This is a genomic window from Mesorhizobium sp. M0522, assembly GCF_040321085.1.
Classification (GTDB): domain Bacteria; phylum Pseudomonadota; class Alphaproteobacteria; order Rhizobiales; family Rhizobiaceae; genus Mesorhizobium.
In genome coordinates this window covers 1-55,569 of the sequence record NZ_JAMYQW010000038.1, presented here as the reverse complement: position 1 = coordinate 55,569, position 55,569 = coordinate 1, and the positions used below count along the sequence as shown (strand labels likewise).

At 62.4% G+C, this 55,569-nt stretch carries 55 protein-coding genes and 1 pseudogene; 26 read left to right on the top strand and 30 right to left on the bottom strand.

Annotated features, from left to right (window positions below):
* Positions 1-249 precede the first annotated feature (249 nt).
* Entirely contained in the window at positions 250-1,146 is an 897-nt protein-coding gene (locus NKI58_RS29280; protein WP_352596311.1) for a LysR family transcriptional regulator, read from the top strand.
* A 44-nt stretch (positions 1,147-1,190) separates the two neighbouring features.
* On the opposite strand, the gene NKI58_RS29275 is transcribed toward NKI58_RS29280, so the two are convergent.
* From NKI58_RS29275 to NKI58_RS29265, 3 genes are all read right to left on the bottom strand, one after another.
* Complete coding sequence (locus NKI58_RS29275; RefSeq protein ID WP_352454322.1) at positions 1,191-1,352, bottom strand: hypothetical protein; 162 nt, start codon at positions 1,350-1,352, stop codon at positions 1,191-1,193.
* Between the two features lie 81 nt (positions 1,353-1,433).
* Positions 1,434-3,053: a chaperonin GroEL gene (groL, locus tag NKI58_RS29270; RefSeq protein ID WP_352454323.1), complete on the bottom strand. Its 1,620-nt coding sequence runs from the start codon at positions 3,051-3,053 to the stop codon at positions 1,434-1,436.
* Positions 3,054-3,152: 99 nt separating this feature from the next.
* Positions 3,153-3,491, bottom strand: a complete 339-nt coding sequence (locus NKI58_RS29265; RefSeq protein WP_352591912.1) for a co-chaperone GroES — start codon at positions 3,489-3,491, stop codon at positions 3,153-3,155.
* Between the two features lie 244 nt (positions 3,492-3,735).
* Here NKI58_RS29265 and NKI58_RS29260 point away from each other — a divergent pair, with 244 nt between their 5' ends.
* Complete coding sequence (locus tag NKI58_RS29260) at positions 3,736-4,008, top strand: hypothetical protein (protein WP_352454325.1); 273 nt, start codon at positions 3,736-3,738, stop codon at positions 4,006-4,008.
* The gene (locus NKI58_RS29255; RefSeq protein ID WP_352591915.1) at positions 4,005-4,271 is read left to right on the top strand and encodes a DUF1488 family protein; all 267 of its coding nucleotides are present in this window, start codon (positions 4,005-4,007) and stop codon (positions 4,269-4,271) included. Before NKI58_RS29260 ends, NKI58_RS29255 begins: the two co-directional genes overlap by 4 nt.
* 30 nt (positions 4,272-4,301) lie before the next feature.
* On the opposite strand, the gene NKI58_RS29250 is transcribed toward NKI58_RS29255, so the two are convergent.
* On the bottom strand, positions 4,302-4,493 hold the full coding sequence (locus tag NKI58_RS29250) for a hypothetical protein (protein WP_352530525.1): 192 nt from the start codon (positions 4,491-4,493) through the stop codon (positions 4,302-4,304).
* Between the two features lie 539 nt (positions 4,494-5,032).
* On the opposite strand from NKI58_RS29250, the gene NKI58_RS29245 reads away from it, so the two are divergent.
* The 14 genes from NKI58_RS29245 (at position 5,033) to NKI58_RS29180 (ending at position 20,844) form a co-directional block, all read left to right on the top strand.
* Complete coding sequence (locus NKI58_RS29245) at positions 5,033-5,443, top strand: DUF3168 domain-containing protein (RefSeq protein WP_352785743.1); 411 nt, start codon at positions 5,033-5,035, stop codon at positions 5,441-5,443.
* A 373-nt stretch (positions 5,444-5,816) separates the two neighbouring features.
* Positions 5,817-6,116 carry a hypothetical protein gene (locus NKI58_RS29240; RefSeq protein WP_352785749.1) on the top strand — a complete coding sequence of 100 codons (300 nt, stop codon included), beginning with the start codon at positions 5,817-5,819 and terminating at the stop codon, positions 6,114-6,116.
* 64 nt (positions 6,117-6,180) lie between these two features.
* Positions 6,181-6,846, top strand: a complete 666-nt coding sequence (locus tag NKI58_RS29235; RefSeq protein ID WP_023718390.1) for a response regulator transcription factor — start codon at positions 6,181-6,183, stop codon at positions 6,844-6,846.
* Between the two features lie 10 nt (positions 6,847-6,856).
* Positions 6,857-8,284 carry an ATP-binding protein gene (locus NKI58_RS29230; protein ID WP_352454424.1) on the top strand — a complete coding sequence of 476 codons (1,428 nt, stop codon included), beginning with the start codon at positions 6,857-6,859 and terminating at the stop codon, positions 8,282-8,284.
* Positions 8,285-8,405: 121 nt separating this feature from the next.
* Positions 8,406-8,840 carry an RT0821/Lpp0805 family surface protein gene (locus NKI58_RS29225; protein ID WP_352591921.1) on the top strand — a complete coding sequence of 145 codons (435 nt, stop codon included), beginning with the start codon at positions 8,406-8,408 and terminating at the stop codon, positions 8,838-8,840.
* Between the two features lie 222 nt (positions 8,841-9,062).
* A complete protein-coding gene (gene ccmI / locus NKI58_RS29220) occupies positions 9,063-10,199 on the top strand; it encodes a c-type cytochrome biogenesis protein CcmI (protein WP_352854108.1) in 1,137 nt (378 codons plus the stop codon).
* A 3-nt stretch (positions 10,200-10,202) separates the two neighbouring features.
* Entirely contained in the window at positions 10,203-10,646 is a 444-nt protein-coding gene (gene ccmE, locus NKI58_RS29215; RefSeq protein WP_023677821.1) for a cytochrome c maturation protein CcmE, read from the top strand.
* A 14-nt stretch (positions 10,647-10,660) separates the two neighbouring features.
* A complete protein-coding gene (locus NKI58_RS29210; RefSeq protein ID WP_352591927.1) occupies positions 10,661-12,649 on the top strand; it encodes a heme lyase CcmF/NrfE family subunit in 1,989 nt (662 codons plus the stop codon).
* The gene (locus NKI58_RS29205) at positions 12,646-13,113 is read left to right on the top strand and encodes a cytochrome c-type biogenesis protein (RefSeq protein WP_352591930.1); all 468 of its coding nucleotides are present in this window, start codon (positions 12,646-12,648) and stop codon (positions 13,111-13,113) included. The genes NKI58_RS29210 and NKI58_RS29205 overlap by 4 nt, the downstream gene beginning before the upstream one ends.
* Before the next feature lie 116 nt (positions 13,114-13,229).
* Positions 13,230-14,786, top strand: a complete 1,557-nt coding sequence (locus NKI58_RS29200; protein WP_352591933.1) for a Do family serine endopeptidase — start codon at positions 13,230-13,232, stop codon at positions 14,784-14,786.
* Positions 14,787-15,185: 399 nt separating this feature from the next.
* A complete protein-coding gene (locus NKI58_RS29195; RefSeq protein ID WP_254819962.1) occupies positions 15,186-15,860 on the top strand; it encodes a response regulator transcription factor in 675 nt (224 codons plus the stop codon).
* Between the two features lie 6 nt (positions 15,861-15,866).
* Positions 15,867-17,336 (top strand): sensor histidine kinase, encoded by a 1,470-nt coding sequence (locus NKI58_RS29190; RefSeq protein ID WP_352620732.1) that lies wholly within the window; start codon positions 15,867-15,869, stop codon positions 17,334-17,336.
* Positions 17,336-20,317: a bifunctional [glutamine synthetase] adenylyltransferase/[glutamine synthetase]-adenylyl-L-tyrosine phosphorylase gene (locus NKI58_RS29185; protein ID WP_352785759.1), complete on the top strand. Its 2,982-nt coding sequence runs from the start codon at positions 17,336-17,338 to the stop codon at positions 20,315-20,317. The genes NKI58_RS29190 and NKI58_RS29185 overlap by 1 nt, the downstream gene beginning before the upstream one ends.
* A gap of 47 nt (positions 20,318-20,364) precedes the next feature.
* Positions 20,365-20,844 carry an EF-hand domain-containing protein gene (locus NKI58_RS29180; protein ID WP_352785762.1) on the top strand — a complete coding sequence of 160 codons (480 nt, stop codon included), beginning with the start codon at positions 20,365-20,367 and terminating at the stop codon, positions 20,842-20,844.
* A gap of 110 nt (positions 20,845-20,954) precedes the next feature.
* Here the strand turns inward: NKI58_RS29180 and NKI58_RS29175 are convergent, their stop codons facing one another.
* The 4 genes from NKI58_RS29175 to pepN all read right to left on the bottom strand — a co-directional run bounded on the left by NKI58_RS29175 (position 20,955) and on the right by pepN (position 26,936).
* Complete coding sequence (locus tag NKI58_RS29175; RefSeq protein WP_352785765.1) at positions 20,955-21,392, bottom strand: type II toxin-antitoxin system PemK/MazF family toxin; 438 nt, start codon at positions 21,390-21,392, stop codon at positions 20,955-20,957.
* Entirely contained in the window at positions 21,389-21,739 is a 351-nt protein-coding gene (locus tag NKI58_RS29170; protein ID WP_352854106.1) for a type II toxin-antitoxin system prevent-host-death family antitoxin, read from the bottom strand. Before NKI58_RS29170 ends, NKI58_RS29175 begins: the two co-directional genes overlap by 4 nt.
* Positions 21,740-21,776: 37 nt before the next feature.
* Entirely contained in the window at positions 21,777-24,101 is a 2,325-nt protein-coding gene (locus NKI58_RS29165; RefSeq protein WP_352785768.1) for a PAS domain-containing sensor histidine kinase, read from the bottom strand.
* A gap of 189 nt (positions 24,102-24,290) precedes the next feature.
* A complete protein-coding gene (gene pepN, locus NKI58_RS29160) occupies positions 24,291-26,936 on the bottom strand; it encodes an aminopeptidase N (RefSeq protein WP_352785770.1) in 2,646 nt (881 codons plus the stop codon).
* Between the two features lie 154 nt (positions 26,937-27,090).
* Here pepN and NKI58_RS29155 point away from each other — a divergent pair, with 154 nt between their 5' ends.
* Positions 27,091-27,315 (top strand): hypothetical protein, encoded by a 225-nt coding sequence (locus NKI58_RS29155; protein WP_352570006.1) that lies wholly within the window; start codon positions 27,091-27,093, stop codon positions 27,313-27,315.
* Positions 27,312-28,289 carry a DMT family transporter gene (locus NKI58_RS29150; RefSeq protein WP_502894781.1) on the top strand — a complete coding sequence of 326 codons (978 nt, stop codon included), beginning with the start codon at positions 27,312-27,314 and terminating at the stop codon, positions 28,287-28,289. Before NKI58_RS29155 ends, NKI58_RS29150 begins: the two co-directional genes overlap by 4 nt.
* Here the strand turns inward: NKI58_RS29150 and NKI58_RS29145 are convergent, their stop codons facing one another.
* The 3 genes from NKI58_RS29145 to NKI58_RS29135 form a co-directional block, all read right to left on the bottom strand.
* Positions 28,290-29,105, bottom strand: a complete 816-nt coding sequence (locus tag NKI58_RS29145; RefSeq protein WP_352785772.1) for a helix-turn-helix domain-containing protein — start codon at positions 29,103-29,105, stop codon at positions 28,290-28,292. It lies immediately after the preceding gene.
* Between the two features lie 105 nt (positions 29,106-29,210).
* Positions 29,211-30,092 carry a uracil-DNA glycosylase gene (locus tag NKI58_RS29140; RefSeq protein WP_352785774.1) on the bottom strand — a complete coding sequence of 294 codons (882 nt, stop codon included), beginning with the start codon at positions 30,090-30,092 and terminating at the stop codon, positions 29,211-29,213.
* A 37-nt stretch (positions 30,093-30,129) separates the two neighbouring features.
* On the bottom strand, positions 30,130-30,774 hold the full coding sequence (locus NKI58_RS29135) for a hypothetical protein (RefSeq protein WP_023677808.1): 645 nt from the start codon (positions 30,772-30,774) through the stop codon (positions 30,130-30,132).
* Between the two features lie 239 nt (positions 30,775-31,013).
* Between NKI58_RS29135 and NKI58_RS29130 the strand changes: the two genes are divergently transcribed.
* Both NKI58_RS29130 and NKI58_RS29125 read left to right on the top strand, forming a co-directional pair.
* Positions 31,014-32,693 carry an electron transfer flavoprotein-ubiquinone oxidoreductase gene (locus tag NKI58_RS29130; RefSeq protein WP_352706597.1) on the top strand — a complete coding sequence of 560 codons (1,680 nt, stop codon included), beginning with the start codon at positions 31,014-31,016 and terminating at the stop codon, positions 32,691-32,693.
* Positions 32,694-32,804: 111 nt separating this feature from the next.
* Positions 32,805-33,401 (top strand): DUF922 domain-containing protein, encoded by a 597-nt coding sequence (locus NKI58_RS29125; RefSeq protein ID WP_352706599.1) that lies wholly within the window; start codon positions 32,805-32,807, stop codon positions 33,399-33,401.
* A 30-nt stretch (positions 33,402-33,431) separates the two neighbouring features.
* On the opposite strand, the gene NKI58_RS29120 is transcribed toward NKI58_RS29125, so the two are convergent.
* The 5 genes from NKI58_RS29120 to NKI58_RS29100 form a co-directional block, all read right to left on the bottom strand.
* A complete protein-coding gene (locus tag NKI58_RS29120; RefSeq protein WP_352785780.1) occupies positions 33,432-34,469 on the bottom strand; it encodes an endonuclease/exonuclease/phosphatase family protein in 1,038 nt (345 codons plus the stop codon).
* Positions 34,470-34,549: 80 nt separating this feature from the next.
* Positions 34,550-36,052 (bottom strand): AMP nucleosidase, encoded by a 1,503-nt coding sequence (locus NKI58_RS29115; RefSeq protein ID WP_352706606.1) that lies wholly within the window; start codon positions 36,050-36,052, stop codon positions 34,550-34,552.
* 80 nt (positions 36,053-36,132) lie between these two features.
* Positions 36,133-36,327, bottom strand: a complete 195-nt coding sequence (locus tag NKI58_RS29110) for a hypothetical protein (protein WP_352454349.1) — start codon at positions 36,325-36,327, stop codon at positions 36,133-36,135.
* Positions 36,328-36,368: 41 nt separating this feature from the next.
* Positions 36,369-36,521, bottom strand: coding sequence for a hypothetical protein (locus NKI58_RS29105; protein WP_023677802.1), 153 nt, complete (start codon positions 36,519-36,521; stop codon positions 36,369-36,371).
* A gap of 210 nt (positions 36,522-36,731) precedes the next feature.
* The gene (locus NKI58_RS29100; RefSeq protein ID WP_023677801.1) at positions 36,732-37,076 is read right to left on the bottom strand and encodes a DUF2147 domain-containing protein; all 345 of its coding nucleotides are present in this window, start codon (positions 37,074-37,076) and stop codon (positions 36,732-36,734) included.
* 458 nt (positions 37,077-37,534) lie between these two features.
* On the opposite strand from NKI58_RS29100, the gene NKI58_RS29095 reads away from it, so the two are divergent.
* Together NKI58_RS29095 and NKI58_RS29090 are read left to right on the top strand one after the other, a co-directional pair.
* Entirely contained in the window at positions 37,535-37,801 is a 267-nt protein-coding gene (locus NKI58_RS29095) for an SEL1-like repeat protein (protein WP_010915070.1), read from the top strand.
* A gap of 378 nt (positions 37,802-38,179) precedes the next feature.
* Positions 38,180-39,301, top strand: coding sequence for a branched-chain amino acid ABC transporter substrate-binding protein (locus NKI58_RS29090; RefSeq protein ID WP_023677800.1), 1,122 nt, complete (start codon positions 38,180-38,182; stop codon positions 39,299-39,301).
* Between the two features lie 98 nt (positions 39,302-39,399).
* Here NKI58_RS29090 and NKI58_RS29085 read toward each other — a convergent pair whose 3' ends face one another.
* From NKI58_RS29085 to NKI58_RS29040, 10 genes are all read right to left on the bottom strand, one after another.
* Positions 39,400-41,388: an acetyl/propionyl/methylcrotonyl-CoA carboxylase subunit alpha gene (locus tag NKI58_RS29085; RefSeq protein WP_352785783.1), complete on the bottom strand. Its 1,989-nt coding sequence runs from the start codon at positions 41,386-41,388 to the stop codon at positions 39,400-39,402.
* A gap of 529 nt (positions 41,389-41,917) precedes the next feature.
* On the bottom strand, positions 41,918-42,298 hold the full coding sequence (locus NKI58_RS29080; protein ID WP_245274740.1) for a hypothetical protein: 381 nt from the start codon (positions 42,296-42,298) through the stop codon (positions 41,918-41,920).
* Between the two features lie 29 nt (positions 42,299-42,327).
* Positions 42,328-42,702 (bottom strand): hypothetical protein, encoded by a 375-nt coding sequence (locus NKI58_RS29075; RefSeq protein WP_352786087.1) that lies wholly within the window; start codon positions 42,700-42,702, stop codon positions 42,328-42,330.
* A 115-nt stretch (positions 42,703-42,817) separates the two neighbouring features.
* On the bottom strand, positions 42,818-43,348 hold the full coding sequence (locus tag NKI58_RS29070; RefSeq protein WP_352785786.1) for an O-acetyl-ADP-ribose deacetylase: 531 nt from the start codon (positions 43,346-43,348) through the stop codon (positions 42,818-42,820).
* A gap of 1 nt (position 43,349) precedes the next feature.
* Positions 43,350-44,957, bottom strand: a complete 1,608-nt coding sequence (locus NKI58_RS29065; RefSeq protein ID WP_352785788.1) for a carboxyl transferase domain-containing protein — start codon at positions 44,955-44,957, stop codon at positions 43,350-43,352.
* A gap of 4 nt (positions 44,958-44,961) precedes the next feature.
* The gene (locus NKI58_RS29060; protein WP_023677795.1) at positions 44,962-45,345 is read right to left on the bottom strand and encodes a type II toxin-antitoxin system VapC family toxin; all 384 of its coding nucleotides are present in this window, start codon (positions 45,343-45,345) and stop codon (positions 44,962-44,964) included.
* Positions 45,342-45,734, bottom strand: coding sequence for an AbrB/MazE/SpoVT family DNA-binding domain-containing protein (locus tag NKI58_RS29055; protein ID WP_352591975.1), 393 nt, complete (start codon positions 45,732-45,734; stop codon positions 45,342-45,344). Before NKI58_RS29055 ends, NKI58_RS29060 begins: the two co-directional genes overlap by 4 nt.
* Before the next feature lie 82 nt (positions 45,735-45,816).
* A complete protein-coding gene (locus NKI58_RS29050) occupies positions 45,817-46,980 on the bottom strand; it encodes an isovaleryl-CoA dehydrogenase (protein ID WP_352454356.1) in 1,164 nt (387 codons plus the stop codon).
* 48 nt (positions 46,981-47,028) lie between these two features.
* Complete coding sequence (locus NKI58_RS29045) at positions 47,029-47,691, bottom strand: TetR/AcrR family transcriptional regulator (RefSeq protein ID WP_352591978.1); 663 nt, start codon at positions 47,689-47,691, stop codon at positions 47,029-47,031.
* A gap of 151 nt (positions 47,692-47,842) precedes the next feature.
* On the bottom strand, positions 47,843-48,121 hold the full coding sequence (locus NKI58_RS29040) for an acylphosphatase (protein WP_352785793.1): 279 nt from the start codon (positions 48,119-48,121) through the stop codon (positions 47,843-47,845).
* 197 nt (positions 48,122-48,318) lie between these two features.
* On the opposite strand from NKI58_RS29040, the gene NKI58_RS29035 reads away from it, so the two are divergent.
* Positions 48,319-48,819: a MarR family winged helix-turn-helix transcriptional regulator gene (locus NKI58_RS29035; protein ID WP_352785796.1), complete on the top strand. Its 501-nt coding sequence runs from the start codon at positions 48,319-48,321 to the stop codon at positions 48,817-48,819.
* 32 nt (positions 48,820-48,851) lie between these two features.
* On the opposite strand, the gene NKI58_RS29030 is transcribed toward NKI58_RS29035, so the two are convergent.
* The gene (locus NKI58_RS29030; RefSeq protein ID WP_352785799.1) at positions 48,852-49,958 is read right to left on the bottom strand and encodes a pyridoxal phosphate-dependent aminotransferase; all 1,107 of its coding nucleotides are present in this window, start codon (positions 49,956-49,958) and stop codon (positions 48,852-48,854) included.
* A 121-nt stretch (positions 49,959-50,079) separates the two neighbouring features.
* On the opposite strand from NKI58_RS29030, the gene NKI58_RS29025 reads away from it, so the two are divergent.
* Positions 50,080-51,732, top strand: coding sequence for a tetratricopeptide repeat-containing sulfotransferase family protein (locus tag NKI58_RS29025; RefSeq protein ID WP_352785802.1), 1,653 nt, complete (start codon positions 50,080-50,082; stop codon positions 51,730-51,732).
* A gap of 44 nt (positions 51,733-51,776) precedes the next feature.
* On the opposite strand, the pseudogene NKI58_RS29020 reads toward NKI58_RS29025, so the two are convergent.
* Positions 51,777-51,927 (bottom strand): annotated as a pseudogene (locus NKI58_RS29020) (pyridoxal phosphate-dependent aminotransferase); the annotation flags it as partial.
* Positions 51,928-52,034: 107 nt separating this feature from the next.
* Here NKI58_RS29020 and NKI58_RS29015 point away from each other — a divergent pair.
* Positions 52,035-53,687, top strand: coding sequence for a tetratricopeptide repeat-containing sulfotransferase family protein (locus NKI58_RS29015; RefSeq protein WP_352785805.1), 1,653 nt, complete (start codon positions 52,035-52,037; stop codon positions 53,685-53,687).
* Between the two features lie 230 nt (positions 53,688-53,917).
* Here NKI58_RS29015 and NKI58_RS29010 read toward each other — a convergent pair whose 3' ends face one another.
* On the bottom strand, positions 53,918-55,069 hold the full coding sequence (locus tag NKI58_RS29010; RefSeq protein ID WP_352449013.1) for a porin: 1,152 nt from the start codon (positions 55,067-55,069) through the stop codon (positions 53,918-53,920).
* Positions 55,070-55,166: 97 nt separating this feature from the next.
* Positions 55,167-55,418 carry a GIY-YIG nuclease family protein gene (locus NKI58_RS29005; RefSeq protein ID WP_352785809.1) on the bottom strand — a complete coding sequence of 84 codons (252 nt, stop codon included), beginning with the start codon at positions 55,416-55,418 and terminating at the stop codon, positions 55,167-55,169.
* Positions 55,419-55,569: the final 151 nt, after the last annotated feature.

Genomic DNA, 55,569 nt, shown 5'->3' with positions numbered 1-55,569 from the left:
GAACTCCCGTCGCTAGTTATGTGGCCAAGCCGATGCGCCCGACGCCCGCCCTCTAGACCGAGGACAGCCCCGAGACGAAGATACGCAAGGCCGGTACCCAACCCGCGGATGAGAGTCTGATCAACCGTCGTCTCTGAGCTCCACCCCCAGCCCTGTGCAGCTTCAGCCGGTCCGACTGCTTCGCAAACCTGCCAAGCAGGCGAGCCTTCTTGCCTTCAACCTTGACAGGGAACATGAGAGACTAGGTTCGTGATCAAGACCGGCGAACCGGACTGGAACGATCTGCGCTACTTTCTCGCTGCCGCCCGCGCGGGAACGTTGTCGGGAGCAGCGCGCGTGCTCGGCGTGCGTCACACGACGATCAGCCGGCGCCTGGCTGCTCTTGAGGCGGCACTCGGGGTTTCGCTTGTCGTGCGAACGCGGCAAGGCATTGAGATCACGCCGCTTGGCCAGACATTGCTGCCGCTCGGCGATGACCTTGAACGTACCATGCAAGCACTGACGGCGCTTGTGCGTTCGGGCAAGAATAGCGTTCGGCTGGCACTGCCGTCGGGCTTCAGCCCCCTTTTTGCCGAGCGTATGGCCGGGTTCCATAAGGCCCACCCGGATATCAACCTGGAACTGACGAGCGGCAGCAGGCCAGTGGACCTGCAGCACGGCGAGGCCGACCTTGCGGTCAGGATCGGCACCGTCGCCGCAGACGATTTGATCGCGCAGAAGCTTTGTGTTGCGGGCTGGTCGATCTATGCGTCCCAGCGCTATCTCGACCGTCACCCAATGCCCATCGACCCTCGCCAGTTGGCCGGACACGAGATCATTGGATTTCACGCAAGCCTTGCCGGCGTCCCCGGCGCCAAATGGGTTGAGGCGCACGGCGCCGGCGCGACAATTGTCCTTCGCGTTGCCGAAATGACGGAAATGCTGGCGGCGGCTCTGAGTGGCGCCGGTCTGGCGGTAATGCCCTGCATGTTGGCCGAAGCTGAACCGCGGATGGTGCGCCTTGCCCCCGACATTCTCGGCAGTCATCCGGTGTCGCTCGTCTATCGCCGTGAAATCGGGGCGGAGGCGCCGGTGCGCGCCGTCATCCGCTTCGTTTCTACCATCATCAAGGACCGTGCCGCGCTGATCAGCGGCGAAACGCGATAAGCGTCTGGTGCCGCGCTTGCGTGGGTGCCGAAGATTGGCAGTCGTCACATGGGACGCTTGTCCGCGATCTTTTTCGGGTCGCGGCCTACCATGCCGGCGTCGGCTTTCCTGTGCTTGTCGGCAAGCCTGCGAATGCGATCGAAGCGGCTTTCCTCGGCCACTTTGGTCTTCGCCGCTGCCTTTGGCTTCGGGACGAATGCGATCATGGATCGATCTCCTTGCCGATGGCGCGGCCGGGGAAGAACCCCGGCGGCTGTCTTTTCAGGCTTGTTTCGGGCAGCGGCTGGTCAATAGCCCATGCCGCCGGTCGAAGCAGCGGCGTCCTTGGCCGAAACGTCGGTGATCATGGCTTCCGCAGTGATCAGGAGCGCCGCAATGGAGCCCGCGTCCTGCAGTGCCGTCCGCACCACCTTCGCGGGGTCGACGATGCCGGCCTTGATCATGTCGACATAGACCTCGTTCTGGGCATCGAAGCCCTGATTGTGGTCCTTGCCGTCGGCGAGCTTGCCGATGACGATCGAACCTTCGACGCCGGAATTCTCGGCGATCTGCCGGATTGGCGCTTCGAGCGCTCTCGACACGATCGAAATGCCCGCCGTCACATCGGCATTGGCTCCGGTCAGCCCGTTCAGCACAGCCTTGGCGCGCAGCAACGCAACGCCGCCGCCGGGAACGATGCCTTCTTCGACGGCCGCGCGCGTGGCGTTCAGCGCATCGTCGATGCGGTCCTTCTTTTCCTTGACCTCGGATTCGGTCGCGCCGCCGACGCGGATGACGGCAACGCCGCCCGCCAGCTTGGCGAGACGTTCCTGCAGCTTCTCCTTGTCATAGTCGGAAGTGGTTTCCTCGATCTGCGCCTTGATCTGCTGGACGCGCGCCTGGATGGTGGTCTTCTCGCCGGCGCCGTCGATGATCGTGGTGGTGTCCTTCTCGATCAGCACGCGCTTGGCGCGGCCGAGCATGTCTATGGTGATGTTCTCCAGCTTGATGCCGAGATCCTCGGAAATCATCTGTCCGGCGGTGAGCACGGCAATGTCTTCCAGCATCGCCTTGCGCCGGTCACCGAAGCCAGGCGCCTTGACGGCCGCTACCTTGAGGCCGCCGCGCAGCTTGTTGACGACCAGCGTTGCCAACGCTTCGCCCTCGACGTCCTCGGAGATGATCAACAGCGGCCTGCCGCTTTGCACCACGGCTTCGAGGATGGGCAGCAGCGCCTGCAGATTTCCGAGCTTCTTTTCGTGGATGAGGACGTAAGGGTCTTCCAGCTCGGCGCGCATCTTCTCGGCATTGGTGACGAAATAGGGCGAGAGATAGCCGCGGTCGAACTGCATGCCTTCGACGACGTCTAGTTCGGTTTCGGCGGTCTTGGCCTCCTCGACGGTGATGACGCCGTCATTGCCGACCTTGTCCATCGCCTTGGCGATCATGGCGCCGACGCTGGTGTCGCCATTGGCGGCAATGGTGCCGACCTGCGCGATCTCGCCTGAGGACTTGACCTTCTTGGCGCGCGCCTGGATTTCCTGGACGACGGCGCTGACGGCAAGGTCGATGCCGCGCTTGAGGTCCATCGGGTTCATGCCGGCGGCAACGAATTTGGCGCCCTCGCGCAGGATGGAAGCGGCAAGCACCGTGGCGGTGGTGGTGCCGTCGCCGGCGAGGTCGTTGGTTTTCGAGGCCACTTCGCGCACCATCTGTGCGCCCATGTTTTCGAACTTGTCGGAAAGCTCGATTTCCTTTGCCACCGCCACCCCGTCCTTGGTGATGCGCGGCGCGCCGTAGGCCTTGTCGATGATGACGTTGCGGCCCTTGGGGCCGAGCGTCACCTTGACGGCGTTGTTGAGGATTTCGACGCCGCGCAGCATGCGGTCACGCGCGTCGGTGGAGAATTTGATTTCCTTGGCAGACATGATCTTTTCCAGTTCGGTTGTCGTGGCAAGACGCTTGCAGCGCCTGAATCAAAGCTCGGAGCGTCCTTTGCGCGCGCGGGAGGGCGCGCGGCCTTCCAATCAGGCGGCCTTCTTGGCAGCCACGGTCTTGTCGATGATGCCCATCTCGCTTTTTTCGATGATGCCCATGATGTCGGCCTCCTTCATGATCAGAAGGTCCTCGCCGTCTATCTTGACCTCGGTGCCGGACCATTTGCCGAACAGAATGAGGTCGCCGGCCTTGACGTCGAGCGGGATCAGCGCGCCGCTTTCGTCCCGCGCGCCCGGCCCGACAGCGATCACTTCGCCTTCCTGCGGTTTTTCCTTGGCATTGTCGGGGATGATGATGCCGCCCTTGGATTTGGTGTCGCTTTCGGCGCGCCGAATGACGACGCGATCGTGGAGTGGCCGGAATTTCATGGGGACTCTTTCTGGGGCCGGCTTAGGCGGCCGCCCCCTCTCTATAGGCGCCTTGGCACTCGATTGATAGGAGTGCCAAAAAATATTCATAGGGCATATAAAATATTGAACGTATTATCTTGCCTAGTCATGCCCTGGTGTTCGGGTCTTGCGGAATATTAATGAAATTGAATTTCTGTCTTTGAACACCTATTTTACGATGAAGTTCACATTCATGACTTTCGCTTCAAGGGAGATTTTACCGATGGCCGAAGGCAATCAGAACATCATGGAAAAAGCTCAGGCTCGCTTCATGGAAAATCAGAAGAAGACGGCGGAGCGGAACAAAGCAACTGCCGAATATCTCTCGGAGGCCAAGGCGAGGAGCATCAAAACGGCAAGGCTGAGGGAATTGCGACTGGCCAAGGAAGAGGCGGACCGCGCGGCGGAAGCTCTGAATCCGGTCGCACCAAAGAAGAAGCGGGCGTCGCGGACAGTTAAGAAGGCCGTATCTGCATCGACGGAGGCCAAATCATGAGCCTGACATTTCCCAACCCCAGCCGCAGCTACGACGAGGCAAGCAAACGCATTCGCTTCGTTGGCCATGACGGCATGTTCCAGATTTCCTTCTCTGTCGCAACCGATGCCATTTCCAAGATGCAGCCGGGAACGGCGGCTTCAGAAGCTACCTATCTGGCGGCCTTCGACACGGCTTCCAGCTCAATTCATGACGTCGCCAGGAATGCCTATGCCCGTACCCGCAGGAGCATGTACGTGCTGACTGCAGCCGATTTTCGCTAGATCCTTCGAGATCGCTCACAGGACGGTTGCTCAGGACTTGCGATCCGCCTTGGCTCGCCGCTTGACGTCGCGACTGTTCAGCCGGTCGACCATCGCGTCTGCATCGCGCGTATTCATGCCGACCATGAGCTGATGCTTGAGCTCGACCGGCTGGCCGGTGAAGACGTCGAAGACGGTCCAGCTGTGGGGATGCTCCATGCGCAGTGCGTAGCGGTTTGCCATCCTGGCGTCCTTTGGTTTCCGCCCGATCGATGAATGTCGCTCGATGAGGCCTGGGCGATCTCGGTCAGGCCTGGGCGATTAAGAATACTGCCGCTAGGACAAGCTCCGTCCACAAAACGACGGACAGTTTCAAGGCCAGGCTACCGTGCGCCGAGAGCATCTCCCGAGTGCGGCTCACCAAGCTCTTGATGGTCATCGACATAGTCGGCGCCGCAATCGCGACCGGCGGCGCCTTGACCCCAAGCTTTCCGCAGCAGCGATGGCTCGCGCAGAAACCGACCTCGAATGTTTGGAAACCAGACATCTTCATAGCACCGTTCTTTCAAACTCCATGCATGCCAAATGAATTCGCGGGTTGGCATCACCCTAAAGGGCGTCCGTGATGCGAAACGTCGCGGGTTGCAGGAGCAGGGCTTATTGCCGAGATCATGAAGGTTCATAATCCGCATGAGACGCGCTGATTCGCGCTTTGCCGGGATGCCTTCATGCAACGCAGCTACGCAGCCGGGAGGTCGAGGCGACGGGCGAAGGGAAAGACGATGACCGCGCCGGCCGTCGAATTGCAGAGGGCCATATTCGAGGCAGTGAACGGCGATCCCCACCTGTCGGCGGCACTGGGCGATGCAAGATTGTTCGACCATGCGCCGGAAAATGTTGCGTTCCCCCACATGACCTTCGGCCGCACCAGCGTCTACGATTGGGCAACGGGGATGGAGAACGACGCAGAACAGTTGCTGACGTTGCATGTCTGGTCGAAATCAGAGGCCAGCAAGGAAACCAATGACATCATGGACCTTGTTAGCACCCGCCTGCGCGATGCGGCTCTCTCGCTCGGCGAACATCGCCGCGCCTACCTCAAGCTCGAATTCGCCGAAGCCCGCTACGACGAGGACCTTTCGGCCCATCACGGGCTGCTGCGCTTCCGCGCCGTGATCAAGGACGAGGGCTGACCACCGGGCACTTTTTGCAAATCGGGCAATTTTGTTCTTGCTTTGTGCCGGCAGCTATGCTACTAATTTCCCTATGGTGCTGATGGCGCCAGCGACCCGCCGCAGAGGCGGGTTTTTTGTTTCAGGTTCGGTTCGCCTGAACTGCCATCGGTTGCCTTGGGCCGGATGCTTCGTCCTCCCAAATGGTCCTGCCCGCCAGATGATGTCGGTTGTCGGCGAAGGATTGGAGGGCTAGGTTAAACATTGGCGATTTCGCGGAGCCGGGCGGCGAAATGGCAATCCGGTAATCTCGCGCTTCAGGGGTGTGGCGGGCATGCATTCGAGCGTTCACCGTTCATATCACGTTCAGCACCGGCGCGTTAGAACGCTGACCATGAACATCCTTCGCCCCCACTTCCGGACCGCGGCACTGGCGCTGTCAGCCGGCGGTCTGCTTGCGTCGCAAGCGATGGCGATCCCCGTTGTCGTGCCCGAGCAGCCGCAGCCGGTCGTCCTCGCCGCCTCCGACTGCTACGCCATCGGCCAGCAGGTGGCCGAGCAGAATGGCGGCACCTTGGCCAAAGCCTCGCAGTCGACACGCGGCGGCCAGCCGGTCTGCATCATCGTCGTGCTCGTTCCGGGCAAGGAAGGGCAGCGTCCGCGTCGCTCGGAGATCGTCGTTCCGCTGAACTGAATCGTGCCGTTTCCCAGTCTGCCGGAATCGGCCTATATCTGACCAGCTTCAACAGGCCTCCCGCATGCGCGTACTCGTCGTCGAAGATGACAAGGATCTCAACCGGCAGATCGGCGACGCGCTGGTCGATGCCGGCTATGTCGTCGACCGCGCTTTCGACGGCGAGGAAGGGCACTTTCTCGGCGACACCGAGCCCTACGACGCCGTGGTGCTCGACATCGGCCTGCCGCAGATGGACGGCATCAGCGTGGTCGAGCGATGGCGGCGCGGCGGCCGCAAGATGCCGGTGCTGATCCTGACGGCACGCGACCGCTGGAGCGACAAGGTTGCCGGTATCGACGCCGGCGCCGACGACTACGTCACCAAACCCTTCCACATCGAGGAAATCCTGGCCAGGGTGCGGGCCTTGATCCGGCGTGCTGCCGGGCACGCTTCGTCCGAACTGACCTGCGGGCCGCTGCGCCTCGACACCAAGGCCTCCAAGGCCGACGTCGACGGCGTGCCGCTGAAGCTGACCTCGCACGAATTCCGCTTGCTTGCCTATTTGATGCACCACATGGGCGAGGTGGTGTCCCGGACCGAGCTGGTCGAGCATCTCTACGACCAGGATTTCGACCGCGATTCCAACACGATCGAGGTCTTTGTGGGACGGCTTCGCAAGAAGATGGGCATCGACATGATCGAAACTGTTCGCGGCATGGGCTACCGCATGCGTAAGCCGGAGGCGTAACGCGGAACCGCTGCCTACAAAACCCGCCGTCTCGAACACGCCGTCGCTGCGGTCATGGCCGCGTTCGGTGGCGTTTCGCGTCATCGCCTTTTCCACGGTCTGGGCGATCCTCACTCTGGTCGTCATCTTCACCTTGATCACCACGCTCTATCGCCAGGCCAGCGAGCGCGGTTTCGACAGCCTGCTTTCGGCGCATCTGTTCAACCTGATCGGCTCGGTCGGCGTTTCTGAAAGCGGCCAATTGACCGGCGCCCCCGACCTTGGTGATTTGAGGTTCTCGGAACCGAATTCCGGCTGGTACTGGTCGGTCGAGCCTGCCTCGGAAGGCGTGCACGGCGATCTCCATTCGTCGTCGATGACCAAGGCGATCCCGTCGCCAAGCGTTGCCGAGGTGCCCTTCAATGCCAGCTTCCAGCGCAGCTATTCAGCGGACGGCATCGAAGGCGAGCAGTTGGAGGTGTTCGAGAGCGAGTTCGTGCTCGATGCGAAAAACCGCGCCGCGCGCTTCCGCGTCATGGGCAACCAGACCGAGCTCGAGCAGGAAATCGCCACCTTCCAGCGGCGCCTTTTGACCTATCTGTCGCTGTTCGGCGTCGGCATGATCGCCATCAATGCGATTGCCATCCTGCTCGGTCTGCAGCCGCTGCGCCGGGTCAGGAATGCGCTTGCCATGGTGCGCGAAGGAACCGCGCAGCGCCTAGACGGCCGTTTCCCGGCCGAGATCGAGCCGCTCGCCAACGAGACCAATGCGCTGATCGAAAACAACAGGCGTATCGTCGAGCGGTCGCGCACACAGGTCGGCAACCTGGCTCACTCGCTGAAGACGCCGCTTGCCGTGCTGCTCAACGAGGGACGGGCGCTGGGTGGCGCCAAGGGCCAGCTGATCGCCGAGCAGGCCGCTTCCATGCAAAAGCAAGTGGACCATTATCTGCAACGTGCCCGCGTCGCCGCGCAGCGCGACAGCGTCGTCTACCGTACGCCGGTGGCGCCGCTGGTCCAGCGCATGGTTCGGGTGCTGCAGAAGCTCAACCCGCAGACGGCGCTGTCGCTCTCACTGCCGGCCACCGACATCGTCTTTGCCGGCGAACGCGAGGACCTGGAGGAGCTGCTCGGCAATCTGCTCGACAATGCGATGAAATGGGCAAGGAGCGCGGTCGCCGTTTCGGTCAAGCCAATCTCCAGCAAGGGTGGCGCTGGCACGGAAGGCGCAGCCAACCTGTTCGAGATCAGCATCGAGGATGACGGCCCCGGCATTCCCGACGACAAGGCGCGCGAGGTGTTGCAGCGCGGCCGGCGTCTCGACGAGACAAAACCGGGCAGCGGGCTCGGACTTGCCATTGTCGCCGACCTTGTCAACGAGTATGGAGGCTCCCTGGCGCTGGAACGATCCGTCATGGGTGGATTGAAGGCGATGGTTCGATTGCGGAGCCTTCAGTAATGCTTTTCCAGATTGCTTTTCCAGGTGGCCGGCTGCGGCCAAATTTCCGACAAACATCGACATTATGGCCGCACCAGCTGCTGACAGCGCGGCGGTCCAGCTCAAGAAAGCCGGTATTGGCATGAAGATTCGCGTCGCGCTCGTTTCCGCCCTGCTCGCCGTCTCCGGCTGCACAACGCTCGACAAGGGCCCGGCCGTTACGGTGACGCCGGCCGCGACGCCCCCCAGCGGCGCCAAGGTGGCGACGACGATCATCTCCGCCATGGGCGGCGGCCTCGTCGGCGGCTCTATCGGCGCCGGCCTGAGTGAGACCGAGAAGCGCAGCGCGCTCGAGGCGGAATACAAGGCGCTTGAATACACGGCGAGCGGCCAGAAAGTGGCTTGGAAGAGCGACGGTTCGGCCCATCGCGGCGAAGTGGTCGCCGCCCAGCCCTATCGCGTCGGCTCGCAGGACTGCCGGCAATACACCCATACGGTGTTTACCGGCACCGCCGGCGCCACCGCGCGCGGAACCGCCTGCCGCAATGCCGACGGCAGCTGGACGCCGCTGACGTAGCTGGCCGGCCGTCGATCCGCCGATTCCGGTCCGGCACTAAAGCGCGTCGCGTTCGACCGGCCTCATGCGACGCGCTTTAGGTTCTTGTTTTGATGCATGGTCGTTATCGCAAAACCGCTGCACACTTTTGCGCGACATGCATTATCGATCGGAGCGGCCCCGCCAAAGCGTCGCAGCACGCTTGTGTTGGCAGGGCAAGGGTCTCGTTCTATTGGAAGAGCCATGCTGTTCTGGGTCGTAGCCGCAATCCTGACGCTGGGCGCAAGCCTGGCGGTGCTGCTGCCCTTGGCCGGCGGATCGAAGAACGCGTCCGCTGCCGGCGATCACGATCTTGAAGTCTATCGCGACCAGCTGGCCGAGCTTGACCGCGATATGGCGCGTGGCCTGATCCAGCCAATGGAGGCCGAAGAGGCACGCGCCGAAATCGCCCGCCGCATCCTTCGCCTGAGCAATGCCGGCCACGCCGACGAGACGACGACGCAGCCGTCGCGGTCGACAAGGCTGGTGGCGACGGCGGCCGTGCTGCTGGTTCCGCTGGTCAGCTGGGGCCTCTATGGCCAGCTCGGCTCACCCGACCTGCCGTCGCAGCCGCTCAGCGAACGCCTGGCCAAGAACCCCGCCGACAGCTCGGTCGACGAGCTGATAGCCCGCGCCGAGGCGCACCTGGCGGCCAACCCATCCGATGGCCGCGGCTGGGACGTGCTGGCGCCGGTCTATCTGCGTATGCAGCGATACGCCGATGCGGTGACCGCCTATCGCAACGCCATCCGCCTCGACGGCGACAGCGCCGCCCGCCAGGCGGGTCTTGGCGAGGCGATCGCCAATGCGGCCGGCGGCATTGTCTCCGCCGAAGCGCAGGCGGCTTTCGAGGCGGCGTTGAAGCTCGATCCGGCCAATCCGAAGGCCTCGTTCTATCTCGCCATGGGCATGGCACAGGAAGGCCGCATAGCTGAAGCCACGGCGGCCTGGCAAAAGATGCTTGCCGCCTTGCCGCAGGGCTCGCCGTGGCGCGGCGCCGTCGAGCAGGCGCTGGCCGAATCCGCCGCCCGCAGCGTCGCTTCGGAGGCGCCCGCGAAAGGGCCGACCGCCGAGGATATCGATGCTGCTTCCTCGATGTCGCCGCAGGACCGGCAAGCCATGATCAGCACCATGGTTGCCGGCCTCGACGAAAGGCTTCGGCAAAATCCGCGCGACGAGGAAGGGTGGATGCAGCTCGTTCGTTCCTATGCCGTGCTGGGCAAGACAGATCAGGCGCGTGACGCGCTCAATCGCGGTATCGCCGTCTTTGGCGCGGACAGTGACCAGGCCAGGAAATTCACCGCCTTTGCCGCCTCGCTTGGCGTGACGGCGACGGAGTAGACGATGACGCGCAAGCAGAAACGACTGTCGGTGATCGCAGCGGGGCTAGGGTTTCTCGGTGTTGCCACGGGGCTGACCTTCTATGCGCTTGGCCAGAAGGCCTCCTATTTCTACATGCCGGCTGATCTGGCCACCGCCAGCCTTCAGCCGGGCCAGCGCATCAGGCTCGGCGGTCTCGTCGAAAAAGGCACGGTCGAGCGTAGCCAAGGCGCCACCGTCGCCTTTTCGGTGACCGACAACCAGAAGGACGTCAAGGTCACCTATACCGGCATTCTTCCCGACCTCTTCCGGGAAGGACAGGGCGTGATCACCGAAGGCTCGTTTGGCCCTGACGGAATCTTTGTCGCCGACAGCGTGCTGGCCAAGCATGACGAGACCTATATGCCCAAGGAAGTGGCCGACGGCCTCAAGGCCAAGGGCGTATGGCAGGAGAGCAAGAGTGACTAGCGGGTGCGGTGACAATGGTTGAAACCGGACATTTCGCCCTGATCCTGGCGTTTGCGCTGGCCCTGGTGCAGACGATGGTGCCGCTGTTCGGTGCGCGCACCGGCAACCATAAGATGATGGCCGTCGGCGCACCGGCCGCGCTGACCGGCTTTGCCTTGACGGCGCTGTCTTTCGTGGCGCTGGCAACCGCCTACGCCGGCTCCGACTTCTCGGTTGAGAGCGTCTGGGAGAACTCGCATTCGCTGCAGCCGCTGATCTACAAGATCACCGGAACCTGGGGCAATCACGAAGGTTCGATGCTGCTCTGGGTGCTGATCCTGACCTTCTTCGGCGCGCTCGTCGCCGTCTTCGGCGGCAATCTTCCGGCGACGCTCCGGGCCAATGTGCTTGCCGTGCAGGGAGCGATCGGCGCCACTTTCTTCCTGTTCATCCTGACGACGTCGAACCCGTTCGTCAGGCTCAATCCGGCGCCTATCGAGGGCCGCGATCTCAACCCGATCCTGCAGGACCTCGGCCTCGCCATCCATCCGCCGCTGCTTTATCTCGGCTATGTCGGTTTCTCGATCTGCTTTTCCTTCTCTGTCGCTGCCCTCATCGAGGGCCGCATTGACGCTTCGTGGGCGCGCTGGGTAAGGCCGTGGACATTGGTTGCCTGGATGTTCCTCACCGGCGGCATCGCCATGGGCTCCTACTGGGCTTATTACGAGCTCGGCTGGGGCGGCTTCTGGTTCTGGGATCCGGTCGAGAACGCATCCTTCATGCCGTGGCTGGCGGGCACGGCGCTGCTGCATTCGGCGATCGTCATGGAAAAGCGCTCGGCGCTGAAGATCTGGACGCTGCTTCTGGCGATCCTGACCTTCTCACTGTCGCTGCTCGGCACCTTCCTGGTGCGTTCCGGCGTGCTGACCTCGGTGCACGCATTCGCCACCGATCCGACGCGTGGCGTGTTCATCCTCTGCATCCTGACGCTGTTCATCGGCGGCTCGCTGGCGCTGTTTGCCTTGCGCGCCTCCCGGCTGACGGCCGGCGGCCTGTTTCACCCGATCTCGCGCGAAGGCGCGCTGGTCCTGAACAATCTGTTCCTGACCACCGCCACCGCCACCGTGCTGGTCGGCACGCTCTACCCGCTCGTCGTCGAAGCCCTGTCTGCCGACAAGATTTCGGTCGGCGCGCCGTTCTTCAACCTGACATTCGGCCCGCTGATGGTGCCGCTGCTGGTCGTCGTGCCGTTCGGGCCGCTCCTCGCCTGGAAGCGCGGCGACATTTTCGCCGTCGCCCAGCGCCTGATGGCGGCTTTCGCGGCGGCGCTGCTCGCCGTGCTGGTGACGGCCCTGTTCATCGATGGCGCTTCGGTGTTGGCGGCACTCGGTGTCGGCCTTGCCTTCTGGCTGATCTGCGGCGCGCTCACCGATCTCGCCGTCAAATCCGGCTTCGGCACCGTCGCGCCCGCCACCATGCTCAGGCGCTTCGCCGGCCTGCCGCGCTCGGTCTTCGGCACAGCGCTTGCGCATCTCGGCCTCGGGCTGACAACGCTCGGCATTGTCGGCACGCTTTGCTTCGGCACCGAAAAAATCTTGGCGATGCATGCCGGCGAGACCGTCGAACTGTCCGGCCACAAGCTGCGCTTCGAGGGGCTCTATCCGGCCCAGGGGCCTAACTACAGTGAGGATCGCGGCCGCTTCGCCCTGCTTGGCGCCGACGGTAGCGTCGCAGGCGAGATCACCTCGGCCAAGCGCTCATATCCGGTGCGCCAGATGACCACAACCGAATCCGGCATCAGGACGATCGGCTTCAGCCAGCTCTATCTTTCGCTTGGCGACGAGGGCAGCGATGGCTCTGTGGTCGTTCGTCTGTGGTGGAAGCCGCTGGTGACGCTGATCTGGGGCGGCGGACTGGTGATGATGGCGGGCGCGGCGATGTCGCTGCTTGACCGTCGCCTGCGCGTCGGCGCGCCGTCGCGCCGCAAGCCGGCGGGCGCGGTGCCATCGGCGAGCTCGTCATGAGGCAAAGGGTCACGCTGGCCTCGCTGGTCCTGCTGCTGGTGCTGTTGTTCGCTGGCGTCGCGCAGGCGGTCAAGCCCGACGAGGTGCTGGCCGACCCGGCGCTCGAGGCAAGGGCGCGGGCTTTGTCGGAAGGCTTGCGCTGCATGGTCTGCCAGAACCAGTCGATCGACGAGTCTGATGCCGACCTCGCCCGCGACCTGCGCATCCTTGTGCGCCAGCGCCTGGTCGCCGGCGATACCGACCGGCAGGTGATGGACTATGTCGTTTCGCGCTACGGCGAATTCGTGCTGCTGAAGCCACGCTTCAATCTGCGCAATGTCTTGCTCTGGGGGACGCCAGTTCTTCTGCTGCTCGTTGGCGGGACATTCATCCTGCTGGCCGCCCGCTCGCGCCGTTCGACGGCGACCGCTGTATTAACTGCCGAGGAACAGGCGGCGCTGGACAAGATGCTCCGCCGCGATTGATCGATACATTACGAAAGTTTCATGTACCGGAAATGGCGCCGTAATGTGCGGCTCTCTATTTCCTTTGTCGAGGATGCCAATCAAGGGGCGTCCCTTGAAAAGAGGATACGAGAACCATGAATGTTGCCCCCAATTCATATCTACGCACCCGCAAACGCCTGCTGGCCGCAGCCGCATCCCTGGCCATTGCCGGCGCGATCGGCTTTGGTGCTGTTGCCACCGGGACAGCCCCGGTGCTGGCCGACGCCGTGCGTGTCGAGGCACCGCAGGTCCCGAGCTTCGCCGATGTGGTCGAGCGCGTTTCGCCGGCGGTCGTCAGCGTGCGCGTCAAGGCCAAGATCCAGCCGACGGCCGATGACGGTTCCGGCCAGATGGACGACGAGGACGGCTTAGGCAATCTTCCCGACAACCCGCAGCTGAAGCGTTTCTTCCGCGAATTCCGCGGCTTTGGCGATCAAGGCGGCGATCAGGGCCCGAACGGAATGCGCCGTTTTGGACACCGTGACCGCAACAACGACCAGCCGCGGCCGGTGGCGCAAGGGTCCGGTTTCTTCATCTCCGATGACGGCTATCTCGTCACCAACAACCATGTCGTCGAGGAGGGCACCGCCTTCACCGTGGTGACCAATGACGGCAAGGAACTCGACGCCAAGCTGATCGGCACCGATCCGCGCACCGATCTTGCGGTGCTCAAGGTCGATGACGGCAACAAGTTCACCTATGTCGACTTCGCCGATGATTCCAAGGTTCGCGTCGGCGACTGGGTGGTGGCTGTCGGCAATCCGTTCGGCCTCGGCGGCACGGTTACCGCAGGCATCGTTTCGGCCCGCGGCCGCGATATCGGCGCCGGTCCCTATGACGACTTCATCCAGATCGACGCCTCGGTGAACCGCGGCAATTCGGGCGGCCCGACCTTTAACCTCAACGGCCAGGTTGTCGGCATCAACACCGCGATCTTCTCGCCCTCGGGCGGCAGCGTCGGCATTGCCTTCGATATTCCCGCTTCGACCGCCAAGCAGGTCGTGCAGGATCTGATGAAGAACGGCACCGTGCAGCGCGGCTGGCTCGGTGTCGAGATCCAGCCGGTCACGCCCGAAATCGCCGAGTCGCTTGGCCTTGGGTCCGGCAAGGGCGCGCTCGTTGCCAGCGCGCAGGACAACGGTCCCGGCAAGAAGGCCGGCATCACCGCCGGTGACGTGATCACCCAGGTGGACGGCAAGGACGTTGCTTCGCCGAAGGAACTCGCCCGCCTGATTGGCGCATACCCGCCCGGCAAATCTGTCGATGTCACGGTGTGGCGCAACGGCAAGAGCGAGGCGGTTAAGGTCGATCTCGGCAAGCTGCCGTCGAGCGACAAGCAGGCCTCGGCCGACCAGCAGCCTGCCCCCGCGCCGAAGACCGACACGCTCGCCGATCTCGGCCTGACCGTCACCAAGTCTGACAATGGCAAGGGCCTTGTGGTGACCGATGTCGACCCGGACAGCGATGCCGCCGATCGCGGCATCCAGCCCGGCGACGTCATCACCTCCGTCAATTCGGCGGAAGTGAACGGCGCCGGCGACGTCGACAAGGCGATGGCCGACGCGGTGAAGTCCGGCCGCAAGGCGGTGCTGATGCAGATCACCCGCGACGACAGCAACCGCTTCGTCGCACTGCCTGTCGCCAAGGGCTGAGCGCATGACCCCGAACACGTATTCCGTTTTCGGAAAGGCTCATGCGCCGATTCAAGGTGCTAGAGCGTCCTTTGCGCGTCCAAGAGGACGCGCGGCGCTCTAGTGGTCGACTTTTCCGGTGCGGCGGTTTTCAACACCCCCGAGCCGCCGCACGGGAAAGCACGGGGCCTGAATACGTTAGTCAGTCATCGTGTTCCGCCCCAGCGGCAGCGGGCCTCCCATCGCCCGCTGCCGCTCGAACATGCCGCTCAAGGCGTGAAGCAGTTTTAGGCTACGACATGCTAAAACAAAGACTTACCGCGTATCCCTGAATCACTTTGTTCGCGATACGTCATGGAGAAGGCCACGATGCATATGCCGGCCACTCAATCTTCCAGTGAAATCGCGTATAACGGTTCTATGAAGATTCTCGTCATAGAAGACGATCGCGAGGCAGCCGACTACCTGCAGAAGGCGTTCGCCGAGGCCGGCCATACCGCCCATGTCGCCGGCGACGGCGAAACCGGCTTCGCGCTCGCTGATTCCGGCGACTATGACGTCATGGTCGTCGATCGCATGATGCCGCGCCGCGACGGCCTGTCCGTCATTGCCGGGCTCAGGTCCAGAGGCAATACGACGCCCGTGTTGATCCTGTCGGCGCTCGGCGAAGTCGACGACCGGGTCACCGGTCTGCGCGCCGGCGGCGACGACTATCTGACCAAACCCTACGCCTTTTCCGAGCTACTCGCCCGCGTCGAGGTGCTGAACCGCCGCGCCAGCGCCAGGGAAGCCGAAACCGTCTACCGGGTCGGTGATCTCGAACTCGACCGGCTGTCGCACTCGGTGCGCCGCGCCGGGCGCGAGATAACGCTGCAGCCGCGCGAGTTCCGCCTGCTCGAATATCTGATGCGGCATGCCGGCCAGGTGGTGACGCGCACCATGCTGCTTGAAAACGTCTGGGACTATCATTTCGATCCGCAGACCAACGTCATCGACGTTCATATCTCGCGGCTGCGGGGCAAGATCGAGAAGGGCTTCGACAAGCCGATCCTGCACACGGTTCGCGGCGCCGGCTACATGCTGAAAAGCGGCTAGAACCGCATGACTCTTTCCGTGCCGGCCATCATGAAGACGACGGCAGCGCGGCTTTCGGCGCTCTACCTCCTGCTGTTCGCCATCTGCGCGGTGCTGCTCGTGTTCTACATGACCTCGCTGTCGGCGCGCATGCTGACCGGCCAGACCCAGGACACGATCAACGACGAGGTGCTCGGCCTCGCCCGCGCCTATCAGCGCGGCGGCTTGCCGCTGCTGGTCCGTGTCGTCGAGCAGCGCTCCCGCCAGCCCGGCGCCAATCTCTATCTGATCGCCGATGCCAACGGCCAGATCCTAACCGGCAACGTGCAGAGCCTGGAGCCGGGCGTGATCGAGGCCGAGGGCTGGACCATCGAACCGTTCTCCTACCGCCGCTTCGGTGAGGGCGAGCTCGAGCGGCAGCGCAACCCGGTCTCCGACCCGAACGAGCCCGCCCAGAGCGAAGTTCAGGCCGAAGGCGAGAAGGGCCACAACGCCATTGCCCTGGTGCTGCGCCTGCCCAACCAGATGATCATGCTGGTCGGCCGCGACCTCGGCGAGCCGGAGCGCTTCCGCGCCGTCATTCGCCGCGCCTTGATGCTGGCGCTCGGCATGATGGGCGTCGGCGGGCTGCTGATCTGGTTCTTCGTCGGGCGCGCGGCGCTGAAGCGCATCGACAGCGTGTCTGAGGCGAGCCGCCGTATCATGGGCGGCGATCTTTCCGGCCGGCTGCCGGTCACCGGCGCCGGCGACGAGTTCGACCGGCTGTCGGAAAACCTCAATTCCATGCTGGCCAGGATCGCCACGCTCAACGAGGGCCTGAAGCAGGTCTCCGACAACATCGCCCACGACCTGAAGACGCCGCTGACCAGGCTGCGCAATCGCGCCGAGGCGACGCTTTCCGGCAAGCACAACACCAGCGACTACCGGCAGGCGCTGGAAGGAACGATCGCCGAATCCGATCAGCTGATAAAGACCTTCAACGCCATCCTGATGATCTCGCGACTGGAAGCCGGCTATTCCTCGGAAAGCACCACCAGGGTTGATCTGGCCGCTGCCGTGCACGACGTCGTCGAACTCTACGAGCCGGTAGCGGAGGAGGCGGGCGTGACGCTCGAAACTTCGGTGCAAGGTTCCTTCGCCGTCAACGGCAATCGCGAGCTGATTGGCCAGGCGCTGTCCAACATCGTCGACAACGCGATCAAATATTCGACCGACTCGACCTCCAGGCCTACGGTTCGCGTGACGCTGGAGCGTGTCGGTAGCGAGATCAGACTCGCCGTCTCCGACAACGGCCAGGGCATTCCCGACGATGTCGACCGCGCCAGGGTGACCGAGCGTTTCGTGCGGCTGGAAAAGAGCCGCTCGCAGCCGGGTTCCGGCCTTGGCTTGAGCCTCGCCAAGGCGATCGTGACGTTCCACAATGGACGGCTTGAGCTTCTGCCCGGCAATCCCGGATTGTCCGTCGTCATGAGTTTTCCCGGGCGGGAGGATCGCTGATGGTGGCGAGGATGGCAGTGCGACGCCTCGAAACGGACAGGCTGTTGAAGCCGACGATAAAGCTCGTTCCGCTGGATGCAAGCCGCGCCAGGCAGGAATTGTCGGAGATCGCCGACGCCGCGCGGCAAAAAGAACTGCCGCGACTGGCGAAATTCTTGGCAGGCAAGGGGGTTGTCCAGGATTTCCTCGCCGCCGTGTTCGACCTGTCGCCGTTCCTGCGCGATACCGCGCGCCGCCGGCCGCGGATACTCGATGCGCTTTTCGACGAGGCCATCGAGGCGCGGCTATCATCGATCGGCGCCGCGGTCGACAAGGCAGCACGCGTACAGGCCGTCTCCGAAAGCAGCCTGATGATGGAGCTGCGCCAATGCAAGGCGGAGGCGCATTTCCTGATCGCCTTGGCCGATCTCGCCGGCGAAGCCGAGACCTCGCTGACGGTGCGGCGACTGAGCGACCTTGCCGACGCCTGCACGCGTGCGGCTGTCGATTTCCTGCTCCGCGACGCGCATGAGCAAGGCAAGCTCCGATTGCCGGATGCCAAAAATCCGGCGCGACGCTCGGGCTGGATCCTGCTCGGCATGGGCAAGCTCGGCGCGCATGAGCTAAACTTCTCCTCCGACATCGACCTCATCGCCTTCTTCGACCCCGATGCGCCGGCTGTCGTCGATCCGCTCGATGCAACCGAGCTGTTTTCGCGGCTGACCCGCCGGCTGGTCCGCATTCTGCAGGACCGCACCGAGCACGGTTACGTCTTCCGCACCGATCTCAGGCTTCGTCCCGACCCCGGCTCGACGCCGCTGGCGATTCCGGTCGAGGCGGCGCTGCGCTACTATGAGGCGCGCGGCCAGAACTGGGAGCGCGCCGCCATGATCAAGGCGCGCCCGGTGGCCGGCGATGTTGCCGCCGGCGCCGCGTTCCTGAAGGAACTGCAGCCCTATATCTGGCGCAAATACATGGACTACGCGGCGATTGCCGACGTCCATTCGATCAAGCGCCAGATCCACGCCCACAAGGGCCATGGCGAGGTCGCGGTCAAAGGCCACAACGTCAAGCTCGGCCGCGGCGGCATCCGCGAGATCGAGTTCTTCGTCCAGACCCAGCAACTCATCGCCGGCGGCCGCTTTCCCGAACTGCGCGGACGCGAGACCGTGCCGATGCTGGGCGAACTCTCCGCGCGCGGCTGGATCACCGCCGACGCGCGCGATGCGCTCACCAGGCAATACTGGTTCCTGCGCCGCGTCGAACACGCCATCCAGATGGTTGCCGACCAGCAGACGCATATCCTGCCGGAGGACGAAGAGGGGCTGGAGCGCGTCGCCCGCATGCTGGGCTTTGCCGATGCGGCAGGCTTTGCCGAAACGTTCCGCGCGGCGCTGCACCAGGTCGAGCGCCACTATGCAGCGCTGTTCGAAACCGCGCCGGAGCTTTCGGCCGGCATCGGCAATCTGGTCTTTACCGGCGACGTCGACGATCCCGATACCTTGCAGACCTTGCAGCGGCTCGGCTTCCAGCGGCCGAGCGACATCTGCCGGGTTATCCGCGGCTGGCACTTCGGCCGCTACCGCGTCACCAGGTCTGCGGAAGCGCGCGAGCGGCTGACCGAACTGACGCCGGCGCTGCTGCAAGCCTTCGGCCAGACGCGGCGGGCGGACGACGCAGTGATCCGCTTCGACGAATTCCTTGCCGGCCTGCCTGCCGGCATCCAGCTGTTTTCGTTGCTGCAGTCGAATCCGGCTTTGCTGAAGCTGATGGCGACGATCATGGGCGCGGCACCGCGGCTGGCCGCCATCATCACGCGCCGGCCGCATGTCTTCGATGGGCTGCTCGATCCGGCGCTGCTGAGCGAACTGCCAAACCGCGCCTATCTGTCGGCGCGCCTTGCCGCCTTCCTCGAAGGCGACAGAGCCTATGAAGACGTGCTCGACCGGTTGCGCATCTTTGCTTCGGAGCAAAGATTCCTGATCGGCGTCAGGCTGCTTGCCGGGTCGATCGACCCGCCGCGCGCCGGCCGCGCTTTTTCCGATCTCGCCGACCTGACCATCGAGGCGGCATTGCAAGCGGTGATGGCGGAATTCGCTTTGCGTCATGGCTATATTGCCGGCGGCCGGGTCGCGCTGCTCGGCATGGGCAAGCTCGGCAGCCGCGAACTGACGGCGGGCTCCGACGTCGACCTCATCCTGCTCTACGATCACGACGCCGATGCGGAGGAGTCCGACGGCGACAAGCCGCTTGCCCCGTCGCATTACTACAGCCGGCTGACACAGCGGCTGATCGCCGCCGTTTCCGCGCCGACCGCCGAGGGCGTGCTCTACGAGCTCGACCTTCGCCTGCGGCCGTCCGGCAACAAGGGGCCGGTGGCCACCCATGTCGACGCCTTCAAGAAGTATCAGCGCCAGGACGCCTGGACATGGGAGCACATGGCGCTGGCGCGCGCCCGCACGATCGGCGGCGATGCCGAGCTCTGCCGCGAGGTCGAGGGAGAGGTTGCCTCAGTGCTCGCTCTGCCGCGCGATCCAGCCAAGGTGATGGCCGAGGCATCCGAGATGCGCGCCATGGTCGACAAGGAGAAGCCGCCGCGCGATCCCTGGGACATCAAGCTGATTCCGGGCGGCCTCATCGATCTCGAATTCATTGCCCAGGTTGCGCTGATCACCGGAAAGATCGAGGCAGGCCGCAGGGCCACCGGCACGGCTGAGGTCCTGTCGCGCCTGGCGCCGGATTTCGCCAGCGCCCAGGTCAGGCAGGAACTGGTGGATGCCTATTCGCTCTATCTGGCGCTGACCCAGATGATACGGCTTTGCCTCACCGGCGCGTTCGAACGCGACGACGTTCCGCCAGGGCTTTCGGATCTGCTTCTGGCCGTCACCGACCTGCCGGATTTCGGGGTGCTTGAAGCGCATCTCGGGGAGACGTCGCAGAAGGTCAGAAAGGATTTCGACCTTCTGCTTCGTGCGAGACAGCCTGACGGTAACGGGCCGTAGGGTCGTTTCGGAAAGCATCGGGGGTGACGATGCAACAGGAGAAGACCATGAGAAAGACAACCAGACTTGCGCTCGTTTTCGCAGCCCTGGCCGGCGCCGTCGGCACCGCAGCCTATGCCGACGAGCACTCCGGCGCAGGGCCGCGCGACGGCATGATGATGCGCCTCGACAAGGTCATGAAGGACAATGACGGCACCATCACCTTCGACCAGTTCTCCGACGCCATGAACGCGCGGCTGCAGAAGATGGTCGCCGACAATGGCGGCAAGCTAACCGTGGCACAGCTCGCCGACGCACTGGAGAAGGCGCGCTTCGAGCAGATGGCCAGGCGCATCATCGCGCGCTATGACGCCAAGAGCGACGGCACGCTGACCGCCGACGACATCACCAGCCGTCAGAAGAAGGTCTTCGCCGTGCTCGACCGCAACAATGACGGCAAGATCGAGAAGAACGAACTGCCGAAGGGTCCCGGCGGTCACCGCCAATGGGACGGCGAGGGCAATGATGGCGCTGACGGCATGCAGTGAGAATTGACAACCGCTCCGGCGGCGCGAGCCGCCGGAGACTTATGTGCGCGTCGACGCTGAATCACCAGATCGGCCCAACTGCGAACGGACGGTGTTTCCACCGCATTCAGCTACTCTGTTCGCCGAGTCCGGTGCAGGGCGCGGCTTGTGTGGACCTGCAAAATCCGGTCGCGCAGATGGGCATAGAAGCGCGGCGGCAGCATGCCGTAATCAAAGCGGGACGGCTTCGTCCCTGGAATGGGCCACAAATCGGGACCCGGCCAAAGGAATTCATTGATCTCGGTCACGATGATCCACGACGGCATATCGTCGAGACCGAGGTGGGTTTTGAGTGGCGCAGGTATTTCTATTGCATCCGCATGATCAGCCGGAGCTGAGTGGGTAATCGGAACCACCGTTACAACTTCACGCCCCTCCACGATGCGACGGGCGGCGACAATGGCGCAGGGCCGGCTCTTGCGGCCTTCCTCCGCGCCTTTTTTGTTTTCTCTCGCCCAGAGATAGGAATAGGAAATCACCAGACCGGGGACAGGTTTTGGGAGGCTCACGGTGTCCAGTCTTTGAGCATTGCATCAAGTCCGGCGTATTGGGTCGGGACGGCGCTTTCGCCGATGGCGTTCAGCGTCTCGTCGTCCAATTCCTCGACCGGCCGGGCGACCCGTCCTCTGACCAAAACCTCGAACATAGCCGCTGACAGGAGTACTGTATGGGTCCGCCCATTCTTTGTGATTGCAACCGGCGTGCGCTGGGCGGCATCCTGAAAGCGTCCGACATTCTGCTGGAATTCCGTTGAAGTCACTCGCATCACAAGCCCTCCTTTCTTATCTAAAATAGATAAAATAGATAGACTTATCAAGGGAAAGTTCTCGCGTTGCCGGGCGGCGCGCAAGCGCATGTTCGACTGATCATGCTGGGCCTGGTCACGAAGTCATTCAGGCAGCGGCCCGGACCGCTTGCGCGGCTTTCTTGATCGGGATGCGTACCGAGACGATCGTTCCGACGCTTTCGGTCGAGCGGATCTTCAACGCGCCACCCTGAAGCTCGGCCAGCGAGCGGGAGATGGCGAGGCCGAGGCCGGAGCCGGCATGGCTCTTGGAGAACTGGTTTTGCACCTGTTCGAATGGCCGCCCGAGCTTGCTCAGCGCCGCCTTCGGGATGCCGCAGCCATTGTCCTCGATCGTCAGGATCAGCGCGCTGGAAATGCTGCGGGCTCTGACCGAGATGTGGCCGCCTTGCCCGGTGAACTTCACCGCATTGGACAGAAGGTTGATGAGGATCTGCTTGATCGCCCTGCGGTCGGCGAACAGCGTCAGCGAATCGGCGATGCGGGTTTCGACGGTGATCGACTTTTCCGCCGCCTGCAGAGAAACGACGCGAACCGTCTCCCTGATGAGCGGGCAGAGATCGATTTCTTCCTGATCCAGGGCGAACTGGCCGGCCTCGATCTTCGACATGTCGAGGATGTCATTGATCACACCGAGAAGATATTTGCCGCTGCCGTTGATGTCGGTGGCATACTCTTCGTAGCGCGGCGAACCCAGCGGCCCGAACAGCCGCCGTTCCATCAGTTCCGAGAAGCCGATGATCGCGTTGAGCGGGGTACGCAACTCGTGCGACATGTTGGCCAGGAATTCGGATTTGGCCCGGTTTGCCGCTTCGGCGCGCTCGGTTTCCTTCATGTATTTGCGATTGAGTTCGACGAGCTCACGAGCCCGTTCTTCTTCCGCGCGGCGGGCCAGACTGAGGTCATGGATTGTCGCCATCAGCCGGCGCTCGCTGTCGACCAGCTTCTCCTGGTGCAGCTTGATCTGGGTGATGTCGGAGCCGACAGAGACGGTACCGCCGTCCCTTGTCCGCAACTCGTTCACCTGCAGCCAGCGGCCGTCGGCAAGCTGGCGCTCGAAGGTCACGCCTCCCTGCGGTCCGTTGGTATTGGCAAGCCGCCGCTCCGAGGCGAAGGCCAGCATGCGTTCCTCCAGAACGGCGCGCGGAGCGCCCGGCATCACGTCGCGATCCAATAGGCCGTTGTCCTGCTGGTATTTGGAATTGCACATGATCAGGCGCTCGGACGAATCCCACAGCACGAAAGATTCGTTGATGTTTTCGATGGCCGTCCTCAGGCGCAGGTCCGCCGCTTCGGAGCGCAGCGCCAGATGCCGCTGCTCGGTTACGTCGACGGCGATGCCGATCAGCTGGATCTCCGGCGCTTCCGGGTCGATAACGTGTGCTCTTGCGCGCATCCAAACCCATTGCCCGTCGGCATGGCGCATCCGGAACACCTGGTCGATATGGTCGATCTCGCGTGCGACGATCCTGTTGGCGAGTTCGAACAAATCGCCGTCCTCGGGATGAATGATTTCATCGACTTCGCCGAACGACAGCATCGTGTCACAAGGCTCGTAGCCCAGCATGTCGTACATCGAGCGCGACCAGTACATCTTGCCGCGCACCATGTCCCAATCCCACAGGCCGCAGCGGCCGCGCACCAGCGCCATGTCGATGCGCTGGTGGGCTTCGAGATAGATGCGATCGGCGGCCTGGGCGCGCGCCGCCTGGCCGAAATAGGCGTAGAGGATGATGATCAGCACGCCGGCCGTCAGCACGAACAGCGTGACGTTGAGTGAGACCGTCTTGCGCCAGGCGTCAAAAACTGCCTCCTGCGGCACGAACGCTGCCGCGGCACCCCTTCGGCCATTCGCCAGGCTCACTGCCGCGTACCAGTCCTGTCCGCCGATGTTGACCTCCATTACCCCGGCGCGGTCGCCGAACATGAACAGCGGCTGCCCGCCCTGCACGACGCCATCGAGCGATCGCCCCTCCCAGTGCATCGACTGCGGCGATACGGCAGTGATCTTGAAGGCGCTATCGGTGATCGCCAGTACGTGGCTTCGGCCCATCGCGCCCTGACGACCGGTGCTCTCCAGCAGGTCCTGGATCGCGCCGGGCGCGGAAACCATGGTCGCGTCGGCGATCGAACTGGCCAGTTGGCCGGCGGCCAGCGCAAGGATCGCCTTGGCGTCGCGCTCGATCTCGTCGCGCTCGTTCATCAGCGACAGAAAGCGCAGTACTGCGATGATCAACAGAAACATGATGATGAGGGCCGGGATCGATCGCCGCAACAGCGGCTCGGCTGCCAGCAGCCGTCGGTAGGCAGGTTCGGCGATGAGCCGCGTATTGCCCGCGAGACCGTCGCTTCGCGCCTCGCGACGCTCAAACGCCGTCCCACCGGGCGCGCCCCACGCGTCCGCCTTCGCCATAAATGGCACTCCCCGATTTTCTGTCCCGCTTGACGATCCGGCAACGCCGCAGTTCCGAATCGTCACTAAAGAATCAAAGGTGATTCGCCTTGTCCAGAGGCGCGGCGAAAAAAGATTAAAAATCGACTAAAATAATGGGGTTTTCGGGTGGTCTTCCCTTTTTCCCACAAGGGGAGAACGGGAGGTCGCTTACGCCAGGGTGCGCTCGACGATGTCTCGCAAATCGGCCGACAGCTTCTCGGTATTGGCGATCGAAAGCAACGCCTCCCTTGCCTTGGCCTGCCGCACCGGTTCGAGCGAGCGCCACGACCTGAGCGCCGTCGCCAGCCTGGCGGCCACCTGCGGGTTGCGTTTTTCGACCTGCAGCACCGTTTCGACGAAAAGCCGGTAGCCTTGGCCGTCGGCGCGATGGAAGCCGGTCTGGTTGGCGCTGGAAAACGTACCGATGAGTGCCCGTACCCGGTTCGGGTTGGCCATCGAGAACGCCGGGTGGCTGGTCAAGGCGCGCACCGCGTCCACGGTTTGCGGGCCGGGCACGCTGGCCTGGGTCTGGAACCATTTGTCCATGACCAGCGGATCGGTTGCATATTTCGCCTCGAAATCGGCCAGTGCCTTGGTCGCTTCAGGTGAGCCATGGTGACGGTGCGCAAGAACGGTCAACGCCGCGGCACGATCCGTCATGTTGGTCGCCGATTGGAAGTGCCCGGCAGCGAGTCCCGCACCTCCCGGCAGCAAGGAGAGATAGTCCAGCAGGACATTGCGCAGTGCACGCCGCCCGGCACTGGCCGCGTCCGGGCTGAACGGACCATTGTCGGCGAGCCGATCGTAAAGGTTGGAGAATATCTCGCGGTTGGCCTCGGCGATCGCAACCGCCAGCGCCTCGCGCGCCGCGAAAATGGCGTCGGGGTCGATGTTCTTGCCGATGTCGCGGGCGATATCGGCCTCGCCCGGCAGCGCCAGCGCCAGCGCCCGATAGGCGGGTTCGAGCGCTTCGTCGCCGGCTGTCTTGCCGGCAAGCCCGGTCAGCCGGGCGCTGAACTCGGGTTGCCTGTGGTCCAGGATCTGGCGGAAGGCTGCAATCAGCGCATCGGTCAAAAGAGTGTTGAACGACTGCCAGCGCGAGAAGGCGTCGCTGTCGTGGCCAGCCAGAAAAAACTGGTCGTCGGGCCGCTGCTCGACCGAAAGCGTCACCGGCGCCGAAAAGCCGCGGTTGAGCGACATGGCTGGACGCTCGGCAATCCCGGAAAACCTGACGACATGGCGGCGTTTGCGGATATGGATGACACCGTCCTCGACGTTCGCCCCTTCGGCGCCGCTGTGGGCTATTGCCTCGCCACCGGCGCCAACCAGGCCGAAGGCAAGCGGAATGTGCATCAGCCGCTTGCGGCTTTCCGACGGTGTTGGCGGCACCGACTGCTCGATTTCGAGCGTGAATTCCCGCGCCGCCGGATTATACGCCGAACTGACGGTCAGGTTCGGCGTACCGGCCTGATGATACCACAGCGAAAACTGCGACAGGTCGCGACCTGAGACGTCTTCGAACACTTTGATGAAGTCTTCGATCGTCGCCGCCTGGCCGTCGTGACGTTCGAAGTAGAGGTCCATGCCGGCGCGGAACGTCTCGGCGCCGAGGATGGTATGGATCATGCGCACGACTTCCGAGCCTTTTTCGTAGACCGTCGCCGTGTAGAAATTGTTGATCTCGCGGTAGCGGCGAGGCCGGACCGGATGCGCCAGCGGCCCTTGGTCCTCGGGAAACTGATGGGCGCGCAGCGTACGCACCTCGGCGATGCGCTTGACGGCGCGCGAGCGCTGATCGGCCGAGAATTCGTGGTCGCGGAAAACCGTCAGCCCTTCCTTCAGGCAAAGCTGGAACCAGTCGCGGCAAGTGATTCTGTTACCTGTCCAATTGTGGAAATACTCATGCGCGATGATGGCTTCGATATTGGCGAAATCGGCGTCGGTCGCAGTTTCCTGGTCGGCAAGAACGTACTTGTCGTTGAAGATGTTGAGGCCCTTGTTCTCCATTGCGCCCATATTGAAGTCGGACACGGCGACGATGTTAAAGACATCGAGGTCGTATTCGCGGCCGAATGCCCCCTCGTCCCATTTCATTGACCGTTTCAAAGCGTCCATGGCGTAGCCGGCGAGCCTCTCCTTGCCCGGTTCGACATAGATTCCGAGCTCGACCTTGCGGCCAGACAGGGTGACAAAACTGTCCGAGATCTTGCCGAGGTCGCCCGCCACCAGCGCAAACAAATAGGACGGCTTGGGGAAGGGGTCGTGCCAGACCGCATAGTGCCAGCCGCCGGCAAGCTCGCCGCCATCGGCCGGGTTGCCGTTGGACAAAAGCAGCGGCGCCTCACGGCGCTGAGCTTCGATGCGGACCGTATAGACCGACAGGATGTCGGGACGGTCGAGGAAATAAGTGATGCGGCGAAAGCCTTCGGCCTCGCATTGTGTGCAATAGACGTCGCTCGAGCGATAGAGGCCCATTAGCGCTTCGTTCTGCGCCGGCGCCAACACGGTTTCAATTCTCAGCTGGAAGCACCTTGTCGCAGGGGGGCTGATGATTGTCAGTTGATCGGGCGTGGCGAGAAAATCCGCAGGGCTCGGTTCCTGGCCGTCGATGGCGATGCTGCGGAGCGTCAGCCCGTCGCCATCCAGCACCAGCGGCACCGACGCCGCAATCCCGTCGCGGCGTTCGACCGTCAGCACGGCGGTCACATGCGTTGCTTCAGGCGAAAGGCGGAAAGTCAGGCTGGTTTCCGGAATGAGATAATCACTGGGGCGATAGTCTTCGAGCTTGAAGACCTGGCCGGTATCTGTGCGCATTCCTTGATTTTTCCTGTCGATCCGGGAGCGGCGGGCGGGTCCGCTGGTCCAAATAATTTGAAGTCTGCGCTCTTTACACGAAACGCTCCCTCGACAAAACTGCAGCGACGTCTATTTCAGGCGATCATTTCCCAAGCATCATCGCGAGGCTTCCATGACCGTCGTCACGCCGAAATTCGGAACGAGCGCCTCTGTGTTGCGTCGCGAGGATATGGCCTTCATCAAGGGCGCGCGGGAGGCGGGTACGATCGGATCGACGCCTGCCGCGCTCAATGCGGTGACCGACGCGCTCTACCGCACCTACGGCATCAGGCATATCGACATGCCGGCAACGCCGGCGTGCATCTGGGCGGCGATCGAGGAAGCAAAAGGGGCGTGACAGCCAGACCGGATTTGCCAGTGCTTGCAGCTGGCGACCTTGCCGGCGAGCACAGCACGCTGACCGGGATCTTGCTCAAGATCGTATCGGTGGCGGTCTTCGTCGGCATGTCGTCCTGCATCAAGGCGGCAGGCACCGTGCCGGCGGGCCAGATCGTCTTCTTCCGCTCCTTCTTTGCCATTTTTCCGATCATAGCCTTCCTCGCCTTCCAGGGAAAACTCGGAACCGCCTTTTCGACAAAGCGCCCGCTCAACCACATTGCGCGCGGCGTCGTTGGTGTCTGTGCCATGGGGCTCGGCTTCTTCGCGCTGACGCGGCTGCCGCTGCCGGAGGCGATCACACTGAACTACGCGCAGCCGCTGCTGGTCGTGGTGTTCAGTTCGATCTTCCTCGGCGAAGCCATCCGCATCTATCGCTGGAGTGCGGTTGCCGTCGGCCTGGTCGGGGTGCTGATCATCTCGTGGCCGGAACTGACGCTGCTCAGTTCGGGCGCTGCCCTTGGCGATCAGGAGGTGCTTGGCGTCATCGCCGCCCTCATAGCCGCGGCGATCTCGGCCATCGCCATGCTCCTGGTTCGCAACCTCGTCCAGAGCGAGCGGACGGCGACCATCGTGTTGTGGTTTTCGGTAACCGCGAGCGTCATGGCGCTGCTTTCGCTGCCATTCGGCTGGCAGGCGCTGACGCCAGCACAAGCGGGGCTTCTGATTGCCGCGGGTTTTTGCGGCGGGCTTGGCCAGATCCTGATGACCTCGGCCTATCGCCATGCCGAGGCTTCCGTCGTGGCACCTTTCGAATACACTTCGATGATCCTCGGCGTCGTCGTCGGCTATCTGGTCTTTGGCGACGTCGCCACGATCAACATGCTGGTCGGCGGCATGATCGTGGTTGCGGCGGGGATTTTCATCATCTGGCGCGAGCGCCAGCTGGGACTCGAACGCACCCGCACCCGCAAGGCCGTCGCGCCGGAAGGGTGATCAGCCCGCTGCGTCGGTCCGCTCTTTCGCCAGCCGCATCAGCACCGCCCGCGTCTGCTCGTCGGCTGGGAAAAAAGATTCGATCGCCAGCTCCGACAGCGTCACGTCGAGCGGCGTGCCGAACACGGTGATGGTGCTGATGAACGACAGCACCGCGTCGCCATGGGCAAGCTTGAGCGGATGGATAATCGCGTTCGGTTCGACCGGCGCCGGCCGGCTGCTTTTAAGGCCGGACGGATAGGCCCGAAGCTCGCGCTCGAGCTCGACCAGAACCGGATCGGCGGCAGCGTCGTTCTGCCGCTTCAGCCGCTCCAGAAGATGCGTCCGCCATTCCGCAATGTTGACGATGCGCGGCGCGATGCCGCCGGGATGCAGGCTGAGGCGCAACACGTTGACCGGCGGCTTCAGCAGGGAGGCGTCGGCGATATTGGCGAGGAACGGGCCGATGGCGGCGTTCGCCGACACCAGGTTCCAATGCCGGTCCACGGCAAGCGCCGGGTACGGCTCGTGCGCCTTGAGCACGGTCTCGACCGCCGCCATCGCCGGTGCCATCGAGGCATCGTCAAGTGGTCGTTCGCTGAAGCTCGGGGCAAAGCCGGCGGCCAGCAGCAGCTGGTTGCGCTGCCTGAGCGGGATCGAAAGCTGCTCCGCCAGATGCAGCACCATGTCACGCGAGGGTGCGGCGCGGCCGCTTTCAACGAAACTCAGATGCCGCTGCGAGATCTCGGCCTCCATAGCGAGGTCGAGCTGGCTCATGCGCCGGCGTGTACGCCATTCGCGAATGAGACTGCCGGCGGAAACCTGGGCTGCTGTCATGACGAGATGACTAGGCCGGCAGTGGGCGCATTTCAATTACCTGCGAGGTCATGATGCCGCCCTTCCTTCCTCGCAAGGGGAGGACGGAAGACGCGTTCTGCACCGTTACCCAAGTGCCCGCAACTTCGCCTTCACTTCGAGGAAATCCCGCCACGCCAGCTTCTTGTGCGCCGGCGTTCTCAACAAATAGGCCGGATGCAGGGTCGGCATGGCGGGAATGGCGACGCCAGACGGGGTCGTGTGGACGCGCCAGTTGCCGCGCAGCCGCAATATGCCTTCGGAGGTGTTGAGCAGGGTCTTTGCCGACGGGCCGCCGAGATTGACCAGCACCTTCGGATTGACCAGTTCGATCTGCCGCTCGATGAACGGCCGGCAGATCTCGGTCTCGTGCGGCGTCGGCGTGCGGTTGCCCGGCGGCCGCCAGGGAATCACGTTGGCGATGTAGGCAGATGTCCGGTCAAGACCGATCGCGGCCAGCATGCGGTCGAGCAGCCGGCCCGAGCGGCCGACGAACGGCAAGCCCTCTATGTCCTCGTCGCGGCCCGGTGCTTCGCCGACCAGCATCACCGCGGCAGTCGGATTGCCGTCGGCGAACACCAGGTTCTTGGCGGTGAATTTAAGATTGCAGCCGTTGAATGCCGCCATGTGCTGGCGAAGCTCGTCGAGGCTTGCCGCCGATCTCGCCAGTTGCCGCGCCAATGCCGCCTGCGCCTCGTCGGGCACCGTTGACATGGCCGGGGACGTTCGCACTGCCGGTGCCGTATTCGGTCTCTCGCCCATTTCGGCGCGCGACACGCTCGTCGAGCGATGAGGCGATGCATTTTCACCGGCCGGCAGAGCGGCCGCCGCAGGCACCCGCTCGGGCGGCCTGGCTTCTGCAAACCTGTTTACCGGCTGTTCTTCAAGTGCCTCGTCGACGCCGGCGCTGGCGTAGAAGGCCAGCAGCTCGGCGAGGTCGGCTCGGCTAGTGTGGGGGGCGGCAGTCATGGTTTCACATTCGGCCGCGGAGCTTGAATTTGCAAGTTCAGCTCGACGGTATGCGCGGATCCTGCACCAGATAGAACGTCCAGCGCGGCGTGTAGTCGGTGATCAGGAAATAGAAGCTGGCGGTCTTCAGCGGGTCGATCTTGCCGTTCTTGAACAGCAGGCGGTCATACGGTTCGAAATTGCGGTCGAAATCGGCGTAGCTGCTCGACCAGATATTTTCGGGCGTTTTGTTGCGCTGGTCGAACGACAGGCCGTCGCCGAACACGCTCGGCTGGTCGAGGATCTCCTGGAGTTCGAACTGGAACTCGACCCAGGCTTGGCCGCTATTGTTGAGCACGTCGATGCGCATATACATCAGACCATTGGCGAAGTCTCCCGCCTTGCCGAACGGCTGGATCGGCCTTGTCGTGCGAATAGCCAGCGTTACCGGCGTCGCTGAATTCAGCTCTTCGGTGATGACCAGCGGATCCTCCTTCGTGCCGATGCCGGAAGCCCCGGTGATGCGGAAACCGCCGCGCTCGTCGGAAAAGGAATAGGCGCCGGTCGCCCAGACCAGTTGCTGCTCGGCACGGGCATCGAGGGCCGTCAGTGGCAGAAGCGCCAAGAGCGCCGCACGGCAAAACCGGCCGGGCGTGAAAAAAAAGCGCGTCGATGAAAAGCCAGCCGGCCCGAATATGCGCATGGCGGGAAGTATGGCCGATAAGCAAGCCGTCGAACAATTAAAAACATCAGTGCGACATATCTGTGCAAACCGAATAGGATTGAAGATTGATGCTCGTCACCGCGAATCTGTGCGGCAGGACGCGACTTTTTGACGAAATCGGTATTGTCACGTCCGCGCCGGTTTCCCGTCGCTATTTGATGCGCTATGCAGCGCGTGAGCCAGCAAGATGCCGGGAATAGCGAGCCAGTGAGGGATCGATGAGCGATATCGAACGCGAAAGCATGGAATTCGACGTGGTCATCGTCGGCGCCGGCCCGGCCGGCCTCGCCGCCGCGATCCGTCTCAAGCAGGTCAATCCCGAGCTTTCCGTCGTCGTGCTGGAAAAGGGCGGCGAAGTCGGCGCGCACATCCTGTCCGGCGCCGTCGTCGATCCGATCGGCATCGACCGGCTGCTGCCCGGCTGGCGCGAAGAGGAGGGTCATCCCTTCAGGACACCGGTCACCGACGACCATTTCCTGGTTCTCGGCCCCGCCGGTTCGTTCCGTCTGCCCAATATCCTGATGCCGCCGCTGATGAACAATCACGGCAACTACATCGTCTCGCTCGGCAATGTCTGCCGCTGGCTGGCGACCAAGGCCGAGGCGCTGGGCGTCGAGATCTATCCGGGCTTTGCTGCGGTCGGCCTGCTCTACAACGGGGCCGGTGCGGTCACCGGCGTCGTCACCGGCGACATGGGGGTCGAGAAGGACGGCACGCACGGTCCGGGCTTTGCGCCGGGCATGGCGCTGATGGGCAAATATGTCTTGATCGGCGAGGGCGCGCGCGGCTCGCTGGCCAAGCAACTGATCGCCAAACACCACCTTTCCGACGGTCGTGAGCCTGGAAAATACGGCATCGGCCTCAAGGAACTCTGGCAGATCAAACCGGAAAACCACCGGCCGGGCCTTGTCCAGCATTCCTTCGGCTGGCCGCTCGATTTGAAGACCGGCGGCGGCTCCTTCCTCTACCATCTCGAGGACAACCAGGTGGCAGTCGGCTTCGTCGTTCACCTGAACTACAAGAACCCCTATCTGTCGCCCTTTGACGAGTTCCAGCGCTTCAAGACCCATCCGGCGATCCGCGGCACCTTCGAGGGTGCCAAGCGGCTGGGCTATGGTGCCCGCGCCATCACCGAAGGCGGCTGGCAGTCGGTGCCGAAACTGTCCTTCCCCGGCGGTGCGCTGATCGGCTGCGCGGCCGGCTTCGTCAACGTGCCGCGCATCAAGGGCTCGCACAATGCCGTGCTCTCCGGAATGCTGGCGGCCGAGCATGTCTGTGATGCGATAGCCGCCGGCCGCACCAATGACGAGCTGGCCTCCTACGAGGCCACCTGGCGCGCCACCGATATCGGCAAGGACCTGAAGAAAGTGCGCAACGTCAAGCCGCTATGGTCGCGCTTCGGCACCATTGTCGGCGTCGGCCTTGGCGGCCTCGACATGTGGCTGAACACGCTGTTCGGCTTCTCGCCCTTCGGCACGATGAAGCACGGCAGGGCCGACTATGCCACGCTGGAACCGGCCGCCGCGCACCAGAAGATCGCCTACCCGAAGCCGGACGGGGTGCTGACCTTCGACCGGCTGTCGTCGGTGTTCCTGTCCAACACCAACCACGAGGAGAACGAGCCGGTGCATCTGCTCGTCGCCGACATGGACCTGCAGAAGCGCTCTGAGCATGACGTCTATGCGGGACCCTCGACGCGTTACTGCCCGGCCAGCGTCTACGAATGGGTCGACAAGGATGGCAATGCCGCCGCCGATCCTGCGGCCAAGGATGTGCGCTTCGTCATCAACGCGCAGAACTGCGTGCACTGCAAGACTTGCGATATCAAGGACCCGAACCAGAACATAAATTGGGTGCCGCCACAGGGCGGCGAGGGCCCGGTCTACCAGAACATGTAAGTCACAAGGTTTGCTCCGGACTAAACAAGATGAGGAGCAGCGCAACCGTAGGATTGTTGAATAAACCGCCTGCCTGTGTTTCCTTTCTGCGGCGACAGGGAGGAAGGAAAAATGCGCCTGGCAGTTCTGACGAGCGTTGTGGCGATCGGGGCATTGTGCGCCCCTGCAGCCTTGGCCGGCACTAAGGTGCTGGTCAAGACACGAACTTACAGCATTGCCGGAACCACCGGCGCGGCCCTGATCGAGGCCATGGATCGCAGTGGGCCGAAGCACGGCTTCATGACCCACGCCATCGCGCAGACCGGCTACAGCGTCGATGATTGGACCTTCGACGCCCATCGGGAAAACGGCGTCTGCCGCCTGCGCCAGGCCAACGGGACGCTCAATCTCTTCTATACCTATCCCAAACTAGTCTCAGCCACGTCGCCTGCGCTGCAGAAGCGCTGGAAGCGGTTCTTCGCTGGCGTCCGCGCCCATGAAGAGACCCATGGCCGCATCGCCAGACAGATGATGCGGGCCACCGAAAAGTCGCTTCGAGGGCTGACAGTCGGTGATGACCCGCACTGTTTCGATGCACGTCGCGAGGCAAAGCGCCGGATCAATGCCATCTATGCCGAATACGAGGCAAAGCAGATCGCCTTCGATGCGCACGAGCATCGCGACGGCGGCCCTGTCGAGCACCTCATCCGCGCTTTTGTGGGCCAGTAATAAGCCAGGTCGAGATTGGACTGCGGATTTTCAGCTTCGCGTCCCGCCAGGCAGCGCCGCAAGCGCGGTCGCCGTCTGGTGCTCGTCGAGCGGCTTTTGTTCATCCGACCGTAGCGAAAACTCCACCAGCATCGGCAGATGGTCTGAGCCGGTGTCCTCAAGGGTCGACGCCGAACGGATAACGATGGCGCCCTTGCTGAAAACCTGGTCGATCGGCAGTCCGGCGAAGCGCAGGAAATCCGGCAGCCTTCTGTAGAGCCAGGTCGGCCCGACCGACGGCATTACAGTCAGCTTGCCAAGCGATGCGACGCGCCGGACGGCGGCGCTCCATGGCGCTGCGTTGCAGTCGCCTGCCAGGATTGACGTCTCGCCAAGCGAGGCGATTTCGCCAGACAACCCTCCAATCTGCCGTGATTGGTTGTGCGGCCATGGCCAGGTGAGGTGGATGGCGGCGACATCGACGTCGGTTCCGCCGAAATCGACCGTGGCGATCGCCATCGCGCCGCGGCTGTCGCAGTGCGGCTCCGTGCCTATGGCAAACGGTCGTCTGGACAGCAGCGCAACGCCGAACACGCCATTGGGATATGGGCAGAGGATCCGGTGGGGATAGGCGCCGGATAGCAGCCCAAGCTTTGCCTTCCACATCTCGGACACCTCGTCGAGGGTGATCACATCAGGCTGGGTCCGGCCGATCAGCGACAGCACCTGCTCAGGCGTTGGATTGTTGAACCTGAGGTTCATCTGCAGCAGGCGGTAGACTGGCTCGTCACCGGGTTTGGCTTCGTAGGCGGCCTGCACCTGCCATAGCCGCGAAAGCGGCAAGGCATTCGACGTGGTGACAAAGGAGGCTATCGCAAACAGCAATGCGGCCGCGGCCTGCAGGCGAAACGAGGTGGCGAGCAGCGGCAGCGCGCAAAGCGCCATCAGCACCGAAAAATGGACGCGGAAATGAGCAAAGGAATCGAGGGCCGGATGCAGCGATCCGAAGAACCCGGCCACCAGCGCGGCCGAGAGTGCAAGCATTGCGACGAATGCCAGCGCAACCGTCATGTCCCGAACACGTGCCATCGCCTTGTCTATCGGCAGAAGTGCGGCTCAATCAAGATGACGAAATGTCCTGACCTGGACAGACACATGCGATTCGGCATTTACTGGAAGGCAGTTTCCGAAAAGCTCCTGAGTTTGCGCGAATGCAGTCGGTCCATCGGCATTTCAGCCAGCTTCTCCATCGCCCTGATGCCGATGGTCAGGTGCTGCGCTACTTGCCGCTTGTAGAACTCGGTCGCCATGCCCGGCAACTTTAATTCGCCATGCAGCGGCTTGTCGGATACGCAAAGCAGCGTGCCATAGGGCACCCGGAAGCGGAAGCCGTTGGCGGCGATCGTCGCCGATTCCATGTCGAGCGCGATCGCCCGTGACTGCGACAGCCGCTGGACCGGCCCGCGCTGGTCGCGCAGCTCCCAATTGCGGTTGTCGATAGTGGCGACGGTGCCAGTGCGCATGATGCGCTTGAGATCATATCCGGAAAGCCCGGTGATCTCGGCGACCGCTTCCTGCAGAGCCACCTGGATTTCGGCTAGCGGCGGGATCGGCACCCAGACCGGAAGATCGTCGTCGAGGACATGGTCTTCTCGTACATAGGCATGGGCCAGCACATAATCCCCGAGCGCCTGCGTGTTGCGCAGGCCGGCGCAATGGCCGAGCATCACCCAGGCATGCGGCCGGAGCACCGCAATATGGTCAGTGATCGTCTTGGCGTTGGAAGGCCCAACGCCGATATTGACCATGGTGATGCCACCATGATTCGGCTTCTTCAGATGATAGGCCGGCATCTGCGGCAGGCGAGGGGGCGCAGCACCCTCACCGGGCGCACCGTCCCCTGCTTTGGTCACGATGTTGCCCGGCTCGACGAACTCGACATATCCGCCACCGCCATTGGCCATCAATTCGCGTGCACGGGCGACGAATTCGTCGATGTAGAACTGGTAGTTGGTGAACAGCACGAAGTTCTGGAAATGCTGGGGACTGGTCGCCGTATAATGCGACATCCGGTGCAGCGAATAGTCGATCCGTTGCGCGGTGAACGGCGCCAGCGGCCGTGCCTCGCCCAATGCCACTTCGAACGTGCCGTTGGCGATCTGGTCGTCGGTGCCGTCGAGATCCGGCACGTCGAACAGGTCACGGATCGGCCGTTTGATGCGCTCGGCAGCAGTGCCGTCGACATGCGTGCCTTCGAGGAAGGCGAAATGCAGCGGGATGGGAGTGGTCGATTCCGAAACCGTGACGGGAACGCCGTGGTTGCGCATGATCAGCCGAAGCTGTTCGGTGAGGTAGCTTTCGAAAAGAGCAGGCTGGGTGACGGTGGTTGAGAAATGCCCCGGCGTCGGCATGTGGCCATAGGCCTGCCGCGAGTCGATTTGCGTGAAGGAACTCGTGGTGACGCCGATCTCCGGATAGAAAGCCCGGTAGCGTTTGTTGTTGTCGCCGCCCGCGGCGAGCGCGGCAAATGAATCGCGCAGGAACTTGGTGTTGCGGTCGTAAAGCACCTGTAGGGCCGCGACGGCCTTCTTGGCGTCGTTGAAGCTCTGCCGGCCAAACGGCTCCGGCGTGACCACCGATTCAATGGCTTGGGGATAGATTCGCTTTTCCATGACCCAATATAGAGAGTTGGACGCGCGGTTGGGAGGGGGTAAGGCGGCCTCAATACGCGCTGGCGGCGTTTTTCGGTCTGCTAACCGCGCTGCAGGCTAACCAGCAGCACAAAGCCGAGGCCTGACTTCCTCAACGCAGGCGCCTCGATCGTCGAGCCGGCATTGGTGCGCATTGTCGGCACGGCCAGTACCGGTACCGAAAGAACAGTCAGGATGAGCGCCGCGCGCGGCAGCAGCCGAAGCGTCTTGAGGGTGTTGGCGGCGAGGCGGTTCATTGGCGTTTTGCTTTTCTCTAAAGGTTCAGCTCTTTGTCGTTTCAGTGGTGAAGATGGTTCAAGCAACCGAGTCGGCAGGAACTGGCGACGTCCCAGGAGCGGGACGGCCGGCCGGCTTCGGCGACAAGGACGGCGAACAACATGCCGAACAGGCTCATCAGCAGGCAGACGATGGTGAAGCGGCGGGCAAGCATTGCGCGGTGTCTCCTTCAACACGCATGACAATGCCTTGCCCCGGCTGAACCGGCTCTGATCCCGGCGTTCATCTGCGGTTCAAAAATGGTTGATGATCTCTGAGAGGGTCCGCTTTGAGTGCAGCGACCCATGGCGACGCCATGGCTGCGAGACCGATAACATGAAAACGGGGCCGATTGGCCCCGCTCACCCCGGCAGGAAGGGCACGATCAGAGCTTGTGCCAGGTCTGGCTCTTGCAGATCAGCCCGCCGAGCACGCAGCCGCTCATCTTGAGCGAACTGCCGGAAAGCGATGCTTTGCCCGAATAGGTCTTGTCGGTTTCCGGGTCGGTTATGGTGCCGGCATATTTGTTGTCGCCGGCAACCTTCAGTGAACCGATGTTCTTGCCGGCAAATTTGCCGGATTTGAGCGTAATCGAAAATGCCCCGCCGCCACCCGAAATGGCGGCAGTCGATCCGGCTTGCGTTTTCCAATTGCCTTCGATCGGATCGGCCCATGCCGCGCCGGTCATCATTATTGCGGCCGCGAGGGCCAGGCTCACTTGTCGAAACATGTCTTTCCTCCCTCAGGTAAGTCCAATCGGGCTCCATCCCGGGTGTCTGCCCCTTACGCAAACGTAAGCTAGTCCAGCTCCCGGAAAAACAAAAGCGGTGCCGCGACGGAAGGGTTGCGGGTTTTTGCCCGCTCCCGAACGGCCGCGCCGGCGAAAAATGAAACGGGCCGCACACGTCTTTGTCTTCTGTGGTTAGCGGAGTCTTGATCCGCGCCTCGCAAGTTTTCTTCAAATCTTGTGCAAACCGGCGCGATTGCTGGCTTTGTATCCTTAACGAATTTTCGCGTTTACCTCTTGTTTTAGCTTTGTTTTCCTCAAATTAAGCACGCCATTTAACGACGGATTCAAGCCTCCAGGGCATTCTCGAAAGCATCGAAAGAGCGGCCGCCCCGACGGTAATCAAGGACACCGAGGGACAGACGGAGACAGCTCTCGGGAGCCAGAACAGGGGATTTGAAATGGCACGTTTTGAAATGCTTGAAGCCGGCTTCGGCGCCATGGGGGCAACTGCCCAGGCCGATATTCTTTTCGAGTTGGGCATGATGTATGCGACTGGCCGCGATTGCGAGACCGATGTCGTCGCCGCCCACAAATGGTTCAACATCGCCGCGATCAAGGGTTCGGCCCGCGCCGCGGAACTGCGCTCCGAATTGTCTGCCGCCATGTCGAAGGTCGAGATCGCCAAGGCGCTGCGCGAAGCTCGCGAATGGATGACGATGCACTGAATTCGCCGGCATCGACTTCACAAGGGTACTGACCTCACAACAGGGATGCTTCGGGTCAAGGCCGCGCAGAGGGCCGGGCCCGAACAATCAAGGCCGCGCAAGACGGCTGAGCCAACAAGATCAAGAACACGGCGGCAAGCTGTGCAATAGACAGGGAAGGCGAGCGGGTCCTGGCACCGATTCGTTGGGAAGCTCATGGCAAAAGCCGCGACCGGCCGGAACAAGGCTGGCGCGGCTTGTCTTTGGGACTGCGTGTTGCAGGCCCAATCGAGTGCCGACGATGCGTCTAGACAGCCCCGGTGAAGGATGAAATTCTCCCGCCACTCTGGAAGAGGCGCGGCCGGGATGGTCGCGCGAGAGTGGAGGAGTTGTGTCACCATGAAGAAATTCAGTATTTTGAGCGCCGCCATATTTGGCCTAATGATGACCGCGCCGGTAGCCTTCGCCGACGACATCACCTTTTCGGTGGTCGGACCGATGACCGGTCAGCTTGCCACCATCGGCGATCAGTTCAAGCAGGGCGCGCAAGCCGCCGCCGACGCGATCAACGCGGCGGGCGGCGTCGACGGCCGCCAGATCAAGCTCGACATCGAGGACGACCAGTGCGATCCGAAGCAGGCGGTTTCGGTCGCCAACCGCATCATCGCCAATGGTGTCAAGTTCATCGATGGCCACGCCTGCTCGGGCTCCAGCATCCCGGCCTCCGCCGTCTACGCCGAAGCCGGTGCGCTGATGATGAGTCCGGCTTCCTCGAACCCGGTACTAACCGACGCAGCGGCGAAGGCCGGCTGGCCGACGATCATGCGCCTCTATACGCGCGACGATGCGCAGGGCGCTTTCATCGGTCCATGGATCGCCAAGAAATATGCCGGCAAGAACGTCGTCATCATGCACGACAAGAGCGCCTATGGGCAGGGCGTGGCCGATGCCGTCAAGGCAACGATGAACCAGAACGGTCTCAAAGAGATCCTCTACGAGGGCATCAACGCCGGCGAGAAGGACTATTCCGCTCTTGTTACCAAGCTCAAGGAGCTGAAAGCCGACGTCGTCTATTTCGGCGGCTATCACCCCGAAGCCGGCCTGATCCTGCGCCAGTCGGCGGAGCAGAACCTCAAGTTCCAGTTGATCATGCCGGACTCGATCGCTTCGCCGGAATTCTGGCAGGTTGCCGGTCCGGCCGGCGAAGGCACCATGTTCGTCTTCCCGTCGGATCCGCAGGCGAAGCCCGAAGCCAAGGAAGCCATCGCCAAGATCAAGGCCGGCGGCTTCGTGCCGGAGGGCTTCACGCTGTTTTCCTATGCGGTGATCCAGGCCTTCGCCGAAGGCATCAAACGCGCCGGCAGCGACGATCCGGCAAAAGTCGCCGAAGCGTTGAAGAACGGCCAGCCGATCAGCACGGTTGTCGGGTCAGTCACCTTCGACGAGAAGGGCGACCTCAAAAACGCCAGCTACGACATCAACCAGTGGCACGACGGCAAATACGCGCCGATCCAGCCGTGATGGCCGCGGCGCCGCAAGACGCGCTGCTGTAATTGAACATGGCCGGGGTCAAACCCGGCCATGTTGTTTTTGGCGACGCCTTTGTCACGCGTTCGAGATCACTTCGTGGATAGGGAAACAGCAGTCAACTGAGGTTCCTCGGCAAAGCGAACCAGCACGGTGCCGTCGGTTACCTGCGCGCCTTCGGCAGCAATCTCGGCGATAACCCCGTCATGGGGCGCGGCAATGGTGTGCTCCATCTTCATCGCCTCCAGGATCAGCAGCGGCTGGCCCTTGATCACGGACTCGCCTCTGGCTGCACGCACCAATTTGACCAGGCCGGGCATTGGAGCGCGCAGGCTGCCGGAAGCGGCGGCGGCTTCGTCGGTTCGCGCCAGCGGATCCGGCACGGCAAAACCGTAGCCGATTGCACCGTCGAAGACCGTGACGTGGCCCGGCCAGCGGGCGAGGCGAGGCGCGGCGCGAAGATCATGCGAATTGACTCTGTCATAGGGCGCATCCAGCGCCACCTTGAACCGTCCGTCCGGCCGCACCGACACGCGCGCGACGATCTCCTGCTCGCCAAACTTCAGCAGCATGCGCCGCACTACCGCGTGGAAATGCGCATAGCCGGCCAGCGACAACCAGGGATCGTCCGAGGACGGCAAGTCGCGCGCACCGGACGCGGCAAGTGCCGCGGCGGCAATCGTCTCACCGCTCGGCGGCGGAACCGCCGTCAACGCCTGCTGATGCCTGGCGATCAAGCCGGTATCGACATCGCCCGCTGCAAAATCCGCATCAGCGACCAGCGCGGCAAGAAAGCCAGTGTTGACCGTTGAGCCGGCGATTTCTGTCTGCGACAGCGCCGCGCCAAGCGCTGTGAGCGCCGCCCGTCTGTCCTTGCCATGAACGATCAGCTTGGCGATCATCGGGTCGTAAAACGGCGAAATCGCATCGCCGGCGCGCACACCGGTTTCGATGCGCATGGTCGCACCCTCCGGTGCCGGTTGCGGAAATTTCAAATGGTGCAAGGTGCCGGTCGCCGGCAAAAACCCTCTTACCGCGTCCTCGGCATAGATACGCGCCTCGAAGGCGTGGCCGGAGAGCGCGATCTCGCTCTGCGTCTTCGGCAGTTTTTCGCCGGAGGCTACCCGCAACTGCCACTCGACCAGGTCGATGCCGGTGACCATTTCGGTGACGGGGTGCTCGACCTGCAGGCGGGTGTTCATTTCCATGAACCAGAAACGGTCGGCCTTCAGACCTTGCGAGGCATCGACGATGAACTCGATGGTACCGGCGCCGGAATAGTGGATTGCCTTGGCGGCTTTCACCGCCGCCTCGGTCATCGCCTTGCGCAGTGCCGGCGTCATGCCCGGGGCAGGCGCCTCCTCGATCACCTTCTGGTGGCGGCGCTGTGCCGAGCAGTCACGTTCGTGAAGATGCACGGCGTTGCCGAAATTGTCACCAAACACCTGCACTTCGATGTGGCGAGGCTTGTCGACATATTTTTCCACCAAGACGCGGTCGTCACCGAACGCGGCTTTCGCCTCGCGCCGCGCGCCCGACAGTGCTTCCGAAAAATCATCGGGATGCTCGACGCGCCGCATGCCTTTGCCGCCGCCGCCGGCGCGCGCCTTGATCAGTACGGGGTAGCCTATCTCGCGCGCCTTGGAGGCGAGCAACACGATCTCCTGCGCTTCGCCATGGTAGCCAGGAACGACAGGCACGCCGGCCTTTTCCATCAGCCGCTTGGCCGCGTCCTTCAGTCCCATGGCGCGGATCGAGGCCGCCGACGGGCCAATGAAGATCAGCCCCGCCGCGACCACCTGGTCGACGAAATCAGGGTTTTCCGAAAGAAAGCCGTAGCCCGGATGCATGGCCTCGGCACCTGTGGCCAAGGCCGCCGCAATGATCTTGTCGCCGCGCAGATAGCTTTCGTTGGCGGGAGAGGCGCCGATATGCACCGCTTCGTCGGCCATTTCGACATGCAAGGCGTGAGCGTCGGCATCGGAATAGACGGCGACGCTGCGCACACCCATCCTGCGTGCCGTGCGGATCACCCGGCAGGCGATCTCGCCACGGTTGGCGATCAGGATCTTGGCGAACATCGGGCCTCCACAGGCAGAGCTGCCGCCAACGGCGCGAATTCTCGTCACGCGAGCTGCGGCAATGCCCTGCTTTGTAGTCTGGCGGTCAAAGGGTAGGCAAGCGAGGCCTGCCTACTTTGAGGCCGCGATTTCGCAAGCTCCCCCGGTCGTGACCCTGTAACGGTCGCGGGTGACCTGGCAGGATTTCATCGCCATATCCTCGGCAGCCTTTTGCGAGGGCGCATTCAAGCGCGAGCCGCACAGGATGTACAACGAACGCACCCGGGAATACGGAGTGGTCGCATAAGCTGAATGGCCGCTGGCCGCCACATAGGCCCTATATGCCTTGGTGCATGGCCGATCCGCGGTCGCCGGAAAATACGGGTAGAAGCGGACGTCGCCCTTGCTTCCAGCCAGCGATTCCGCCGCGCCGACATTGGGGCTCGAGATTAGAAGCAACCCGGTTATCAGCGAGAAGACTGCTTGTTTGACGCTTATAGATTTCATTTCTCCCACCCATTGAATACGTCGAAGGCCGACGAGTGTCGGTCTATTTGGAGGCAGCTATGGCGCAGGCCCCTGCAGTCGTGACCTTGTACTTGCTGCGCGCGGACTGGCAGGATTTCAACGCCAGCGCCTCCGCAGCCTTCTGGGATGTTGCATTCAGATAAGCACCGCAAATAGTGAATTCGGTTGCCCAGTTGAATGGCGTCATCGCATAGGCCGAGTGACCGCCAGCCGCCACATAGTCCTTGTAATTCTTGCCGCAGCCTCCGATTGTACCCGGTGCAAAATAGACCGGAAAGCGGCTGTCGCCCTTGCTTCCCGCCAGCGATTCGGCGGCGCCGACATTCGGTGCAGAGGCCACAAGCAGTGCAAGTACCGACATGGTTGCTCGCTTGATTGATAAAGATTTCATTGCCAAACCCATTTGAACCCCAAACACTGAAATATATTCGCCTACTTGGAGGCAGCGATTTCGCAGCCGCCGCCTGTTGTAACTCTGTAACTGTTGCGGGCGGCCTGACAGGATTTCAACGCCAATTCTTCGGCAGCTTGCTGTGACGGTGCATTCAAGCGCGAGCCGCAGATGATGTACAGAAAACGCACCCGGGAATACGGAGTGGTTGCATAGGCTGAATGGCCGCCGGCCGCTACATAGGCCTTGTAGGCCCTGGTACACGGATCCTTCGGGCTCTGCGGCAAATAGGGATAGAAACGGGTCTCGCCCTTGCTTCCCGCCAGCGACTCCGCTGCGCCGATGCCAGGGGTCACTAATATAAGCAACCCTGCAAGTAAATGCACAGTTGTTCTCTGAAAAACCCGCCGACTCATCTTCGCCCAATCCCCATTGGTATTTGCGATGATCAATAGCCGTGATTCTTTCGTCTGGCCAGATCGAGAAGCAAAAAATAGTCTGGAGATGTGGTGGGTTGTCTCCCGCGCAGGGTCACACCCTGCCGAGTGCAGCGACGACCCGCTGATACAATTCGGCCGTCGGCTCGTCGAAGCAGCAGAAAATGACGGTTTCCGGAACGATGTTCTGGCCGATGAAGGCGCTCACGGTCCCGACAGCAATTTGCGTCGCCTGATCCTTCGGATAGCGGTAGGCCCCGGTCGAGATCGCTGGAAACGCTACCCTCCGGCAGTCCTTTGCGGCGGCGATTTCGAGCGACCGGCGATAGCAGGAGGCGAGCAGTTCGGCTTCTCCTTTGCTGCCGCCTTGCCAGACCGGCCCGACCGTATGGATGATGTAGCGCGCGGGCAGCTTGTAGCCCTTGGTGATTTTTGCGTCTCCGACCTTGCAGCCATGCAAGGTCCGGCATTCTGCCACAAGCTCGGGGCCGGCCGCGCGGTGAATGGCGCCGTCGACGCCGCCGCCTCCGAGAAGAGAGGTATTGGCGGCGTTGACGATGGCATCGACCGCCAGCTTCGTGATGTCGCCGGTTTGAATGCGAATCCTCTGGCCGGTATCGCTCATCTCACATCCTGAACACGCCGAATTTTGTCTCCTCGATCTCGGCGTTGAGCGCGGCCGAAAGGCTGAGCGCCAGCACCTCGCGGGTCTTGGCCGGGTCGATGATGCCGTCGTCCCAGAGCCTTGCCGACGAATAGAGCGGGTGCCCTTCATGCTCGTACTTCATCAGGATTGGCTTCTTGAATTTCGCTTCCTCCTCGGCGCTCCATTCCCCGCCCTTGCGCTCGATGCCTTCGCGCTTGACCACGGCAAGCACTGTTGCCGCCTGCTCGCCGCCCATCACCGAAATGCGGGCATTCGGCCACATCCACAGGAAGCGCGGCGAATAGGCGCGTCCGCACATGCCGTAATTGCCGGCGCCGAACGAGCCGCCGATGATCATCGTTACTTTCGGCACCTTGGCGGTGGCGACCGCCATCACCAGCTTGGCGCCGTCCTTGGCGATGCCGCCGGCCTCGTATTTTCGCCCGACCATAAAACCGGTGATGTTCTGCAGGAAAATCAGCGGAATCCTGCGCTGGCAGCACAGCTCGATGAAGTGCGCGCCCTTCAGCGCGCTTTCCGAAAACAGCACGCCATTGTTGGCGACGATGCCGACCGGCATGCCGCTGAGATGGGCGAAACCGGTGACCAGCGTGGTGCCATAATTCTGCTTGAACTCATCGAACTCGGAGCCGTCGACGGTGCGGGCGATTACCTCGCGCACGTCGTAGGGCTGGCGCAGATCCGTCGGCACGATGCCGTAGAGTTCATGTGGATCGTGAAGCGGCGGAATCGATTTCTGTAAGGCAAGGCTTACAGTCTTGTTCCGATTCAGGTTTTTGACGATACGCCGGCATATGGCCAGCGCATGCTCGTCGTCGAGCGCATAGTGGTCGGCAACGCCGGAAAGCCTTGTGTGCACGTCGGCGCCACCGAGGTCCTCGGCGGTGACGTCCTCGCCGGTGGCCGCCTTCACCAGCGGCGGCCCGCCGAGAAAGATGGTCGCCTGGTTGCGCACCATGATTGTCTCGTCCGACATCGCAGGCACATAGGCGCCGCCGGCCGTGCACGAACCCATGACGCAGGCGATCTGCGGAATGCCGGCGGCCGACATGTTGGCCTGGTTGTAGAAGATGCGGCCGAAATGATCGCGGTCGGGAAACACCTCGTCCTGGTTGGGCAGATTGGCGCCGCCGCTGTCGACCAGATAGACGCAAGGCAGATTGTTCTGCAATGCGATCTCCTGTGCACGCAGATGCTTCTTCACCGTCAGTGGATAATAGGTGCCGCCCTTCACCGTGGCGTCATTGACGACGACCATCACTTCGGTGCCTTCGACGCGGCCGATGCCGGCGATGAGGCCGGCCGAAGGGATGTCCTCGCCATACATCGACCATGCCGCGAACTGGCCGATTTCGAGGAAGGGCGAGCCTGTATCGAGCAATTGGGCTAGGCGTTGCCGCGGCAGGAGCTTGCCGCGGGAGACGTGCCGCTCACGCGCCTCTTCCGAGCCACCGCGCTCGATGGCGGCGGCTTTTTCAGCAATATCGGCGACCAGCGCCCGCATGCGCTCGGCATTGGCGCGGAAGGCATCGGAGGCGGACGACATCTGAGAGGTGAGGGGGGCCATGGCGCTACCGGATCAGCTCGATCTTGCAGCCGACATCGAGGTCGCCCCAATCGCGATCAGCGGTGACGGCAATGGCATTCTCGCGAATTGCCAGCGCCAGGCAAGCCCGATCGCCCAGCGACAAGCCGCGATGCCGCGTCAATTGGCGAAGCTGCCCAGCGGCGATGCCCATCGCGTCGTCGAAAACGGCGATCGGCATGCCGAGACTGGCGAGGTCGTCCGCGGCCTGTTCCATGCTGCGTCCCTTGTCGATCAGCTTGGCGATGATTTCGGCCGCATTGACCGAACTGCATTGTGCATCCGGCGCGAACCCCAAAGCATTATCGGTGCCTTGCTCGTTGAGCAGGATTGCGAGCGCCGCCGAACTGTCCATGACGTAGGGCTTCATTTCGCCCGCTTTCCTGTCGTCCCTTCGGCGTGAAGCCGGTCCAGACGCTTGTCGCTTCGACGCTGCTCTTCCCGCCGCTCCTTCAGAAATTCGTCGACGACGCTTTCACCGGGCTGTTTCAGCGTCGACAATTCGGCCTGGACGCGTCGCAGATTCTGCAGCCACGATCTTACCCGCAGCTCGCCGTTTTCGACATGAAGGATCATGTCCTCGCCAGGCTTCACGCCCATCTCCTCGCGCATCGCGGCAGGAATGACGAAGCGCCCGCCCTCGCCAAGCTTGACACGCTCGCGTTTCGCCGGAGCACGAAGCTGTGGTTGGCGAGCGCCGGCATCGAACCGTGCTTGCGGATCTTCGTCAAATCCGGACTTTCCCGTTTTGCCAGCCATGGTCCGTCTCGCCTGTGTTGTGGCACATATTCCGAAGTATGCCACATCGTGCGGCTTCTGGCAAAATCTCAAAAAGACGCCATCAGGCGCCCTCTACCATGATTTCCCGCCCGATCAGCCAGCGACGGATTTCGCTGGTGCCGGCGCCGATCTCGTAGAGCTTGGCGTCGCGCAAAAGCCGGCCGGTCGGGTAGTCGTTGATGTAGCCGTTGCCGCCCAAAAGTTGGATGGCGTCGAGCGCCATCAGCGTTGCCTTTTCGGCGGCGAAGAGAATACAGCCGGCAGCATCCTTGCGGGCCGTCTCACCGCGATCGCAAGCGGCGGCCACGGCATAGACGTAGGCGCGCGCCGCGTTCATCGTCGCATACATGTCGGCTAGCTTGCCTTGCACCAGCTGGAACTCGCCGATCGGCTGGCCGAACTGCCTGCGTTCGTGCACGTAAGGGATCGCCACGTCGAGGCACGCAGCCATCAGCCCGATCGGGCCGCCGGCCAGCACGGCGCGTTCGTAGTCGAGGCCCGACATCAGCACCTCGACGCCGCGCCCTTCCTCGTGCAGCACATTGTCGAACGGCACTTCGACATTCTCGAACACCAGCTCGCCGGTGTTCGAGCCGCGCATGCCGAGCTTGTCGAGCTTTTGCGCCACGGAAAAACCGGCAAAGGCCTTTTCGACGATGAAAGCGGTGATGCCGCGCGAATGGAGTTCCGGATCGGTCCTGGCGTAGACGACCAGCGTCTCGGCATCCGGCCCGTTGGTGATCCACATTTTGGTGCCATTGAGCACATAGCGATCATTGCGCTTTTCGGCGCGCAGGCGCAGCGACACCACATCGGAGCCGGCTCCCGATTCCGACATCGCCAGTGCGCCGACCTTCTCGCCGCTGCAGAGCGAAGGCAGATATTTTTCCTTCTGCGCCTGCGTCGCCCAGCGGTTGATCTGGTTGACGCAGAGGTTGGAATGGGCGCCGTAGGAGAGGCCGACCGAGGCCGAGGCGCGCGAAATCTCCTCCATCGCCACGACATGGGCGAGGTAGCCCATGCCGCTGCCGCCGAAATCGGGATCGGCGGTGATGCCGAGCAGGCCGAGCCCGCCGAGCTCCGCCCACAGATGTGCCGGGAATTCGTTCGAGCGGTCGATCTCGGCGGCGATCGGTGCGATCTTTTCCTGGGCGAAGCGCCGCACCAGGTCGCGCAGCGCCTCGATGTCTTCGTCAAGCCCGAAGTTGAGCGTATGCGTGTACATGCCGTTCCTCCCGGCGCACGACCGCGAAAATCGGGATCATGCGCGAAATCAAAGTGCTGCAGCGTCCGTTGCGCGCTCGAATGGACGCACGGCGCCGTGGCTCGTCCTCGCGCCATCGCTCTTTGCTCCAACAAGGCGCATTGTCATTGCTAGATATGTAGCGGTGACTTCGGCGATCGACAGCCGTTCGCCCGGCCGGAACCAGACGATGACGCCGGTCATCATCTGGATCAGCGCCATGGCGGTGAGCCCGGTGTCTTCGATGCTGAATAACCCCCCTTCGACGCCGTCGCGCAGGATGGCGCGCAGCTCCTTCTCGTAGGCCGTGCGCATGCGCAGGATCTGCGTGAGTTTTTCATGCGACAGGCTGCGCAGCTCCATGTTCGAGACATGGGTGGAGTGGCGGCGTTCGATATGGAAAGCGATGTGGTTTTCGACATAAGCGGCAAGCCGCGCTGCCGGATCGGCGCCGACAGGGCGTGTTGCGCGCCACGCCTCGATCAAGCCTTCCATATGCTCACGCATCAGCATGAACAGAAGGTCCTGCTTGGTCGGGAAGTAGCGGTACAGCGCCGCTGCCTGGACGCCGACCTCGGCCGCCAGTTGGCGCATCGACATCGCCTCGTAGCCAAGACGCGCAATCAGGCTGACCGCCGCCTCGCGGACCGCAGCTTCGGTCTTCTCTCCGTCGGAACCGGTCGTACGCGCCATGACAAGCCGCCTTTTCGCAGACAATAAAACAAACGTTCAATTAATTCAAGAACCGAGGCATGTCCGGGCAGGGGCAATGGCTTCAGATTTGCTCTATCTGCACCCTGGAGAATTTTGTGCGATGGAAGCGAATGAGCAGGACCATGCCTTGCTAGGCAACAATCCTGAAATCGGCCGACGTGTCGCGAGCCTCGATCTCTTCGACATCGACCTTTGAAACCGCTGCCCCCGGCGGCCCTTGCCAAAGCCGTTCGATCATTGTCGAGACCGCCGCACCGGTCCCTGCGATCAAGGCTGTCACCGAGCCGTCAACTTCGTTGCGCACCCACCCGGCAAGGCCAAGCGCCGACGCCTCGCGCCGCACCCAAACCCGGTAGCTGACGCCTTGCACCTTGCCGTATATGCGTACCTGCACCGTACGATCGGTCATCGCGCTCTCCATCCTTTGAGTCGAGTCTGGCGCATCGCCGTGCAAATTCAACCGCGCAACGTGCATCGAAGGTCTCTCTCCGGTCGCTATCCGCCAGCTTCACGTGCGAGATAGGCGGCGTCTCCATTAATGATTGACTAAGTCAAATAATAGGCGATCATGGCCCTGACGGAGCGGTCCGTCCGAAGGAGGTCGACATGCCGGCCGATCGGAATGCCCTTGTCGCGGAGATACGTGGCTTCAATCGCTTCTACACGCGCCTGATCGGGCTGCTCGACCTGAGCTTGACGCACGGCGCCTATACGCTGGGCGAGGCGCGGCTGCTGTTCGAATTGGGCGGCCGATCCCGCGCTGTCGCCAATAGCGGCGGTGAGGCAGGGTTTCTTGCACGGGCGTTCCATCTCGATCTCCGGCCGGCGGCCTCCGAAATCGCTGCCGAACTCCGGCTCGATCCGGCCTATGTCTCACGCGTCCTGAGGAGGTTCGCCGCCGCTGGCCTGACCGAGACACGCTCTGACCCAGCCGATCGGCGCAGACGTATCCTGTCGCTGACCGCTCGCGGAAGTGCTGAGCTCGCCAGGCTTCAGGCTGCGGCGGATCGCGACCTCGCCCGGCTGACGGCCGGCCTCGCCGATGACGCGGCTGCCGAATTATCGGACGCCTTGAAGCGCGTCATGCGCCTGCTCGGGGAGAAATAGCGGGCAGCACTGGAATCCCGGCGTTGCGCTCTTCAGTTCCCCCGCGCTGCCGCCAGTGCGCCAGGCAGTTCCTCGGCAAAGATGTCGAGCTCGTGATCGAGGCCGACACTGACCCGGATGCAGCGGTCGAGAACCGGCACCATCGGCTTGCGGATGAAGACGTCGCGTGACAACAGCGCCTGCAGCACTTTCAGTGCGAAAGCGCCGTCGCGGCCGCAGTCGATGGTGACGAAATTGGTCGCCGAAGCCAGCGGCTTCAGCCCGTTCGCTTCGGCTATTGCGGCGATACGCCGGCGGCCGGCGGCGACCCGCGCCACTACGCTATCCAGCCAGGCCTGATCGGCAAGCGCCTCGACACCGGCGATCTGCGCCATGCGGCTGACGCCATAGTGGTTGCGGATCTTCTCGAAGTCCCGACTCACCTGGGCCTCGGCCACCGCATAGCCGCAGCGTATGCCGGCCAGCCCATAGGCCTTGGAGAACGTGCGCATGCGGATGACGTTCGGCCGCGCCACATCGATCGGCGGCAGCGCTGAGGCTGGCCCTAATTCGCCATAGGCTTCGTCGAGCACCAGCATTGTGGTCTCCGGCAAGGCTTCGATGAAGCGGCTGAGCTCGGCGGCTTCCCACCAGCTGCCCATCGGATTGTCCGGATTGGACAGGTAGACCAGTGGCGCCTTTTCCCTGGCCACTGCCGCCAGCAGGCCGTCGAGGTTTTCCCGATCGTTCTCGTAGGGCACTGCGACCAGCCGGCCGCCGACGCCGGCAACATGAAAGTTGAAGGTCGGATAGGCGCCGAGCGAGGTCACCACCGCATCGCCCGGCGCCACATACATGCGCGCAACCAGGCTGAGCAGCCCGTCTATGCCTTCGCCGACGACGACGTTTTCGGCGCCGACACCGAGATGCCGGGCCACGGCTACCTTCAAATCGTGATTGTCAGGGTCGCAGTACATCCACATGTCGCCGGCAATCTCGGCCATATGGGCAACGACGCGCGGCGAAGGGCCAAAGCTGCTCTCGTTGGCGCCGATACGGGCGCGAAAGGCGCGGCCGCGGTCGCGCTCCTGCGCCTCAGGGCCGACAAACGGCACTGTAGAAGGAAGCGCGGCGATAAGTGGCGTAAGGGGAGGGCGCATGGCAAAGGCTCGTTCGAAAAGGGGCCTTCTTGCTAGCTTGCTGGCTGGGCCTGCGCAAGTTCCAGGGCCAGCGGCAACGGTCAGGCTGGATTCTACCGGATCATTTTGCTAGCGAGACATGATGAGCAACCGACTGCCGCCCGCCTGGTCCAAACATATAAAGTCCCGCTCGGCGCCGAAAGTGGAACCGCCGAAAGCCAAACCATTGTCGCGGGCGCAGGCTGACGACATGCTGCTGAAACAGGCGTATGACTTTCAGCAGGCCAAGCGGTTGGCTGAGGCTAAGGAACTGTGCCGTCGCGTGCTGGAGCGCACGCCCAACCATCCCTTGGCATTGTATATTATGGGCACGCTATTCATCGGGCTCGACGATGAAATTGCATTGCGATATTTGTCGCGAGCCGTCGGCGAGGAGCCTCGAAACCCCTATTACCACCTTAGTCTGGGTGAAACCTATCTGAAGGTCAGCGAATATTCGCCCGCAATCACGCATATCCAGCAGGCCTTGAAGTTGAAGCCGGATTTGCTGGAAGCGCTTTGCGCGTTGGGACGCGCTTACGTCGAATTCGACAAGGCTGACATGGCTCTGCCGCTTTACGAGAGAGCGCTCAAGATCAACCGCGATCATCCTCGCGTTCGGGCGGGATTGGCCAGCGCACTCATCGGTCTCGGCCGCATGGACGAAGCCGAAATCTATCTGAAAGAGGCGATCGAACGTCGCATCGCCATGCCCGCCGCCTATAATGAGCTTGTGCGCACGCGCAAATTCACTGAAGAGCCGGCGGAACTTAAGTCCATCTTGCGCGAGCTTGGCAACCCAAAGCTTGACCCGGACAGTGCGATGACACTTCATCACGCTGCCGGCAAGGTGCTGAACGACCTTAAGCGCTATGACGACGCGATAGATCATTTCAAGAAAGCCAAACAGGTCGCCGGCTATAAGTTCGATCTGGAAACCTATCGCCGCTGGGTCGACTCCACGATCGAGTTCTTCAACCCGGATATTTTGGCTGCCAAGGCGGCTTATGGAAGCCCATCGGAAGTGCCCGTGTTTGTATTGGGCATGCCCCGCTCGGGGACCACCCTGACCGAGCAGATTTGCGCGAGCCACCCGGATGTTCACGGCGCAGGAGAACTTAGCAAGCTAAGACGAACCGCAAATGCTATCGGCCTTACGAGGCTTTCGGCACAGGGTTTGGGCCAATCGATCGTGCCGATCACCCCCGACCTAGCCAAGATGCTGACCGAGGGGCACCTGTCCTACCTTCGTGAGCGTGCGCCGACCGCACTTCGCATAGTCGACAAGATGCCCCAGAATTTCGAACTGATAGGCCTCATAGGCCTTCTTTTCCCCAACGCGCGGATTATTCACTGTCGCCGCGACGCCATCGACAATTGCCTCTCATGCTTTTTCCTGAATTTCTCCAAGGGACACAGCTACATCACCGACCTGCAGACGCTCGGGCTGTATTATCGTGAATATGATCGCCTGATGCGACATTGGGACAAGGTTTTTCCGGGACGCATCTTCGAAAGTCGCTACGAGACGCTGGTTGCGGATCAGGAGGCACAATCGCGCCGTCTGATCGATCATCTTGGATTGCCCTGGGACGATGCCTGCCTGCGCTTCTTCGAGAATGACGGTTCGGTCAACACGGCCAGTCGCTGGCAGGTTCGGCAACCCATCTACAACTCGTCCATCAAGCAATGGAAAAATTATGAGAGCAAGATCCAGCCGCTGATTGACGCCTTGGGCGACCTGGCCGAACTTTGAACAAGTAGGTGCGACAAGGCCCGTTAGAACGAGCGATGTAAGCGAAGCATGCCGCCGACGCCGGCCATATGAAAATTGAAGGTTGGGTTGGCGCCGAGCGAGGTCACCACCGCGTCGCCGGGCGCCATACATGCGCGCCACCAGGCTGAGCAGCCCGTCTATGCGTTCGCCGACGACAACATTGTCGGCGCCGACGCCGAGGGGAGGGCCCTCGCTAGCCTGCCGGCTCGCCCGGCGCAAGTTCCGCGGCAGGTGGGAACGTCAGGCTGGATTCTCCCGGATCATTTTGCTAGCGAGACATGATGAACAACCGACTGCCGCCCGCGTGGTCCAAGCATATAAAGTCTCGCCCGGCGCCGAAAGTGGAACCGCCGAAAGTGAAACCGCCGTCGCGCGCGCAAGCTGACGACATGCTGCTGCGACAGGCGCTCGAACTTCAGCAAGCCAAGCGGCTCCCGGAGGCGGAGGAATTATGCCATCGCGTTCTCGCCCGCACGCCCAACCACCCGCTTTCGCTCTATATACTCGGCACGTTGGGGCTCGGCGTCGACGATGAGTTGGCTCTCAAATATTTTGCGCGGGCAGTAAGCCAGACGCCTCAAAATCCATATTTCCACCTTAGCCTGGGAGAGGCCGGTCTGAAACTTGGCGACAGCTTGCTTGCGATCAGGCACCTGCAGCGCGCCTGCGAATTGAAGCCCGACCTGGTGGAAGCGCTTTGCGGACTAGCACGTGCCTACGTCAACTTCGACAAGGCCGAGATGGCTTTGCCCCTTTACGAGAAGGCGCTAAAGATCAACGGCGACCATCCCATGGTCCGGATTGGTCTGGCTGGTGCGCTCACCGGCCTCGGCCGCATGGACGAAGCCAGAGCCTATCTCGATCAGGCAATAGAACGTCGCGTCGATGTTGGGGCAGCCTACAATTACCTGGTCGACACGCAAAAGTTCACCGAAAAACCTGCCGAGCTCGACTCTATCCTGCGCGAATTGTCCAATCCCAGGCTCGAACCGGTTGCTGCATCGCAGCTCCATCACGCCGCAGGCAAAGTGCTGAACGATCTCGAGCGCTATGAAGAGGCGATGGATCACTTCAAGAGGGCGAAAAAGGCCGCTGGTCACGATTTCGACCAGGAGTACTACCGCCGAAGTGTCGATTCCATGATCGAGATATTCAGCCCGTCACTATTGGAAGCCAAGGCTGGCCACGGCAGTCCGTCCGAAGTGCCTGTGTTTGTGCTGGGCATGCCCCGGTCGGGGACGACGCTGACCGAGCAGATCTGCGCGAGCCATCCGGATGTCCATGGCGCCGGGGAGCTTACGAAGCTGCGGCGAATCGCGAACTCGATGGGCTTTAGAACACTGTCGGATGAGGACCTGCGCAATTCGATCATGTCGATGACGAGGGATCAGTCGAGGGCGCTGGCCGAAGAATACCTGTCCTATCTGCGCCAGCACGCGCCCGCCGCGCTCCGCATCGTCGACAAGATGCCGCACAACTTCGAGTTTATCGGCGTGATCGGAATTCTCTTTCCCAACGCGCGCATCATTCATTGCCGGCGCGATGCCATCGACAATTGCGTGTCCTGCTTCGTCCTGCATTTCACCAAGGACCACGGCTACAACGCCGACCTTGAGACACTCGGCCTATACTACCGCGAATATGATCGCTTGATGCGGCATTGGAATAAGGTCTTTCCCGGACGTATTTTCGAAAGCCGCTACGAGACGCTGGTTACGGATCAGGAGAAGCAGTCGCGCCGTCTCATCGATCATCTTGGATTGCCTTGGGACGATTCCTGCCTGCGCTTTTTCGAGAAGGACAGGTCGGTCAATACCCCCAGCCGCTGGCAGGTCCGGCAGCCGATCTATACATCATCGGTCAAGCGCTGGAAAAAATATGAGAGTACGATCCAGCCGCTGATCCAGTCGCTTGGCGATCTCGCCGAGATTTGATTTGGAGTTGGCGGTCCACATTGCGTGGATCGTGATATCTGAACCGCGCAGGCTTACGGCTGATTTCCAGCGTGCGGCCAGATATCAGTCGGTAGAATTTCTCAGCAACTGGCAGAGAACGATCGCGACTTGTAACCGACGCCATGCTCACGCGGCTGGTAGTGGAGTCGCGCCGATACGAAAAACCCGGCGGTCGCCCGCCGGGTTCAATCTCAATCTAGCTCGGACTGTTAGAATGAGCGCTGGAAGCGGAGCATGCCGCCGACGCTGTCCTTGTCGTCGGCATTGGTCCAGTTGCGATCGTAGGCTTTGTCAAACTGACCGTCGCGGGCCCAATCGACTTCGGCAGTGATCGTGAGACCGGGAACGATATCGTAGGCAATGTTCGCGGCGACGCCGTAGTTTTTGTCATCGTCAGCCGACGCCTGGAGGTTGAACGAGGTCTTCTCGTTTATGGTGTAAGTGCCACCACCCCAGACTGCCCAGTTGCCGCCCCATTGCTTGTAGAAGTTGCGGTCGATGTTGTCGTCCGAACCGTAACCGGCCATGAGGAACAGTGTCAGGTTCTGTATCGGCGTAACGTCGACGCGAACCTTGCCGGCCCACTCCTCCCAGGTGCTGTCATAGGCGGCGACACCGGTGATCGAGCCCCAGCCCTGCGTGTATTTGATACCGCCGACGACATACGGGACATAGCTGTCGATGGAATCATTGCCGCTGTTGCTGTCTTGGAAAATGCCAGGATCCGCAGCGGCACTGCCCGAACCGGTTTCCAACGATGCCACGGCCGAGAAGCCGTTTCCGGCATCGAAGTAATACTGGACGACGTTGGTGTCGAAGCCGCCGTAGGGGACCAGCGTATCCTGGATGACGTTGCCGGCGTAGCCGATGAAGGTATCAAAGGCCGATTCGTCCTTGCCGACGCGCAGACCACCGAGCTGGACCCAGGCAAAGTTCAGCGAAACGCTCGTACCGCCATTGAAGTTGTCATCAAGGTAATCGTTGTGGTTACCCCAGTTGAAGCGCGTCTCGGTGTAGGTCTTCAAGGTGCCGAGCTCGGTTTCCTGGCCGGTCCAGGTCTTCAGCGTGAAGCGGGCGTGCTTGTAGTAAGTATCCTGCGAGTCGCCGTCCTGCTGATCGGTGGTCTTTGCACCGTCGAATGAGCCGACGTCACCGATGCCGATGTCATAGCGGACGTAGCCGCCGATGCGCAGGCAGGTTTCGGTGCCGGGGATGTAGAAATAGCCAGCGCCGTAGACGTCGCAAATCTTGACGTATTCAGCGGGTTCCGGCTCGGCGACGACGACGGCGTCGGCGGCGCGCGCACCGGAAACTGCGATCAGTGCCGCAGCGGAGCCGAGAAGAAGGCTCTTGATGTTCATTTTCTGACCTCCAGTCAGAATCGGGACGGAGGTCGGCGAAAAGCAACTCGTTGGGTTGGTTTTTATTTATATTTCAAATAGATAGGTCCTAAGGCCGTCAGCGAGGCTCTGTCGGCCAAAAACGTTTACTCGCAAAGGCCTTGCCCGAACCGGTCTTGAAATATCGCTCGAGTTGCCGTGCGTTGGCCTCGGTTTCAACCCCGATGTAGGCCTTCAAGATTACAGCCAGATAAGCCTTAGTCGAAGTCACATAGCCTGATCGGTGCGAATCAAAACGGCGTCGAAGATCGTTGATCGATCCGACATAGACATCGCCGTTACGGAGTTGCAGAAAATAGACGTACCACATGGTCCCCCTACGCTACTTCGTAGCTTCGGGCGACACCCTACGCCCAAAATGCGGCTTAGGGTGGCCTGCCCCCCGCAGCCCGCAGGGCGGTGGGTGGCGGAGAGGATGGGCTTGGAACCCCCGAGAAGCGTGTGCCCGCTACGCCCTGAGC

What these genes read in the sequence shown, in the direction of transcription:
- NKI58_RS29260 (WP_352454325.1), top strand. Translation starts at nt 3,736, where the DNA reads ATGGCCGAAGGCAATCAGAACATCATGGAAAAAGCTCAGGCTCGCTTC.
- NKI58_RS29130 (WP_352706597.1), top strand. Translation starts at nt 31,014, where the DNA reads ATGAGCGATATCGAACGCGAAAGCATGGAATTCGACGTGGTCATCGTC.
- NKI58_RS29120 (WP_352785780.1), bottom strand. Translation starts at nt 34,469, where the DNA reads ATGGCACGTGTTCGGGACATGACGGTTGCGCTGGCATTCGTCGCAATG.
- NKI58_RS29065 (WP_352785788.1), bottom strand. Translation starts at nt 44,957, where the DNA reads ATGGCCCCCCTCACCTCTCAGATGTCGTCCGCCTCCGATGCCTTCCGC.
- NKI58_RS29195 (WP_254819962.1), top strand. Translation starts at nt 15,186, where the DNA reads ATGAAGATTCTCGTCATAGAAGACGATCGCGAGGCAGCCGACTACCTG.
- NKI58_RS29225 (WP_352591921.1), top strand. Translation starts at nt 8,406, where the DNA reads ATGAAGATTCGCGTCGCGCTCGTTTCCGCCCTGCTCGCCGTCTCCGGC.
- NKI58_RS29210 (WP_352591927.1), top strand. Translation starts at nt 10,661, where the DNA reads ATGGTTGAAACCGGACATTTCGCCCTGATCCTGGCGTTTGCGCTGGCC.
- NKI58_RS29235 (WP_023718390.1), top strand. Translation starts at nt 6,181, where the DNA reads ATGCGCGTACTCGTCGTCGAAGATGACAAGGATCTCAACCGGCAGATC.
- NKI58_RS29205 (WP_352591930.1), top strand. Translation starts at nt 12,646, where the DNA reads ATGAGGCAAAGGGTCACGCTGGCCTCGCTGGTCCTGCTGCTGGTGCTG.
- ccmE (WP_023677821.1), top strand. Translation starts at nt 10,203, where the DNA reads ATGACGCGCAAGCAGAAACGACTGTCGGTGATCGCAGCGGGGCTAGGG.
- NKI58_RS29110 (WP_352454349.1), bottom strand. Translation starts at nt 36,327, where the DNA reads ATGAACCGCCTCGCCGCCAACACCCTCAAGACGCTTCGGCTGCTGCCG.
- NKI58_RS29250 (WP_352530525.1), bottom strand. Translation starts at nt 4,493, where the DNA reads ATGGCAAACCGCTACGCACTGCGCATGGAGCATCCCCACAGCTGGACC.
- NKI58_RS29045 (WP_352591978.1), bottom strand. Translation starts at nt 47,691, where the DNA reads ATGGCGCGTACGACCGGTTCCGACGGAGAGAAGACCGAAGCTGCGGTC.
- NKI58_RS29040 (WP_352785793.1), bottom strand. Translation starts at nt 48,121, where the DNA reads ATGACCGATCGTACGGTGCAGGTACGCATATACGGCAAGGTGCAAGGC.
- NKI58_RS29180 (WP_352785762.1), top strand. Translation starts at nt 20,365, where the DNA reads ATGAGAAAGACAACCAGACTTGCGCTCGTTTTCGCAGCCCTGGCCGGC.
- NKI58_RS29005 (WP_352785809.1), bottom strand. Translation starts at nt 55,418, where the DNA reads ATGTGGTACGTCTATTTTCTGCAACTCCGTAACGGCGATGTCTATGTC.
- NKI58_RS29125 (WP_352706599.1), top strand. Translation starts at nt 32,805, where the DNA reads ATGCGCCTGGCAGTTCTGACGAGCGTTGTGGCGATCGGGGCATTGTGC.
- NKI58_RS29190 (WP_352620732.1), top strand. Translation starts at nt 15,867, where the DNA reads ATGACTCTTTCCGTGCCGGCCATCATGAAGACGACGGCAGCGCGGCTT.
- NKI58_RS29275 (WP_352454322.1), bottom strand. Translation starts at nt 1,352, where the DNA reads ATGATCGCATTCGTCCCGAAGCCAAAGGCAGCGGCGAAGACCAAAGTG.
- NKI58_RS29165 (WP_352785768.1), bottom strand. Translation starts at nt 24,101, where the DNA reads ATGGCGAAGGCGGACGCGTGGGGCGCGCCCGGTGGGACGGCGTTTGAG.
- NKI58_RS29085 (WP_352785783.1), bottom strand. Translation starts at nt 41,388, where the DNA reads ATGTTCGCCAAGATCCTGATCGCCAACCGTGGCGAGATCGCCTGCCGG.
- NKI58_RS29140 (WP_352785774.1), bottom strand. Translation starts at nt 30,092, where the DNA reads ATGACTGCCGCCCCCCACACTAGCCGAGCCGACCTCGCCGAGCTGCTG.
- NKI58_RS29185 (WP_352785759.1), top strand. Translation starts at nt 17,336, where the DNA reads ATGGTGGCGAGGATGGCAGTGCGACGCCTCGAAACGGACAGGCTGTTG.
- NKI58_RS29070 (WP_352785786.1), bottom strand. Translation starts at nt 43,348, where the DNA reads ATGAGCGATACCGGCCAGAGGATTCGCATTCAAACCGGCGACATCACG.
- NKI58_RS29245 (WP_352785743.1), top strand. Translation starts at nt 5,033, where the DNA reads ATGACCGCGCCGGCCGTCGAATTGCAGAGGGCCATATTCGAGGCAGTG.
- NKI58_RS29015 (WP_352785805.1), top strand. Translation starts at nt 52,035, where the DNA reads ATGAACAACCGACTGCCGCCCGCGTGGTCCAAGCATATAAAGTCTCGC.
- NKI58_RS29255 (WP_352591915.1), top strand. Translation starts at nt 4,005, where the DNA reads ATGAGCCTGACATTTCCCAACCCCAGCCGCAGCTACGACGAGGCAAGC.
- pepN (WP_352785770.1), bottom strand. Translation starts at nt 26,936, where the DNA reads ATGCGCACAGATACCGGCCAGGTCTTCAAGCTCGAAGACTATCGCCCC.
- NKI58_RS29025 (WP_352785802.1), top strand. Translation starts at nt 50,080, where the DNA reads ATGAGCAACCGACTGCCGCCCGCCTGGTCCAAACATATAAAGTCCCGC.
- NKI58_RS29075 (WP_352786087.1), bottom strand. Translation starts at nt 42,702, where the DNA reads ATGAGTCGGCGGGTTTTTCAGAGAACAACTGTGCATTTACTTGCAGGG.
- NKI58_RS29035 (WP_352785796.1), top strand. Translation starts at nt 48,319, where the DNA reads ATGCCGGCCGATCGGAATGCCCTTGTCGCGGAGATACGTGGCTTCAAT.
- NKI58_RS29105 (WP_023677802.1), bottom strand. Translation starts at nt 36,521, where the DNA reads ATGCTTGCCCGCCGCTTCACCATCGTCTGCCTGCTGATGAGCCTGTTC.
- NKI58_RS29155 (WP_352570006.1), top strand. Translation starts at nt 27,091, where the DNA reads ATGACCGTCGTCACGCCGAAATTCGGAACGAGCGCCTCTGTGTTGCGT.
- NKI58_RS29100 (WP_023677801.1), bottom strand. Translation starts at nt 37,076, where the DNA reads ATGTTTCGACAAGTGAGCCTGGCCCTCGCGGCCGCAATAATGATGACC.
- NKI58_RS29115 (WP_352706606.1), bottom strand. Translation starts at nt 36,052, where the DNA reads ATGGAAAAGCGAATCTATCCCCAAGCCATTGAATCGGTGGTCACGCCG.
- groL (WP_352454323.1), bottom strand. Translation starts at nt 3,053, where the DNA reads ATGTCTGCCAAGGAAATCAAATTCTCCACCGACGCGCGTGACCGCATG.
- NKI58_RS29060 (WP_023677795.1), bottom strand. Translation starts at nt 45,345, where the DNA reads ATGAAGCCCTACGTCATGGACAGTTCGGCGGCGCTCGCAATCCTGCTC.
- ccmI (WP_352854108.1), top strand. Translation starts at nt 9,063, where the DNA reads ATGCTGTTCTGGGTCGTAGCCGCAATCCTGACGCTGGGCGCAAGCCTG.
- NKI58_RS29080 (WP_245274740.1), bottom strand. Translation starts at nt 42,298, where the DNA reads ATGGGTTTGGCAATGAAATCTTTATCAATCAAGCGAGCAACCATGTCG.
- NKI58_RS29055 (WP_352591975.1), bottom strand. Translation starts at nt 45,734, where the DNA reads ATGGCTGGCAAAACGGGAAAGTCCGGATTTGACGAAGATCCGCAAGCA.
- NKI58_RS29265 (WP_352591912.1), bottom strand. Translation starts at nt 3,491, where the DNA reads ATGAAATTCCGGCCACTCCACGATCGCGTCGTCATTCGGCGCGCCGAA.
- NKI58_RS29030 (WP_352785799.1), bottom strand. Translation starts at nt 49,958, where the DNA reads ATGCGCCCTCCCCTTACGCCACTTATCGCCGCGCTTCCTTCTACAGTG.
- NKI58_RS29200 (WP_352591933.1), top strand. Translation starts at nt 13,230, where the DNA reads ATGAATGTTGCCCCCAATTCATATCTACGCACCCGCAAACGCCTGCTG.
- NKI58_RS29145 (WP_352785772.1), bottom strand. Translation starts at nt 29,105, where the DNA reads ATGACAGCAGCCCAGGTTTCCGCCGGCAGTCTCATTCGCGAATGGCGT.
- NKI58_RS29010 (WP_352449013.1), bottom strand. Translation starts at nt 55,069, where the DNA reads ATGAACATCAAGAGCCTTCTTCTCGGCTCCGCTGCGGCACTGATCGCA.
- NKI58_RS29095 (WP_010915070.1), top strand. Translation starts at nt 37,535, where the DNA reads ATGGCACGTTTTGAAATGCTTGAAGCCGGCTTCGGCGCCATGGGGGCA.
- NKI58_RS29240 (WP_352785749.1), top strand. Translation starts at nt 5,817, where the DNA reads ATGAACATCCTTCGCCCCCACTTCCGGACCGCGGCACTGGCGCTGTCA.
- NKI58_RS29170 (WP_352854106.1), bottom strand. Translation starts at nt 21,739, where the DNA reads ATGCGCTTGCGCGCCGCCCGGCAACGCGAGAACTTTCCCTTGATAAGT.
- NKI58_RS29090 (WP_023677800.1), top strand. Translation starts at nt 38,180, where the DNA reads ATGAAGAAATTCAGTATTTTGAGCGCCGCCATATTTGGCCTAATGATG.
- NKI58_RS29135 (WP_023677808.1), bottom strand. Translation starts at nt 30,774, where the DNA reads ATGCGCATATTCGGGCCGGCTGGCTTTTCATCGACGCGCTTTTTTTTC.
- NKI58_RS29050 (WP_352454356.1), bottom strand. Translation starts at nt 46,980, where the DNA reads ATGTACACGCATACGCTCAACTTCGGGCTTGACGAAGACATCGAGGCG.